At 53.4% G+C, this 57,671-nt stretch carries 46 protein-coding genes and 1 pseudogene (2 of these 47 cut by a window edge); 34 read left to right on the top strand and 13 right to left on the bottom strand.

Features of this window, described 5'->3' with window-relative positions; all coding sequences use genetic code 11:
- Both Q8902_07915 and Q8902_07910 read left to right on the top strand, forming a co-directional pair.
- A protein-coding gene (locus tag Q8902_07915) for a hypothetical protein (GenBank protein ID MDP4199481.1) crosses the window boundary here: on the top strand, positions 1-498 show its 3' portion. It extends 78 nt beyond the left edge of the window; the window shows 498 of its 576 coding nt (coding positions 79-576); its start codon lies off the left edge, out of view; its stop codon occupies positions 496-498.
- Positions 499-568: 70 nt separating this feature from the next.
- Positions 569-1,129, top strand: coding sequence for a hypothetical protein (locus Q8902_07910; GenBank protein MDP4199480.1), 561 nt, complete (start codon positions 569-571; stop codon positions 1,127-1,129).
- Between the two features lie 106 nt (positions 1,130-1,235).
- On the opposite strand, the gene Q8902_07905 is transcribed toward Q8902_07910, so the two are convergent.
- On the bottom strand, positions 1,236-1,544 hold the full coding sequence (locus Q8902_07905; GenBank protein MDP4199479.1) for a hypothetical protein: 309 nt from the start codon (positions 1,542-1,544) through the stop codon (positions 1,236-1,238).
- 45 nt (positions 1,545-1,589) lie between these two features.
- Between Q8902_07905 and Q8902_07900 the strand changes: the two genes are divergently transcribed.
- Both Q8902_07900 and Q8902_07895 read left to right on the top strand, forming a co-directional pair.
- Entirely contained in the window at positions 1,590-2,117 is a 528-nt protein-coding gene (locus Q8902_07900; GenBank protein MDP4199478.1) for a hypothetical protein, read from the top strand.
- 274 nt (positions 2,118-2,391) lie between these two features.
- Positions 2,392-2,883, top strand: coding sequence for a hypothetical protein (locus Q8902_07895; protein MDP4199477.1), 492 nt, complete (start codon positions 2,392-2,394; stop codon positions 2,881-2,883).
- A gap of 63 nt (positions 2,884-2,946) precedes the next feature.
- On the opposite strand, the gene Q8902_07890 is transcribed toward Q8902_07895, so the two are convergent.
- Both Q8902_07890 and Q8902_07885 read right to left on the bottom strand, forming a co-directional pair.
- Positions 2,947-3,144, bottom strand: coding sequence for a DUF433 domain-containing protein (locus Q8902_07890; protein MDP4199476.1), 198 nt, complete (start codon positions 3,142-3,144; stop codon positions 2,947-2,949).
- Positions 3,145-3,559: 415 nt separating this feature from the next.
- Positions 3,560-5,383: a homocysteine S-methyltransferase family protein gene (locus Q8902_07885; protein MDP4199475.1), complete on the bottom strand. Its 1,824-nt coding sequence runs from the start codon at positions 5,381-5,383 to the stop codon at positions 3,560-3,562.
- A gap of 240 nt (positions 5,384-5,623) precedes the next feature.
- Between Q8902_07885 and Q8902_07880 the strand changes: the two genes are divergently transcribed.
- From Q8902_07880 to Q8902_07865, 4 genes are all read left to right on the top strand, one after another.
- Positions 5,624-6,097 carry a methylated-DNA--[protein]-cysteine S-methyltransferase gene (locus tag Q8902_07880; GenBank protein MDP4199474.1) on the top strand — a complete coding sequence of 158 codons (474 nt, stop codon included), beginning with the start codon at positions 5,624-5,626 and terminating at the stop codon, positions 6,095-6,097.
- A gap of 386 nt (positions 6,098-6,483) precedes the next feature.
- Complete coding sequence (locus Q8902_07875) at positions 6,484-7,332, top strand: RNA polymerase sigma factor (GenBank protein MDP4199473.1); 849 nt, start codon at positions 6,484-6,486, stop codon at positions 7,330-7,332.
- 19 nt (positions 7,333-7,351) lie between these two features.
- Positions 7,352-8,149, top strand: a complete 798-nt coding sequence (locus tag Q8902_07870; GenBank protein ID MDP4199472.1) for a hypothetical protein — start codon at positions 7,352-7,354, stop codon at positions 8,147-8,149.
- A gap of 35 nt (positions 8,150-8,184) precedes the next feature.
- Positions 8,185-9,945: a hypothetical protein gene (locus Q8902_07865; GenBank protein MDP4199471.1), complete on the top strand. Its 1,761-nt coding sequence runs from the start codon at positions 8,185-8,187 to the stop codon at positions 9,943-9,945.
- Here the strand turns inward: Q8902_07865 and Q8902_07860 are convergent.
- The 5 genes from Q8902_07860 to Q8902_07840 all read right to left on the bottom strand — a co-directional run bounded on the left by Q8902_07860 (position 9,942) and on the right by Q8902_07840 (position 13,159).
- Positions 9,942-10,277 carry a DUF86 domain-containing protein gene (locus tag Q8902_07860; GenBank protein ID MDP4199470.1) on the bottom strand — a complete coding sequence of 112 codons (336 nt, stop codon included), beginning with the start codon at positions 10,275-10,277 and terminating at the stop codon, positions 9,942-9,944. The genes Q8902_07865 and Q8902_07860 overlap by 4 nt on opposite strands.
- Positions 10,274-10,564 (bottom strand): nucleotidyltransferase family protein, encoded by a 291-nt coding sequence (locus tag Q8902_07855; protein ID MDP4199469.1) that lies wholly within the window; start codon positions 10,562-10,564, stop codon positions 10,274-10,276. The genes Q8902_07860 and Q8902_07855 overlap by 4 nt, the downstream gene beginning before the upstream one ends.
- A 61-nt stretch (positions 10,565-10,625) precedes the next feature.
- Complete coding sequence (locus Q8902_07850) at positions 10,626-10,910, bottom strand: hypothetical protein (protein ID MDP4199468.1); 285 nt, start codon at positions 10,908-10,910, stop codon at positions 10,626-10,628.
- Between the two features lie 116 nt (positions 10,911-11,026).
- Positions 11,027-12,724 (bottom strand): T9SS type A sorting domain-containing protein, encoded by a 1,698-nt coding sequence (locus tag Q8902_07845; protein MDP4199467.1) that lies wholly within the window; start codon positions 12,722-12,724, stop codon positions 11,027-11,029.
- A 177-nt stretch (positions 12,725-12,901) separates the two neighbouring features.
- Complete coding sequence (locus tag Q8902_07840; protein ID MDP4199466.1) at positions 12,902-13,159, bottom strand: hypothetical protein; 258 nt, start codon at positions 13,157-13,159, stop codon at positions 12,902-12,904.
- A gap of 431 nt (positions 13,160-13,590) precedes the next feature.
- Between Q8902_07840 and clpP the strand changes: the two are divergent.
- Together clpP and Q8902_07830 are read left to right on the top strand one after the other, a co-directional pair.
- Positions 13,591-14,205, top strand: a pseudogene (clpP, locus tag Q8902_07835) (ATP-dependent Clp endopeptidase proteolytic subunit ClpP).
- A 370-nt stretch (positions 14,206-14,575) separates the two neighbouring features.
- Positions 14,576-15,778 carry a T9SS type A sorting domain-containing protein gene (locus Q8902_07830; GenBank protein MDP4199465.1) on the top strand — a complete coding sequence of 401 codons (1,203 nt, stop codon included), beginning with the start codon at positions 14,576-14,578 and terminating at the stop codon, positions 15,776-15,778.
- 4 nt (positions 15,779-15,782) lie between these two features.
- On the opposite strand, the gene Q8902_07825 is transcribed toward Q8902_07830, so the two are convergent.
- A complete protein-coding gene (locus Q8902_07825; GenBank protein ID MDP4199464.1) occupies positions 15,783-16,478 on the bottom strand; it encodes a hypothetical protein in 696 nt (231 codons plus the stop codon).
- Positions 16,479-16,560: 82 nt separating this feature from the next.
- Here Q8902_07825 and Q8902_07820 point away from each other — a divergent pair, with 82 nt between their 5' ends.
- The 7 genes from Q8902_07820 to dnaX all read left to right on the top strand — a co-directional run bounded on the left by Q8902_07820 (position 16,561) and on the right by dnaX (position 25,427).
- Entirely contained in the window at positions 16,561-17,415 is an 855-nt protein-coding gene (locus Q8902_07820; GenBank protein MDP4199463.1) for a DUF547 domain-containing protein, read from the top strand.
- Positions 17,342-17,878, top strand: coding sequence for a DinB family protein (locus Q8902_07815; protein ID MDP4199462.1), 537 nt, complete (start codon positions 17,342-17,344; stop codon positions 17,876-17,878). The genes Q8902_07820 and Q8902_07815 overlap by 74 nt, the downstream gene beginning before the upstream one ends.
- Positions 17,879-17,998: 120 nt before the next feature.
- Positions 17,999-18,730, top strand: coding sequence for a LysE family transporter (locus tag Q8902_07810; protein ID MDP4199461.1), 732 nt, complete (start codon positions 17,999-18,001; stop codon positions 18,728-18,730).
- A gap of 596 nt (positions 18,731-19,326) precedes the next feature.
- On the top strand, positions 19,327-20,952 hold the full coding sequence (locus Q8902_07805) for a phosphoenolpyruvate carboxykinase (protein ID MDP4199460.1): 1,626 nt from the start codon (positions 19,327-19,329) through the stop codon (positions 20,950-20,952).
- A 78-nt stretch (positions 20,953-21,030) separates the two neighbouring features.
- Positions 21,031-23,082, top strand: a complete 2,052-nt coding sequence (locus tag Q8902_07800) for a M12 family metallo-peptidase (GenBank protein MDP4199459.1) — start codon at positions 21,031-21,033, stop codon at positions 23,080-23,082.
- 41 nt (positions 23,083-23,123) lie between these two features.
- Positions 23,124-23,654 (top strand): DUF4199 domain-containing protein, encoded by a 531-nt coding sequence (locus tag Q8902_07795; protein MDP4199458.1) that lies wholly within the window; start codon positions 23,124-23,126, stop codon positions 23,652-23,654.
- A gap of 57 nt (positions 23,655-23,711) precedes the next feature.
- Entirely contained in the window at positions 23,712-25,427 is a 1,716-nt protein-coding gene (gene dnaX, locus Q8902_07790; GenBank protein ID MDP4199457.1) for a DNA polymerase III subunit gamma/tau, read from the top strand.
- Between the two features lie 177 nt (positions 25,428-25,604).
- Here the strand turns inward: dnaX and rpsT are convergent, their stop codons facing one another.
- The gene (gene rpsT / locus Q8902_07785) at positions 25,605-25,859 is read right to left on the bottom strand and encodes a 30S ribosomal protein S20 (GenBank protein MDP4199456.1); all 255 of its coding nucleotides are present in this window, start codon (positions 25,857-25,859) and stop codon (positions 25,605-25,607) included.
- A gap of 115 nt (positions 25,860-25,974) precedes the next feature.
- Here rpsT and Q8902_07780 point away from each other — a divergent pair, with 115 nt between their 5' ends.
- Positions 25,975-26,160, top strand: coding sequence for a hypothetical protein (locus tag Q8902_07780; protein ID MDP4199455.1), 186 nt, complete (start codon positions 25,975-25,977; stop codon positions 26,158-26,160).
- A gap of 63 nt (positions 26,161-26,223) precedes the next feature.
- Here Q8902_07780 and Q8902_07775 read toward each other — a convergent pair whose 3' ends face one another.
- The gene (locus Q8902_07775) at positions 26,224-27,489 is read right to left on the bottom strand and encodes an asparagine synthetase B (protein MDP4199454.1); all 1,266 of its coding nucleotides are present in this window, start codon (positions 27,487-27,489) and stop codon (positions 26,224-26,226) included.
- A 291-nt stretch (positions 27,490-27,780) separates the two neighbouring features.
- Between Q8902_07775 and Q8902_07770 the strand changes: the two genes are divergently transcribed.
- From Q8902_07770 to Q8902_07740, 7 genes are all read left to right on the top strand, one after another.
- On the top strand, positions 27,781-32,082 hold the full coding sequence (locus tag Q8902_07770; protein MDP4199453.1) for a hypothetical protein: 4,302 nt from the start codon (positions 27,781-27,783) through the stop codon (positions 32,080-32,082).
- Between the two features lie 58 nt (positions 32,083-32,140).
- Positions 32,141-33,397: a T9SS type A sorting domain-containing protein gene (locus Q8902_07765; protein ID MDP4199452.1), complete on the top strand. Its 1,257-nt coding sequence runs from the start codon at positions 32,141-32,143 to the stop codon at positions 33,395-33,397.
- A gap of 344 nt (positions 33,398-33,741) precedes the next feature.
- On the top strand, positions 33,742-34,134 hold the full coding sequence (gene acpS / locus Q8902_07760; protein MDP4199451.1) for a holo-ACP synthase: 393 nt from the start codon (positions 33,742-33,744) through the stop codon (positions 34,132-34,134).
- A gap of 88 nt (positions 34,135-34,222) precedes the next feature.
- A complete protein-coding gene (locus Q8902_07755) occupies positions 34,223-34,798 on the top strand; it encodes a MerR family transcriptional regulator (GenBank protein ID MDP4199450.1) in 576 nt (191 codons plus the stop codon).
- Between the two features lie 197 nt (positions 34,799-34,995).
- On the top strand, positions 34,996-36,801 hold the full coding sequence (locus tag Q8902_07750; GenBank protein MDP4199449.1) for a serine hydrolase: 1,806 nt from the start codon (positions 34,996-34,998) through the stop codon (positions 36,799-36,801).
- Positions 36,798-38,534, top strand: a complete 1,737-nt coding sequence (locus Q8902_07745; protein MDP4199448.1) for a LuxR C-terminal-related transcriptional regulator — start codon at positions 36,798-36,800, stop codon at positions 38,532-38,534. The genes Q8902_07750 and Q8902_07745 overlap by 4 nt, the downstream gene beginning before the upstream one ends.
- Before the next feature lie 85 nt (positions 38,535-38,619).
- A complete protein-coding gene (locus Q8902_07740; GenBank protein ID MDP4199447.1) occupies positions 38,620-39,567 on the top strand; it encodes a hypothetical protein in 948 nt (315 codons plus the stop codon).
- Positions 39,568-39,913: 346 nt separating this feature from the next.
- Here the strand turns inward: Q8902_07740 and Q8902_07735 are convergent, their stop codons facing one another.
- On the bottom strand, positions 39,914-42,127 hold the full coding sequence (locus Q8902_07735; protein ID MDP4199446.1) for a hypothetical protein: 2,214 nt from the start codon (positions 42,125-42,127) through the stop codon (positions 39,914-39,916).
- A gap of 40 nt (positions 42,128-42,167) precedes the next feature.
- On the opposite strand from Q8902_07735, the gene Q8902_07730 reads away from it, so the two are divergent.
- From Q8902_07730 to Q8902_07715, 4 genes are all read left to right on the top strand, one after another.
- Positions 42,168-42,968 (top strand): DUF92 domain-containing protein, encoded by an 801-nt coding sequence (locus Q8902_07730; GenBank protein MDP4199445.1) that lies wholly within the window; start codon positions 42,168-42,170, stop codon positions 42,966-42,968.
- Positions 42,969-43,277: 309 nt separating this feature from the next.
- Positions 43,278-43,862, top strand: a complete 585-nt coding sequence (locus tag Q8902_07725; protein MDP4199444.1) for a DinB family protein — start codon at positions 43,278-43,280, stop codon at positions 43,860-43,862.
- Positions 43,863-43,976: 114 nt separating this feature from the next.
- A complete protein-coding gene (locus tag Q8902_07720) occupies positions 43,977-44,771 on the top strand; it encodes an alpha/beta fold hydrolase (protein ID MDP4199443.1) in 795 nt (264 codons plus the stop codon).
- 64 nt (positions 44,772-44,835) lie between these two features.
- Positions 44,836-45,666: a flavin reductase family protein gene (locus Q8902_07715; GenBank protein MDP4199442.1), complete on the top strand. Its 831-nt coding sequence runs from the start codon at positions 44,836-44,838 to the stop codon at positions 45,664-45,666.
- 148 nt (positions 45,667-45,814) lie between these two features.
- Here Q8902_07715 and Q8902_07710 read toward each other — a convergent pair whose 3' ends face one another.
- Positions 45,815-51,751: a hypothetical protein gene (locus tag Q8902_07710; GenBank protein MDP4199441.1), complete on the bottom strand. Its 5,937-nt coding sequence runs from the start codon at positions 51,749-51,751 to the stop codon at positions 45,815-45,817.
- A gap of 545 nt (positions 51,752-52,296) precedes the next feature.
- Here Q8902_07710 and Q8902_07705 point away from each other — a divergent pair.
- The 5 genes from Q8902_07705 to Q8902_07685 all read left to right on the top strand — a co-directional run.
- The gene (locus tag Q8902_07705) at positions 52,297-53,136 is read left to right on the top strand and encodes a TerC/Alx family metal homeostasis membrane protein (GenBank protein MDP4199440.1); all 840 of its coding nucleotides are present in this window, start codon (positions 52,297-52,299) and stop codon (positions 53,134-53,136) included.
- A gap of 100 nt (positions 53,137-53,236) precedes the next feature.
- Positions 53,237-54,757, top strand: a complete 1,521-nt coding sequence (locus Q8902_07700; protein ID MDP4199439.1) for a glycosyltransferase family 39 protein — start codon at positions 53,237-53,239, stop codon at positions 54,755-54,757.
- A 49-nt stretch (positions 54,758-54,806) separates the two neighbouring features.
- Entirely contained in the window at positions 54,807-55,799 is a 993-nt protein-coding gene (locus tag Q8902_07695) for a glycosyltransferase family 2 protein (GenBank protein ID MDP4199438.1), read from the top strand.
- A 4-nt stretch (positions 55,800-55,803) separates the two neighbouring features.
- Positions 55,804-56,556 (top strand): class I SAM-dependent methyltransferase, encoded by a 753-nt coding sequence (locus Q8902_07690; GenBank protein ID MDP4199437.1) that lies wholly within the window; start codon positions 55,804-55,806, stop codon positions 56,554-56,556.
- Positions 56,553-57,671: the 5' portion of a glycosyltransferase family 39 protein gene (locus Q8902_07685; protein MDP4199436.1), read on the top strand. It continues 354 nt past the right edge of the window; 1,119 of the gene's 1,473 nt are visible here — the first part of the coding sequence; the start codon lies at positions 56,553-56,555; its stop codon lies off the right edge, out of view. Before Q8902_07690 ends, Q8902_07685 begins: the two co-directional genes overlap by 4 nt.

The following is a 57,671-nucleotide window of genomic DNA, read 5'->3' as shown; positions in this document are numbered from 1 at the left end:
GTCGCGGCGATTGTAATCGCGGCCTTCTCTTTGGGATGGAACATTATGGTTTGGCGGAAGGCCATGAAGCCGGTCGTTCGCCTTGTAATACGGAATTATGACAATCGTCGGTTTCCAGAGATGGGCCCGCCAAGAATAAACATTCTTTGTCTGCGCTTAAGCTTCGGCTCTGAGTTCATTTCATTCAAGAGCACACCTGAATTCCGAGATGATAAAGGCAGATCTCTTCGGTGGTCGCCGGTTGATCCAGAGGATTGGAATGCCTCGTTCGATAAGGACGAATCGCCCGTGACAATTCACCTTGACTATCTGAATCTGGAACACGATAGCAGAACGATCCGGGCCATTTGCCGATTTGATGAAAAGCGGCTCGTCGTACGCACAAATACGATTCGATGTGAAGACCTGTTAAGGGCGCGAGCCGACGGTGTAAGTCGTAAGAAGCCCGGAGAAGGGTCGGTCGAAGAGGAGATGGCTGCCGCATTTGGAGTAGATTGACTTAGGTGGCAAACGATGTTATGTTAATCTTAGGGGCCGAAAGCCCCTCTTTTATTTGTGGAAACGGGCTGTGCGTAAATTTGCAGTCATGGTACTGACATTCCTGCTGTTTTCCCTCTCATTCCTTGCCGACGTTGACTGGGAAAAGCATGTAGCCTTCATTGCTGCTTTGGCCCTCTCAATTGTGAAGCTTATCGAGTGGAGGCAAAATTATGGCTTCTCGATCCGCTTAGATGTGGTGAATTACTATCATAAGGAGCGCGATCCCAGGGGCGAAAACGTACACGAGGATATGCTGCTTCTGTACATCATCGTTCGAGGGGATAAGCTAATTAGTGTAGACGGCGTTTCATTGAGAGATCAGCGCGGACGCGAAATATCGGCAACGTATGATTGGGAGCGCGATTGGACATTCAGCAAGGAGGAACGGTCCTATCCCATCCGCTTCGAGAACATACAGCTCTGGAAAGGTGAAACTAAGAAAGTACGAGCCGAAGTAACCTACAACGGGCATAAGCGACCGAGGCGGAGCGGTTACATTGGCTTCGCGAGACTTAGAAGCGTTGATGAGACCATACTCATGGACAGAAAGGTCGCACCCTCAGGCACCGACATCGATGCACCATTATAAGAAGCTGCCAAGTATGAAAACCACAACCCTTGCCCCCCGCGGGATTCAAATTAGGATACCGCTCGATCTTAGAATCTCACGACGCGGGAAGATCGGTGGGTTTTCTTTAGGTCTTAACGAACGTCTTAATCACGTATTGCCGCGACCACGTATTGTGAAAAAGCTGGTTCACATCTTCAAAAAAATGCACTAAGTCGCTCGTTGCTGAAACCTGGCGCATCTCCTTGATTTCGTTCTCTTGATACGGCAACGATATGACACTCCTCAGAAGATGCAAAAACTCGTCTTCGGTCCATGCGTTCGCCCGAAGAAGTGAATGCGTCGTTTCGGAATCATCAATACTGTAAAGATAGGCTCCGCCACCGTCATTGTAAAACTTTATTTGGAATTCTTTCCCCGATTTGTATGAGTCCATTGCGCAATAGCGAACGAGCCGCCAATCTCAGCCGTTCCGTGCAGCATGTGTACTCTCGATTGGACTGCATTTGGGACCTTCCTTCTCTTCGGCGCGACTCTGCTCCTCGTCTGGGTAACTAAGGGCCTATGGACTGAAGCTCAAAACCAATTGAAGGAGCAAAAGCGCGCTACCTCTCTTCTGAATAAGCCCTTTCTAAGAATAGAAGATTTGGATGCAAAATGGTTCGATACGGTGACAGGCAATAATTACGGAATTGTCTTCCGGCTTTACAACGCGGGTGGGGGTGCGGCATGGAATGTTCATGTTCTGAGTACAGCAACGGTCATCGGTGCGACACCAATGATGCAAGCAGACGGAGACTACTACGAGGCCTTCATTGGGAGGGGTGAGAGATTTATCGTGCAGGTGCCAGGTAGATCATTGGCGGGCGTGTTAGACCATTACTACCTCTCCTTGCGGCTAACAATAACTTTCGATGATGTCGATAAGCCGGGAAACAAGATCGAGTACAAGGCGGATCGAGTACCTGACGGACAATGGTCAATCCTTCCAATGTTTTACAAAATATAAAAGCCACAACCCCTGCGAGTGCGGGGATTCAATTTAGGACACCACCCAATCCCAGAACCTCACGATGCGGGAACGTCAGTCGGGTTCTTGTTATAGAGCAATCCTCATTGAATACACAGAAGCACGTCTCTCAGTGCTGATGCGGCGACTGCCGTAAGGTGACTCGGTACGACCTGCCCAGCACTCGCTCCGAGAGAGTAAACAAGCCATACGACTTCTATCTTTTCCATAGCGATGATCGAACCCACCACGAATCTGAGCCGTTCCGTGGGGCATGGCACCATTACCGCAATTACCGACTGACAATCTCTATAAGTTTCTCGCCCTTGCGGGCGTAGCCTTAGTTCTTGTCTCTGGCTATCTCCAAATTCAAGCAGGGATAGTGGAGGATCGGTGGGAACGGGACATCACATCAAAAACACAGATCCTTGCGAATGAAGTCAAGGCGATGAGCGACACTTACAATAGAGATACAGCGAAAGCGGACAGTGCAATGCTCGCCCAAAAGCCAGCATGGGATTTGGCTGTGCATAGATCGGACTCAATTCTTAACGAGCACTTGAATGAGTGGTGGCCGTGGAAGTTGGCGCTCGAAACAAGGGTCATCGACCTTTGGATGTGGTGGATTGGATGGATTCTCACGTTAGGGGGCTTCTGGCTCTGGTATTGGAAAGTTCAACGCTTCAAGGATCGCAAACTAAAAGCGCGGACCGAAGCTCGTGAGCGAAAGAACGTGAAAGCCGCATTCAAAAACCCTAAAGCATAAAGACCACAACGCTGCACCCGCGGTGATTCATCTTAGGGATACAACCACAATCTTTGTGATGACTTAAGGTAAGCGGGCCAATTGAGCCGCTCGAATGTCCGCATCTTCGAGTGAAGGAAATTGCTTCAGTATCTCTTCCGTGCTTTCACCAGCAGCGAGAAACTCGAGGATGGTCTCGACCGCAATCCGCTTGTGGCGAAACGTCGGCTTGCCACCAAGAACCGCTGGGTCAATTGTGATGCGACCAAAGATTTGCTCCATACCTGAAGAAGAGCCTGTGAGCACAGATAATTCCTATGATGCTTCCATATACTCGAAGCGGCGTGAATCGACGACGATCTCGTTGGGATCGCTTTCGCGGGTATGACAACGGCCCCCATCCCGCCACCACAATCTTTCAAAATTCATCCGGAAGCTGCGATGCCGGGGGTCGCGAACCCTGTTATAATAGGGGGAGGGGTTCCTCTTCTTCCGATACGAAGTATGGAATTTGAATCAGGTCCCATTTTTCTCATTTCAGAAAATTATGGCTATTTATCCAAAGGGCAGGATGCGGCCATTCATGAATATTTTCCGAAAATCAAATACAAAATAATTCGGCATTACCAGAAGGCACCGGCGAATACTGGCCAGAATCGAGAGTTACGCCCTGTGCAGAGCTGACAGAGAGTGACGGTTACGCCGCTTCCAGGAGTTCGAAGCGGCGTGCATCGAAGACGATCTCGTTGGCCAGTTCGCGTCCGCGCTCGTCTATCTTGTGCAGCGGCATGATCTTCGCCGCGTGGACGATCGCCATGTCGAGTCCTGCTTCGATCGCATGGTGCAGGAAGACGGAGTTCAGGACGTGGCGCGAGTGCGGGTTGAGTCCGAACGAGATATTCGAGACACCGAGGATCGTCCGGCACTGCGGATGCGCGGCTTTGATCATGCGGATGGCTTCGACGGTTTCAATTCCGGCTTTGCGGAATTCGTTATCGCCCGAGCCAAGCGTAAAGGTGAGCGTGTCGAATATGAGATCTTCTTCGCGCATGCCGTATTTATTGACCGAGAGATCGATAATGCGCTCGGCGATTTCGAATTTCTTCTCGCGGGTCTTGGCCATCCCATCTTCATCGATGGTGAGTGCGATGACCGCCGCGCCGTACTTTTTGCAGAGCGGCAGGACGTGCGCCATCCGCTCTTCGCCATCCTCCATGTTGATGGAGTTGACGATGGCGCGGCCCGCATAATGCTTCAGCGCCACCTCGATGACAGGGTACTCGGTAGAATCGATGACGAGCGGCACGGTGACGGCAGTGTTCATGCGAGAGATGACTTCGCGCATGTCGCGGACTTCATCTCGGCCGACATACGCGACGCAAAGATCGAGCATGTGCGAGCCTTCTTTGATCTGTTCTTTGGCCATCGAGACAGCAGCATCCCAATCTTCGTTGAGCAACAGATCGCGAAATTTCTTCGAGCCGTTGGTATTGCACCGCTCGCCAACGATGACCGGCGCTGGATCGACATGCATCGGCACCGAAGAATAAATCGAGGAAGCCGAAGGCGTCCAATCGATCGTGCGCGCGTGCGGCGTGATGCGCTCAGCGAGCATCGAAAGATGCTTGATGTGCTCCTTTGTTGTGCCGCAGCAGCCACCGATGATCGAGACGCCGAGATCGCCGACGAAGTGGGTCATGTACTTCTCGAGTTCTTCGGGCGTAAGATGATAGTGCGCATGCCCGCCGATGTTCTCAGGCAGTCCGGCATTCGGCATAATGAAGATCGGCTTGGGAGATGTCTGCGTAAGGAATCGCACGTTCTCCTCCATCTCTTTCGGTCCGGTCGCGCAGTTCATGCCGATGGCCGAGATGATGTCGTAGGGTTCGAGCGCCGTCAGCGCCGCGGCGATCTCGGTGCCCATGAGCATCGTGCCCATCGTTTCGATCGTGACCGATGCGATGATCGGCAGGCGTGCCTTTTTATCGCGAAAGAGATCTTGCGCGGCAGCAAGCGCGCACTTCATCTGGAGCAAGTCCTGACAGGTCTCGATGATGAAGAGATCGGCGCCACCATCGAGCAGGCCGGCCATCTGTTCGTAAAACGAATCGCGCATTACATCGAACTGGATATGTCCAAGCGATGGAAGCTTGGTGGTAGGACCAATCGAACCAGCGACGAAGCGCGGCTTCGCCTTCGTCGAAAACTGAAGTGCCATCCGCTTGGCAATCGCCGCGCCTTCTTTGGAGAGTTCGTAGGCGAGCGACTCCAGTCCGTACTCGGCGAGCACGATGGATGCCGAGCCGAACGTATCGGTCTCGATCACGTCGGCGCCAGCTTCGAGATAATCACGATGGACATTTTCGACCGCCGAAGGCTTCGAGCGCACAAGGTACTCGTTGCAGCCGGCCAGATGCTCGCCGCCGAAATCGTCCGGCGTGAGGTCTTGAGTCTGCAGGTTCGTGCCGGTGGCACCATCGAAAACGAGCGGGCGCTCGCGGGTGAGTGTGCTCAGGTCCATACAAATAAAACACCCCGTTCGTCAAAGACCAACGGGGTGATGCAAGTAGTGTGAAGTTATCTACAATTACGCTTTAGCTATTATTTTATGTCGCAGCAAGCTGTTGGTCAAAGCACGACATAGGTAGTAACGCAAGTGATGAAAATTGGTTTCAGGGTGTCGCCAATCGTGGTCGCGGGCTTTAGCGCTCAATTGCAGGCACAGTGACCACAGCAGCTCTGTTTATGTATCTTTGCGTCAATGATCGGCACTTTCAATTCCCCCATCGGCCTCATCGCCATCCGTGCCGATGAGAATGGAATTCGCTCGATGGTTTTTGTCGAGGAAGATAAATCAATTGAAGCTTATGATCCCTCACCAATCGTAGAGCGGTGCATTGCGCAATTGACTGAATACTTCTCCGGTACGCGCACAAAGTTCGATCTTCCACTCGCGCCGGATGGAACTGAGTTCGAAAAGCAGGTTTGGGAAGAATTGGAACGTATTCCGTTCGGCGAAACCTGTTCGTATCTCGACATTGCGAAGCGGTTGGATAACGCGAAAGCCATCCGTGCCGTTGGCCGGGCTAACGGGGCGAATCCGATTGCGATCATTATCCCTTGCCACCGGGTCATTGGCAGTGATGGGAGACTGGCAGGCTATTCCGGCGGACTCTGGCGGAAGCGCTGGCTTCTCGACCACGAGGCAAGGATAGCGAGGACTGTGTTATTCTGATGATGGATTAATTTCTGCCAGAAACCTTCGCTCTCGAAAAATGGGAACGCCCACTGGCTAATCCGTCTTCTATATTGCGACCTTCTTGCTTCTCGCTTCGGAACTCCGTCAAAAACTTGCTTATTCTGGGCGAAATTCGCCAAGTGGATTAAAAATTGCCATGCAGGTGTAATTTTTCACTTCGAGCGAAGTTCTTTGCATGTATCGGGATGCCAGTGCGCGCTTTCGCAGCTTGCTTCCCGGTGCGCTTCAAAGCATTTGGATCCGAAGCTTCTGACTGACGAATATGCCGTTCTTTGGCATCCTCGTTGATCAGCCCGGACGCGAGACGTTGTAACTTTTTCCCTACGCATCGGCCTTATGGCATAGACGCGCACTACACAGCTATGCCAGTGCCTGCTTCGAACCAAATGCACGAAGAACGCTTCGCAGGAGACGATCCGCCAATGCCAGACGACCACTCGTTTGGCAAGGGTGAGCCATTAGACGATCCGATTGCGAACTCCGGCGAGGCGGTACTCTTGCAGGAGGCAATGCAGGAATCCGCCAGGCAGCGAAGCCGGAAACATGAGTTCATTGACACAGCGACCGATCGACATGCTGCCCCGGGACACGAGTCAGACGAGGCGCTCTTCAAACGCTATCAAGCTGGAGATGAAGCTGCGTTTCTTATGCTCTACGAGCGGTATAAGACGAGCATCTTCGCGTATTGCGCCCGTGTGCTCATGAGCGAAGGTATCTCACGAGACGTAGCCGAAGACACATTCCAGGATGTGTTTCTTCGATTGGCGCAGTACCGGCAGACCTTTACAGGCGGCGAGTTCAAGGCGTGGATCTTCACGGTCACGCGGCATTCGTGCCTGACGGCCAAGAAGTTGGCGTTTCGTCAGCGGGCCTCGACCGAATATGTCGGCAACTCGGAAAACTTCGATGATGATGCGTCAGTCGAAGTGCGTCTGGCATTTTCGCACAATGACGATCCCCTCGAACGGATGTCACGTGCGGAACAAGCGACATTGCTGCAACAGGCAATTGCGCGGCTGCCCGAGGAATTTCGTGAAGCACTCATCATGAGTGAGTACGATGGGCTGACCTACGACGAGATCGGCCGCATTACGGGAACATCGCTTTCGACGATCCGTATTCGAATTTATCGCGCGAAATCGCGCTTGCGGAAGATGTTGCTGCCGATCCTGGGCGATCAGGCAGCAGACCTGCTCGGTGAGAGTGACTGATTTTTTTCTGACAATCGATATGAATAAGCCCCGAACGGAACAACCGAACTTGAACGAGTACTCGGCAACGACCACCGAAGAACTCATCGTGCAGTATCTTGATGGCGAGCTGCACCGAAAGGAGCTCGAGTCCGTCCTCTTTGGCCGATTGGCCCAGAGCGAGGATGCACGTACGCTCATGCGCGAGCATTTGATCGTTCGCGGTGCCATTCGGGCATCGGCCGATCATGAGCTGTTCCAACTTTCCGAGAGTCTGGACCGAAAGACGCGGTCACGGATCGAACAGGTCCTCCAGGTCATGACACCCGAACAGCAGCTCAGCTATGCTGGGGATGCTCCTGCCGTCCGTACCAATCTTATATCGCGCAGGCTGAACCGCTGGGCACTTCGCCCGAGTCTTGCAGTGCTGGTCTTGCTTCTCGCGATCGGGACGACGTGGTTCGTTACCCGCACGACTGATACTCGCATCGCAACGAATCAGCCCGCACAAACTCCGACAGTAACGGCTCCGGTACCAACTGCTCCGGCACAGCAGATTGCACCACAATCTGCTGTGCAACAACCGATGGCCGCATTGCCGGTGCAGCATGCGGAAGCCTCGCACCGTGCCGCGATGCGTTCGACTTCAGCTACAAAGTCCTCTATGTCCGTTGCGAATCAGCAGCAGCTCGCATCAAATGGAAGCTTTGAGCCAAAGACCGAGACCAGACCTGGAGAGCCAACGATGGACGAGCTGAACCCTTCGAAGCGCTTTGCGAAAATTCTGAACGCCTCGGAGAAACGGGAAGTCGTAGTCACGAGTCACGATAGACTCTAAGGGTTCACGGCCAACTGGAAGGGCAAACGGATAGCGTGAAACGATTCAGAGTGATGGGTAGTCTTCGGCGGGTTGTATCCCACCTCATTCCGTTCGCCCTCACCGTGATTTTTATTCCTTCGGTCTCCTCCGCGCAGCAAGCCCACGTGGTGGCGACGCTTCCGGAGAAACTCGAAAGATTCGATCGGCAAAACGATGCCACCGATGGTGAAACGATCGATGAACTGATTCAGCAACGGATCGATCAGGAATGGAAATCGTACGGTCCACAGGCGCGCCCGGAGATATTGAAGACGACTGCGGATTACGCTCGGCTCGGCTCGGAATCGCATGACCTGCTCTATGAAGCGAGCTTCCATCTTCAGCCGCATTACTATAACCACCTTGCAACCGGACCGGACACATCACGCAACGTCGAGCGCGGACAATCGGTCATGTATTATGTCGGTTCGGCGCGCACGCCACTCGCATTGCCGGTCGTCAGTAATCTGACAACGGCTCTCTCCGGCAACGAAGCCTCGTATACGATCAACCTTGGAATTCTGCCGCTTCCGTATCCAGGGCATCCGGATTCCGTCCGATATTATGTGGTGATCGAGCGTGCCGTTGAATCCAACCACTCGGATGTTCCCCCAATTCGCTTCGAGCGATTCCATAAAGATTTCACGGCAAAGGCCGACGAGACTGTGCCGCTACGTCTGGCCGGCGGTACGCTGGCCAAGGGAGTTTACATCGTGCAACTCGAGAACGGTCAGATGCTCGATTTCTACGATGACTTTGCACGCTTTATCGAAGAGCATATTGTCATCAGCAGTGAGCGGCTACGCTTCGCGCTCGGCAAACAGACCATCTCCGATATCTCATCGCGACTTTCTATTCCATACTCCGTCGCACGGACCTGCAAGGTCACAGTTCAGCTCCTGAGCGTCGTCGATACCACGAATGCGATGACGATTGTGGATACCCTGCGACAACCGGCGGATTATCTTGCCGAACTGGATATGAGTCCATTCGCGGATGGCCCCTACCGCTACCGGTACACCGCACGCGACATCAATACGAGTGCGATCGTCTACGATACAATCGCACAATTCCATAAGCTGACGCCATTAATCATCGCACAGACAAATCATCTCGCACCGGGCGACACTCTCAAGGTCGGCGGCAAAAAGGTCGACTGGGCGGCGCGTACTTCCGAACTCATGCAGGAGTTATCCCGCGAACGCGTCGTGAATGATCGGATCAATGAGACGCTCAAACGTGACGAGGCTGAGAAGCACGATCTGAAAGTGATCGTCGATGCGAACAAGAAACGCACGATCGCCGATATTCACGGCCGCGTCGGACTCGGCATGGGCGCCAGTGCCGGTGACAACATCTTTATCGGAATCGAATCGAGCAAGCCTTCGCTGGCCTTCGATATTTCGTTTGGACTCCAGTATGCTTCTGCTCCGTATCTTCAAGGCTATCAGGCACCGAGCATCGTCTCACAAATTGGGTCATCGCCGCGATCGCTCGGATTGCAGTTGACCTGGATCCCGGTCAAATTTTTCGATGGTCTCATCGAACCGCTGATCTCCGCTGCATTTTATGGCGCATGGACCAAGGACGCTGTGGCGGTTGGCGGTGTCGGCACGGCATCCCTTATCTCACCTCAACTTGGAATCGCGTGCGAACCACTCGGCGAACTGAACGGTCTTGGCTTTAGCGTCGCCTACGGTCCCGCGTACGGATTGGGACAACAGGGGCAGTCGCCTGTAATGGATTTTAGCGCCAAAGCATACATAAGGTTCTAATCACTTTCTTGGACAATCGATCGAAAGGACGCTTTCAATGGAGGAAGATCGATTGCGACGATGTCCCAGATTTGGGCCAACTCCAGACCGAGATAATCGTGGACAACGACATTGCGAAAGGCCGCCATTTCAGTCCAAGGAACATCCGGAAAATGTTGTTTCAATTCTGTCGAGATTCGTGTCGATGATTCGGCAAGCGTATGCAGATTTCTCAGTACGGCATCTTGCTTCATACCATCGACAAAGAAATCCTCCTTGCCCCGAGAGGTATACTGCTCTATCTTTTCAATGCACTCGATAACATGTGCAATATAGAGCTTATCTTTCTTCATAACGGTCTCGACTCGGCGAGAATCTGATCGCGGATCAAATGGTGCAACGCATTCTCCGTGACAATGTCGATTTCACAGGCAAGGAGTTTTTCGAGATCGGCTTTAAGCCCTCCGGGGAAGAACGGCGATCGTTTCGCGCCGTATCGCACCAAAAGATCCAGATCGCTCGCGTCGGACTCATTCCCCCTTGCTACGGAGCCGAAAATGCGAACGTTCTCGGCTCCATGCTTTGCAGCAAGGGCGAGAATCTCATCACGGTGTTCCAGAATTCGGGCGGAGAGCGTCATCATGCTCCCACAACGGCATAGGAGAATATGAGGTTTCGCCGGTTTTGTGTTGGGCTGGAGTTCACCCTAAGACCTTGCTCTTATATTCGAACGGCACGCGCTCCCAATCCATCGCTTCCCCACGCTTCATTTGCATGACATACAAGAGGATTTCCGACAATAGGAAACGATAAATCTGCGCATCGTTGGTAAACAGGAAGACCGGATCGAGACCCGGCTCATAGCCCGACATAAAGAGCGAACCTCGGTCGAGATACTCGACAAAGAAATCGAGCGCCTTCTTCTCATCGTCAGTAACGTGGAAGTCCGGACGCTCAGCGAGAATGGCGAGAAGACGATCGTTCATAGTAATGAAGAACGGAATACTTAAAGATGGAAACGTTGAAAAACTGAAAGTGGAGAACGATGAGCGGGCAGCCACTCTCCGTTCTCCACTATCAACTATTCACTATCAACTAATCGCTAGCGCGTGACTTCCACTCGCTTTGACGCGGCGTGTTCGCCATCGGAGATTCGAATGACATACGTGCCGGGAAGCAGGCCACTCGTCTTGAGCGGATACTGTCCGGGCTCGACAACCGAGACGCGGTCGAGATATACTTGATGTCCCAGCAAGTCGATTATTTCAAATGTTAGATCGCACGGTTTCGGTACGCTGTACCGAACGAAGACTTCCTTGCCGGTCACTGGGTTCGGGTACACATCTTTAATTGCGAAACCAGAGGTTTCAGAAGAAGCGACTCCTCTTCCAAACGATCGTTTCACGACCAGGGTATCCAAGATTGCGCTCGCCTCGTTGCCGGAAGGTATTGCCTGCACCAGAACAACCGCAAAGGTATCGGGAGTCCACGTAAACGATGTATCGGTGGAGTTCTGCACGAGCCAAATCCATTTTGGATTCACGAGTGCCGCTACTTGATACTGCAAGGAAACCGTCGACACCTGGTACTTGGTCCAACTGATCGTATAGGGTACGCCCTGTGTCGCAGTATCTTTTGTTGTTGCCGGATGGGTAAAGCGAATGTAGGGTTTAAATCGGATGGAAAAAGTCCCGTCCTGAATTGATACCAGATTCGCGTTATCGACCGATACAACCTTAATTTTTCCTTGCGTGGTCACAGTGTCAGGGACCGTCCACAAGAAGTAATTATCTGTAATGCTATCGGCAATCATCTCCCAGTTGGTGCCGGCATCGGGCGAATAAAAGATGCGAACGCCGTGTACGAGAAAGGTCCCGCTGTAACTGATGCCCACTTGCTCTCCGGCGAAGAACGTGGAATCGTCAAGACCAGAACTGTCGAGAACGAGCGTCGGCGGCGGCGGAGCAAGCGTATCGAGATCGGTCCGTAAATTAGCGGCATTGACCACATGATAGTCAGAGCTGTTCGATGACTCCTCGACGAATGCAATGAGCCGCATCTTGGAGAAATCGTACAATGCATCACTGCTGGGCGAGTGAATATTGAACGATCCATTGACGATCACGCTTGCGCCCGCGGCCCCACCGCCCGTCAAAACTGGTATTGGACTCGATGACGTCACGTAGCGGACAACGTCATTTTGCGTCGTGGGCTCCGGTGAGCACGCATCTGATGATGGTAGCACCACGCCATCCTGGAGCACAGCAAAATACAACTTAAGATTATCCGGGATGCTCTGATTCAGTGTGACTTTGACAAATGCATGGGCGATGAAGTAGGTCCCGCTTGAAGTTTTGTCCAGTGTGACATGATCGAGAGCAATGCTGGCAACCGCTGGAAGGGCAGCTTCCTGATCGATTTGAGAACCCCAGTCCGTCCCGGTTCCGGAGACTCGCCCACCGCCGAAATCCTTGCGATCGACGGCGGAAGCGTCTATTATATTCCCATTAGGATTGCCTGTGAGCCTGGCATCTGTTGGGTTCGCGCCCACGGCGGATTGGGCACATGGATCGCAGATATTACCAATATGCTCGCTAAAATGGATGATCTTGTTTCGCTTGCTGGAAAGAACGGAGTTCACGGCATCATCAAACGGTGGCCTGAGCCCATCTGGACATGGATCGCACGTGTTTGTGAAAGACTCAAAGAGCACGAGATGTTGTTGAGCATGAGCGCCCAAAGCAAAAATCGAGATCGCGAGGACAGCGAAGGAAGCAGAAAGGAAGCGTTGAAATCGCATAGCTAAATCGAGATTAATTTTTCCGTCGAAAATAAACACGTTCCGGGAAGAATGGTGCGCCAGTGAAATCCGAATAGGCAAGAAAAAATGCGCTCCGGCTTTGAGCACCGAAGTGCCTTGCCAGAGCGCATTCAAATCCGATTCGAAGAATTCGAGGACGGACAAAATGGAGAAGAATTACTTCTTCTTCATCTCTTTCTTCTCTTCCTTCTTCGGCTCGTTGGCTTTCTTGATCGAGTCGGCCATATGAGCAGAATCAGCAGCTGACATCGCCGGAGCCGGCGGTGGCGGCGGTGGCGGTGCGGTCGTCGGCGCAGCGGCCGGTGGGGCCGCGGCGGTATCCGTCGTCGCATTATCGGTCTTCTTCGAGCAGGCCGTCATGCCGCCCACGAACGCTACTAAAGCACCAAGCACAATGAGTTTACGAAGCCCCATGGCAATTACCTCTCAGATTAGTGAATGAAAGACGTCTCACCCCTTGCCCTCAGAACAGGTATGCTATTCTACCAGACAAAGAACGAGGGTGATTCTATCGTTTGTCAAAAAGAACTTTGGAACAAATATACGAAGTCCCCGGCGGAAAACAACTAACTTCCCGTAAAACCTCGCATGTGCTAAGTCCTGCTCTCAGCAATCGCCGAAGCCATTCGCCGGATGCAGTGACTGAGCCTTCTGCTCGCCGCGCGCCGCCTCCCGGCGGATGCACAGTCCTATATCTAACTACAAATATACGACGCAAAAATAGGTTGTGCATAAAATCCGGTTTCCGGGACCGAGCAACAGCCACGAATCCGCCCGGCAGAATGTTGATGGACGCATGGGCCACATGGACCCATATGACTCATTAGACAATAGCGACTATCATAATGAATTTTTCTGATCTTCACCTGACCACTCCGATCCAGGCCGCATTAGTGCCGATGGTCGTCGAGCAGACGGCCCGCGGCGAACGTGCCTTCGATATCTACTCACGGCTTCTCAAAGAGCGCATCGTATTTATCGGCACGCCCATCGATGACACCGTTGCGTCCCTTCTGATCGCGCAGCTTCTTTTTCTCGAAAGCGAAGACCCGGACCGTGACATCAATATTTACATTAATTCTCCTGGAGGTTCCGTCTCCGCCGGACTCGCAGTGTACGATACAATGCAGTACATCAAGCCGGATTGCGCGACGATCTGCCTTGGCATGGCGGCCTCGATGGCTTCCCTGCTTCTGGCCGGCGGTGCTGCCGGCAAGCGTACCGCGCTGCCGCATTCCCGCATCATGATCCACCAGCCGCTCGGCGGCACACAAGGTCAGGCGACCGACATCGAGATCTACACGCGCGAAATGCTCCGCATTCGGCAGGACCTTTATGGGATTTACTCGCTGCATACGGGCAAAGACATCGAGCAAATCGCCAAGGATGCCGAGCGTGATAATTATATGTCGCCACAACAAGCGAAGGACTATCACCTGATCGATAACATCATGGATAAGTCTGCGATGAAGGCGCTCGGCGGTGGCGTGCAGATGCCACTCACTGGCGCAGTCCAGCGGATCAATGAAAAGGTCGATGAGGAAGCCTCGAAGGAAGCCAGCGGCGGACCATCACCGGCGCCCGCCCAGCAAGGCGCCGGAAACGGCGGACGGTAAGAGTCTTTTTTCTCTAATTCAGGCTGATTTGGACGGTTGCAAAAATAAATTTGTAACCGTGGCGATCTCGCGCGTTTTAAATATGGCAGGGTCTGATGATATAGACCTTCACTCAGGTGTAACAAATTCCGTTTCGTGAAGTTGTTAGCTCCTAGCGAAGTGACGTTCGTTTTGAACCCACCAACAAGCGCAACTCTAAAAATAGGATGGTCCGATGAAACGACTCCCGATCTCCATTCTCTTCCTGACGCTTCCTCTCACCGCGATTGCTCAGACGATAACGATCGGGCCGATTGCGAAAACAGTGTATTGTGTTGGTGATACGATGTTCGTCCCATACGCGTCTCAGGGGTCGTTTAACCCTGGCAATGTCTTCAAGGTGCAACTCTCCGACGCGAGCGGATCATTCGCAGGGTCTCCGAGCCTCGGCCAGAGTGGCAATGCGAGCGATTCTATCCCCTTGCCATTGATGAATCCGGGTTACGGTTATCGGGTGCGCGCTATCTCTACTAACCCCTATCGAATTTCAGATACTAGCAGTACAAACATTCATGTTGTCGCGTATCCGTCACCCTTACCAAGGCCATCTGTAGGTGGAGGCTGCGTCTATATCGATGCCGGCTTCATTGGGGATTCGATTGGTCTTGTCGATCGCTCGTCCGAGTCGGCAGGTTCCACATTCTTGTGGCTATTCGATCAAGATGCTAGCGTGAGTTCTTCTACACAGCCAGCACCTAAGGTAGTCTATGCGACTGACGGAATCAAGACGGGCAAGTTGACCGTGACGAACGCTGCCGGGTGCAGCACAACAAACACATTTACATTCCGCGTGCTGAATTGTTCACCAGTGATTCCCAAGAACGTCCACGTCGTAACGGGCACCGAGACCGGCTCCGATCCTGTGGTCTGGGTATTACCGGGAGGAAATTACACCACCAGCGGGGAATTCAGCAATCGCGTCGTTTTTGCCGAGCCTGGTGCTTTTGTGCGAGCAGAGTTTAGAACGGAAGGTCTATATTATCTGAGGTCAGGATCTTCCTTTATCTCAAGTAACGGACAGGGTTGCGCAACGGTAGTTCTCAGTGGAGGGGACCGGATTTCATGGGATTCGTATAATGATGTCGATACGCTCTCTTGTGCAGACCTTACCTTTGACTATTCGCTTCTGCCACGAATTGTTGAGCAGAATCCTCACTCATCAACGCACATTTCACAATCTGCCGAGCAGCTTTTGGTGGAATCAGACGGAGTCTCCGTCAGCGTGCGTTTCTTTGATCTGCTTGGCTCAGAGATTCTTGCAGTGCGGGGTGAAAATGCGCTCAACGTCGATCTCACCCCAATTCCCGCCGGCATTTACTTCGCCATCGTGCAAGCAGGCGAGGCGCGTGAAGTGCGCAGAATATTAGTGACGCATTAAGAGCCTACTTAACCGAATCAATCGACCTGCGGAACGTGGCGCCGCCATCCTGATAGGCGCCGACCCAGGAAGTGAGGATGCGTCCATCTCGTCCAATGAGTACGTTGAACGGCACACCGTACGCGCCAATTGGAGAATAATCATCAAAGCACGTTCTCCCCTTATCGACGACGAACCGGCCCTTCCATTGATGTGCGGCAATCGTGTCGGCGTAGTCTGTGAGTGGGCGAACAGCCGGATCCGCAGTGAATACGCGAAGCGTCACGATGCTGTCGCGTCCATAATGGTTCTGAAGGGATTCGACGATGTCGTATGCCTGATCGGAATACTGCGGTTCCCACAGACCGCCGAAGCATAAAAACGCGAGCTTACCGTGTGCATCGTTGAGGAGGGACTGTTGCTTGCCCGCCGCATCGAGCCAGTAGATATTGCTCGCCATCGGATGCGCTGAGCCGGATGCGACCTTTCCTCCATCAGCGGACATTGATGCAAGAATATCCACGAACCCACCCGAGCTACTGCCCGAAGTATCTTTTTTGATGGTGGTGTCTTTCTTTATGGTGGTATCGGTCTTGACCGTGGTGTCGGTCTTGCCGGTACTGCCACTACCTGGATTCGTTGAACTGGAACAGGACTGAATTGAGAGCACCATCGCAAGCGCCGACGATACTACAAATGCGATGAAACGGTTGGACATCATGATTTGGGAAATTCGGAACACAATGCTAACAAAGCGCTGAGTAAAGAAACCCGTCAAACGGTAAATTGTTACAGCAATCCAGATGCACCCCACTCACCTGCGCATCCTCCTTCTTTTCGCGATGGGCTACCTCATGGCTTGCGGCACCGTGCCGAATACCAGCGTGACGGCGGTTTCCTCCGGCGAGCAGCTAGCACGCGTCGATGATTCACTCTATGCCAACGTGCTTGCGCGTGCAGTGAATGCGAGCGGGGCCATCAGCCTCGCGGAATTGCGTGGGGATAGCAATTTGACCGAGTATCTGGATGAAATTTCCCGAATGCGAACGGACGTCTTCGTCTCGCGGCAGGCGGCATTGGCCTTCTGGATCAACGCGCACAACGCCTGGGTCCTCGATCTCCTTCGCTCGAATCCGGGTGCGAAAAGCACCGATGATATTAGCGGATTCCGATATGCACGAGTGTTCTACAGTGGTAACCAGCGCTATTCGCTCGATGATATCGAGCATTCGGTGCTGGTGAAACAATTTGCGGAGCCACGCGGATTTTTCGCCCTCTGCGATGGCACCCGGTCCTCTCCGACGCTGCGTACGGAGCCATACTCCGAGCAGCACTTAAGCGAACAACTCGATGATCAACTCAAGCACTTCCTCGCCGATTCAACTCGAAACGTCCTCGACCGCCACACCAATACGTTGTATCTCTCCGAGATTTTCCGCACGTATTTGGATGATTTCGAACGGATCTCCGGCAGCGTAACGGCGTTCGTTCGCGCGTTCGCGCCGCCAGCCATGGCGTCGTGGATCGACGGACATCCTGCCGTTCGGATTTCCTATCTCACCTACGATCATACCATCAACTCCAGTGACATCGAATATTCCCGCCCGGTCGAACGACCAAAACGACCGGCGCACCGCCCTACTGGCGGCATTCAGTAAAAGCATTCAGAATTTTCTCGCAATCGCAGAATCCTACCCACGGCCGCTCGTGCGGGAAAAACCTAACCGGAACGCCTTCAGCGCGTGCGAGGTCTTGTATCACATGCTCGATGTCGAGCAGCTCTGGCAGCAACGCATTCACGGAATGGTCGATGGAACAATCGATAAATTTCAGCAAATGAACCCCGACAAAGAGGCGGCCCTCAAACGCTATAACTCGAAACAGTACGAACGCGGCCTCCGAGAACTTGCGCAATCCCGCGCCCAAACTGCCGCGCAGATACTACAACTGTCACCGGCTGAACTGGCCCGCACGGCGCTACATCCTAAGTTCGGCCCGATGAATACCCTCAAAATCCTCGAGACCATGGAAGCCCACGATCGCCAGCATGCAGCCCAGTTGGAGAAAACGCTTGCGCTGGTTGCGAGTACCACGACAGCGACTGCGGGTACCGGGTGTTGATGGGCTCGCCGTCGTGAACAGACGAGTTTGGAGGATTCCTCCGGCAGAACAGACACTAATCTGCGCTCTGTTGCACTTTGTACACCGATTCGAGCGGATTCCACTTAGCACAGTAACCTTTTGATTCTCGCAGTTATCGTCGGTGCAATAACCGGCTGGTTGCTTTCAATGCCAATCGGCCCCGTCAATGCGGCCGCTATCTCGCGTACATTACGGTACAGCTATCGGTATGGACTTGCTGTCGGGATCGGCGCGGCCCTGATGGATGTGATCTATTGCGGTGGCGCGGCACAGATCAATCAATTTCTGGTCGAGTCCCCGATCATCAATCTTGTTTTCCAGCTCGTTGGATTTGCGGCGCTGTTATGGCTCGGACTTCGGCAATTATTGCAGAAGCACCAATCTGCTGCAAGTCCGCAAGATGACCCGAAGCTTGGCGAGGCTCTTGAAAACGTCGCCATGAAGAAGATGCACATCGGTTCACGAAGCATTGCCGGACCGTTTGTTCTGGGAGTCCTGCTGTATGCGACCAATGTCATGGCAATTCCCGAATGGATCATCATTGCCGGATTGTGGCGCGGCTGGGGAATCTTGGGCACCGGCGTAGATATTAATGCTGCGTTCGCAGTTGGCGCGGGGCTTGGAACCGCAGGTTGGTTCATTCTGCTCATCGGTTGGATTTCTCGGCGTCATCGTGGCTTCAAGATTTCGACCATGAAACGAATCAATCTCGGCATGGGCATCGCCATGCTTGTCTTCAGCGCATATTTCGCCTACGCGATCATTTTCGAGACCCACTGGAGCTCCGTCGAGTCGCACGCGAAGGAGGATACCAGAGGGGTTATGCCATAAGTGCTACTAGATGCTTGGATCCATTCCAGTGGGCTCATCGGACTTCCTTTATTCTCCGGCGACTACGGATCGTCCCAAAGAGAATCCCCGCATAGAAGAGCCCGCATGCCGTCCAGACGAGGACGCCACCAATTCCAGCCAGGTGAGCGGAAGAGATTCCAATCGCGATTCCAACAAAGCATAAAGTGCTCAAGGTAAGAGTCCAGAGATAGTTCATATTTGTTTGTTGTCTAAGATCGGGATGGTGTTTGAATTCGGTGAGGAAAATCTACACCCAAAACCGTCGTTCTGCATAGAGTACCAATTCTAAAACCTTCGTGCTTTCTTTTCAATTCGCATGAAGTCTCGAATCGGCGGCTACTCCGATTGAAGTTATTTCGTGGCCCACAGAAATCATTGTAGCAATAGAGAAGCTGAAATCGCCGATCTTCATGAAAAACATCCTCAATTATTCAAATTATGGCGAAATCTTGGCACTGAGCAAACCAGGCAAGGAATCTTATGCCGTAAAAATCCGATAAAAGTGCGCGCGTAGTGATCCGGGATCGATGAGATGAATTCCGGGCCTTCCTCCTTATTGACAATCCATTCTGATCATGAGCAACTCCGAAGTGAACGCAGCCCACCAAATTCTCGATCATGCGACGGCGAATGCCAAGGCGAGCCTCGCCGATCATGGTATCTCGCACAGCCAGATCTACTTCAACCTGAGTCCAGAAGAACTCTACGCCGAGGCACTATCGCGCGGTGAAGGGGTGCTGGCGGCGAACGAGGCGCTCGTGGTTTCGACCGGCAAGTTTACCGGTCGCTCGCCAAAGGATAAGTTTATCGTTTCGAATCCGGCGAGTCATGGTCATGTGTGGTGGGGCACTGTGAACCGCGAGATCAGTCCGGAGAATTTCGAGCGGCTGTATCAGAAGATGGTCGCCGCAATGAACGAGAAGGAGTTGTTCGTCGCCGATCTCTTTGCCGGTGCGGACAAAGAGTATCAGCTTCCGCTGCGCGTGATCAATGAGCTGGCATGGCATAACCTGTTTGCGCACAACCTGTTTATTCGTCCCACGCAGGCCGAGCTTGCCGAACACCGTCCGCAGTTTACGGTAATCGACATGCCATCCGTGAAAGCCGATCCGAAGACGGATGGGACGGCATCCGAGACCTTTATCGTGCTGAATCTCGAACGTGGCATCCTGCTGGTCGGCGGAACGGAATATGCCGGCGAGATCAAAAAGTCGATCTTCACGACGCTCAATTATGTGCTGCCGCTCAAGGGCGTGATGCCGATGCATTGCTCGGCCAATATCGGCGAGAAGGGCGACACGGCGGTCTTCTTCGGACTCTCGGGAACTGGCAAGACGACACTGTCGGCCGATCCGAAACGCGGACTGATCGGCGATGACGAACACGGCTGGTCGGATCGTGGCGTATTTAATTTCGAGGGCGGCTGCTACGCCAAGTGCATCAAGCTTTCGCAGGAACATGAGCCGCAAATCTGGAATGCAATTCGGCGCGGCGCGGTGCTTGAAAACGTCGTGCTCGACGATAATGGCGTACCGGATTATAACAATACCTCAAAGACGGAAAACACGCGAACAGCGTATCCGCTAAATTTTATTGAGAATGCTGTCGAGCCCTCGCTTGGCGGACATCCGAAGAATATCGTATTTCTGACTGCTGATGCCTTTGGTGTGCTCCCTCCGATTTCACGTCTGACGAAAGAGCAGGCGATGTATCACTTCATCTCGGGCTACACGGCGAAGGTCGCTGGCACCGAGCGTGGCGTGACCGAGCCCGAGCCGAATTTTTCGACCTGCTTCGGTGCGCCGTTCATGGTACATCATCCTCACGTTTATGCCGATCTGCTTGGCAAGAAGATCGAGGAGCATGGGGTTCGCTGCTGGCTCGTGAACACCGGCTGGACCGGCGGGCCGTATGGTGTGGGCAAGCGCATGCACCTGCCATACACCAGAGCGATGGTCGAGCAGGCGCTCGCGGGCGCGCTGGACAATGTCGAGACTGTGAACGATCCCACATTCGGCGTTGCGATTCCGCAGCATGTGCCCGGTGTACCGGATGAGGTCCTGAACCCACGTGCGACCTGGACCGATAAGGCGGCGTACGATGCGCAGGCGAAAGACTTGGCGAAGCGCTTCACGGAGAACTTCAAAAAATACGCGGATGGCACCAGTCAGGCCATCTTGAACGCCGGACCAAAAGTCTAAATGCTCCGAGTGAGCCCCTCTTCGAGAAGAGGGGCTCACAATTGGGCACCGCCTTTCAGAATCTCTGGTTTTGCCGCCATGAGATTTCCCCTCCTCGCGTTCCTTGTTGTCGGTGTTCTGCTTTTTCCAATCCTGAGCTACTCGAGCACGAGTGAGGGCATGCTCTTTCGCGTCGCGAGCCAAATCCCCGTACCTGCGAATGCTCGTGGCGAGGCGGCCTTTCTCGAGATGGACCGGACGACCTTTGCCACGCTCGCATCCTGGAGAGATTTTATTTGTGTCATCCCTGACTTCCCCTTGGCTCAGAACGGTGCGCATGATCTTCGAGTGGCACAATTCGAGGCGGTCGCACCAGATATAAAAGGTCGATTCCCCGTTCCGGCGCATGTGTTCTTACGGGGCTCGGTTGATGGCATTGCCGGGTCGCACGTGTGCCTCACGCTCTTCGAAGATCGCGCCTGGGGATACATCAATGCGAACGGCAAGACATATACGATTACGGCTGCGGGACGCGCCGAATCGGGCAACCTTATTCTCGGAGTTGTGGAGGACACAGTCCCTGCAGCGAGTTTCAATTGCGGGGTCGAGGATTGGAAAACCACAAAACTTCCACCGCAGGTTATCGCGTCACCGAATCGCAACAATTCACCGCTGGAATTTCCCCTGGGTTCAACAATCATGCAGCTAACGGTCGCATTGGAAATGGATTATCCGTGTGTCCAACAAGTAGGTGGCGGCTCTGATACTGCGGCATTCAAATATGGACTTTCCGTTCTTGCCGCGGCGGATGATCTCTACATGCGCGACGTCTCGATTTCGCTTGTCTGTTCCGCACATTATGAATGGACGACGCCCGACCCATATCCTGATACTGCAGCATGTTGGATACTCGACTATTTTGATGGCAGCAATCTTCCGCCGAGCAATCCCTCCATGCGGGTCCTGTTCAGTGGCCGTAATACGGATTGGTGTGGCGGTCTTGCGGCTGGAATCGGAGTGCTCTGCAGCGCAACGGATGCAAAGTGTATCTGCGGAATCAAGAACACGCTGAGCCGGAATGGCTGGAATTACCCATACTCGACCTGGACCTGGGATGCCATGGTCAGCGCTCATGAAATGGGTCATCTGGTCGCGTGCCCGCATACGCATAATTGCTGGTGGAATCCCCCGCTCGACTCCTGTGTCCCGGCGGAAGGCGATTGCTATGCAAATCCGGTCGCGAGTAAAGGCACCATCATGAGCTACTGCCATACAACTCCCGCCGGTGCAATCTTGAAATTTCATCCCCGTTGCAGCACATGGATGGACCAGCAAGTCGAACAAATTTCCTGCAAGACCCTGCAGCCAATCGTGACGACCACGATCACGCCGACCAGGCGCATTCAAACGTGTGCACCGACCGTGACATTTACCGTAACCGCTACGAATGGTGCTGCGCCATACACGTTTGGAATAAATTCCACTCCCTTGTCAAGCACCATCAATGGCAACGCCTGTACACTAACACTCAAACCGAAACAGGGAGCCGTGTATATTCGAATTACCGATGCGAATGGCATTCGGGCTTATGACTCTGTGGTATTCGTACCGAGTGGCTATGGCGTAAGTGTCACCGAGGATTCACTTCCGGCAGGCCGGGATTCTGTGATACTTACTGCGACTCCGACAGATACTACCGGAGCAACATGCGTCTGGTCCATCCTTCCGACCACCGCCGGGCGAACGATTGGCAGTGGCTGGAATATTACCCTGCCGCGATTGGATGTAGCCACCAAGTATCGGGCAAAAGCGACTTCCGGAGTATGCATTGCGTATGATACTGTGACAGTCAATGCCCGGCAGATTCCTGCTCGCGGCGTGGCCGATCGAACGATGATTCAATTCCGTATCTATCCGAATCCGGCGCACGACCACATCACGGCGCTCGTTCCAGCCGATGGAAGCAGGTTCTGGATTGAAGATGTGCTTGGCCGGCGCATGAATGCGGCGCAGGCCCGGAGCTCGCTTTCCAACTCAATCTCGGATGGCGAACAGATTGATTTTGATCTTTCCACCGTTCCTGCAGGGGCATATTGGATCGTCCGCGACGCTGCCGCGACGATCACGATTTCGTCATTCCAGAAATGGTAAGGACGTTGAACCATCGCAATCACTAACTTTCCCGCAATCCCATGGTAACATCGCTGCTCTACGGGCTTTATGCTGGTGCGGTCTCCATCGCGTTGACGTTGCTGGCATACTTCACCGGTATTTGGAAGGCCGACTCGAACACCTGGCTCAGCTACCTTGCATTGCCATTTATGATTCTCTTTATTTATCTTGCGGCTCAAGAGCGCAAGCGTGAGGACTATGGTGGCACCATGACCTACGGCCAAGGCGTCGGCACGGGCGTGCTTGTTGGACTTTTTTCGGGATTGCTCATGGCAATCTTCATGTGGGTCTATCTAACGAACATCAATCCCGAATTCATCGACTTCATGGCGAACAAACAGGAAGTTGCGATGCGGGCATCGAAGAATATGGACGAAGCAAGTGTGCAGAAGGGACTCGACTGGATGCGCAAGCTCTTCATTCCATTTGCCATCGGCGGGACGCTTCTCTGGAATGTCTTCTTTGCGACGCTGGTCTCGCTTATTGTCGCGATCTTCACGCGGACTAAAGAGAACGATGTGATCGTCACGCCGGCCGCACCTATCGAATAATCTGTTTCGCTCGAGAATTCGAAACTATCGCCATTTGCGATATGTAGATTGCTCCGCATGTCTGAAATTTTCCAGGTAACCGCGCGTAAATGGCGGCCGATGCGTTTTGAAGACGTCGTCGGTCAGGAACATGTTACCCGCACGCTGAAAAACGCAATTCGCGAAGGCCGGCTGGCCCATGCCTTTCTTTTTACCGGTCAGCGGGGATGTGGCAAAACAACCGTTGCACGATTATTGGCGAAGGCGATTAACTGCCCGAATGCCGCTGCCAATGGCTACGAGCCATGTAACACCTGCGACAATTGCCTTTCTATCACCGATGGCCGTTCGATGGACGTGGCCGAGATCGATGGCGCTTCGAACAATGGCGTCGATGATGTGCGCGGGCTTCGGGAAAATGTCAAGTATCCGCCATTGCAGGGCGCATACAAAGTCATTATCATCGATGAAGTCCACATGCTTTCTTCGGCGGCGTTCAACGCACTGCTGAAGACACTCGAAGAGCCGCCGAAATATCTCATCTTCATCTTCGCGACGACCGAAGTCCAGAAGGTGCTTCCGACGATCCTCTCCAGGACGCAACGGTATGATTTCCGCCGCATTCAGATCGAAGAGATCACGGGACTGCTTCGGAAGATCGCATTGGCCGATGGGATTACCATCGATGACGATGCACTGCTCATGATCGCGAAGAAGGCCGACGGCTCGGCACGCGACGCTGAGTCTATCTTCGATCAGGCGGTCGCATTTTGCGGGATGACCGTTCAGACCGAGCATCTTCGTGATGCACTGGCCCTGATCGATCTTGATTTTTATTTCGAAGTAACTACCGCAATTGCATCGCGTGAGGCGAAGCGGGCATTTGAACTCGCTGCGGATGTGATTTCTCGCGGGTATGACATCGAGGAATTTCTGGGGGGATTGCTCGAGCATTTCCGTAATATCTTGACGGTCTCCATAACGAAGGAGACGAAGTTGCTCGAAGTGTCACGGTCACATGCCGAGCGATACCTCACCCTTCCGAAAGATTTTTCCGAAGGCGACATCGTTCGCCTCGTGCGGCTCGCACAGCAGGCGCTCGAAAAGCTTCGCGTTGCCCAGCAGCCACGCATCGTGCTTGAAGTCGCGATGGTCGAGATGATGATGCTCGAGCGTGCAATCGAGATCGCGCAGTTGCTCGATGAAGTGCGGGCGCTGCGCTCGGCGGGTAACGTGCCATCTCCCACGATGGCCCAACCCGCCCCGATACCAGAAAAAAAAAGTAACGGCCATGTGACGCATGAGGCTCATGGGACACATGGAACCCATGTGACACATGCGACCAATGAGCCGCATCGGTCGCGTATGTCCCAGAAGTCCCAAGCCACCCCAACGGCATCAGATACCCAATTCCCGCTGCCAGATGAGATTGCCAACCGATGGAGCACGTTTGGCGATTTTCTCAAAACAAAGTCGCGAACGCTCCACTCGATCCTGCCTGACTTAGAACTCTGCGGAATCCGGCGATCGACGATCTACATTGGAACATCTGGGCGCATCGAGCGGGATATGCTTGCTACGATGAAGGACGAGATGACGTTGGCATTGCGTGAGTTCTTCGGTGCGCCGCTAATTTTCGAAGCAGGCCCGAAAAGCGAGATGCAGGCTAAAGCCGGGACACCAATACTCCAGCAATCGCCAGCTACTACCACGACGGAGGCAACAAAGCCAGATGGCGCTCGGACCGAGATGGAGATCGCCCTGATGGAACGACTGGGTGCCCAGGAAGTATAGACGGGCAACCATTGCCTCGCCACTAGAAAATTTCGCTCACTTACCGCTTGTTGCTTGCGGGCTTAAACGTAGTTGTCCTCTACCTTGGTGAGAGACCGAGCGAATGTGCGGACTTTATCCCAGGCCATCCAACAACACAATCAGAGGACGCGGGGCGCGCGTCCAAACGAATTTCGGTTATGCCGCGCTCGCCTTCTTCAGCGATTTTGCGAGCTTCGACTTCTTGTTTGCGGCGAAGTTCTTATGGACAAGCCCCTTCGAGGCAAGTTTATCGAGTCGGCTCTGAAGTGCCTTGACAGCCTCCGGCGACTTGGTAGCGCTGGCATCCAGCTCCTTGACCATCTTGCGCAAAGCGACCTTCTGGCCTTTATTCGCGACTTTGCGTTTCTGTGAGAGGCGCTCGCGGCGCTCGGCTCCTTTATGTTGTGCCATTAAAAAATCTAATAAATCTATGGAATTGGAGCCGCCAAACGCCCCCGAACGCGGCTTAGTTCGCAGAACCGTAGGCCGAGGCTGGCGCGGCATGGTTCTGGCAGCGAGGGAAAGCATGGCACAACAAACCGAGACAGCCGAATTTCAATGCGATATTTGCGGAGCCGAGTACGATTCCATCACCGATCTCGAGCGACATAAGCATGAGCATGCTCGAATCGCCAGAACCGAAGAGGAAGACCAGCAGACCATTCACCGAGACATTGGGGCGGCGGGTATGCCGACCTCACCCCTTTCGTAACGAGTAACGCGAAACGTAATGCATAATGAGTAACTCCACGCGTTACTCGTTATGCATCACGCGTTACGTTTTGAGCTTCTTCTTTTTCGCCGCCGGGAAAAGCACGTTATTGAGTATCAACCGATAACCCGGTGAATTCTTGTGTAGCTTCAAATCCGTCGCCGGATCGCCGACCTGGTGCTGGTAGTCCTCAGGATCGTGACCGGCATAAAACGTGAAGAAGCCACGACCATAAGTTGAAAAAAGATACTTCACCTGATCGGTCCCCTCGCGCTCACCCAAGATCGTTACGCTCTTCTTGATGAAGCGCTTGTGGAATGCCGTCGTCTGACCCATAAAGCCCTTGATCACATTCGTATGGTCCTGCGTGAGCATCGTCGGCACGGGATCGTACTTCGCCGAAAAATCGAACAGCGTAAAGTAGTCGCTCTCTTTGCTGCCGACATCCTGCGGCTGCACGTCGATATCACTGAAGGAATAGACAAACGGATTGGGATCGACCTTGAAATTTTCGAATGCGAATGTCTTAGAATAATCCAGCTTCTGCTGACAATTCGGGTCCACCGGATCGCCATCGAACGTGGCGTCGCAAATGTCGTCGTTCTCTGCCGCTAATGCAATGTCGTATGTGTCGGTGGCCGAGCACATCGCGAACATGTATCCACCATTGCCGACAAATTCCTTGATCTTCTGGGCCACGGCTTTCTTTTCATCACTCACTTTGGAATACCCAAGCTTTTTCGCTTCGGTCTCCAGCATGCGCACTTGCGCCTGATACCATGGAGCGCCGCTATAACTGCCGTAGAATTTACCATATTGACCCGTGAAGTCCTCATGGTGCAAGTGCAACCAGTCATATTGCTTTAGCTTCCCGGCGAGCACTTCGTCATCCCAAATCCGCTCGTAGGGCACCTCGGCGTATTCCAGCGCAAGCGTCACAGCATCGTCCCAGGGATTGAACGTCGGTGGCAGATACACCGCGATCTTCGGCGCCTTTTCCAGCTTCACCACATCCATGTTCTTATCCGCCGATTGCACTAAGTTATAGATCGATGCCGCCGCGTTGGCATCGAGCGTCTCGAATGTCACGCCACGAATTCGGCACTCGGCCGAGAGCAAGTCCGAGGCATCGGCCATGAAGCTGCCGCCGCGATAGTTCAACAGCCAATCGACCGACATGCCGTGCGTCAGCGCCCAGAATGTAATGCCGTAGGCTTTCAGGTGGTCGTTCTGGTCCAGATCCATCGGAATGAAGATCTTGGACTGCGCCAAAACACTCGTTACAGTGGCGGCGACAAGAAGAAGCGAAAGGATGACCGTTTTTAACATCGTCTATTCAGAACCCAGGACGGGCCATAACCATTGCCACGACCGGGCATGGATGAGCGAGGAAGCCGGTGAAAAAAACATAACGGAGCCTGTTCCCGATTTGGACCCCTCCTCGAACTATTGTCGTATCTTTGTGCAGGAAAGAATCCCAATTTCTCGGAAGCACACCGTCCGAACCGCCACGCCGGTCCCCATACCGAGGCGACGATCCTCTCAAGGCGCTCCCATAAACACCGGGCAAACATTCGGTCACCCGGCACAATCTCCACGTTGTTAACAATTCAACGAAGTATGAAAACACTTCACTTGACACGAGTACACACTGTACTCTGTTCAAAGCAATTCCGATTTCTAAGCACTGCGATCCTCGTTCTTGTACTTCTTCCTCCCGCAGCAAATGCACAACTGAAAAATCAGGTCAGTACTAATGGCACTGGCGTTAAACGGGAGCCGGCCGTCGCAGTCCGTGTATGGAAGGATTTAACAACCCATGATGACGGCGAGACCATCGCCGCCGCCTATATTTTGGAAGGTACCGGAGGAGCTAGCACGGGAACGGTCACCTCAAGCGTTAGCACGAACGGAGGAATGACATGGAGCGGCGACCAAGCTGCTCTGCCAAATTCATATCCAGCTGCTGATGAAATTGAAGATCAAAAGATCGCGTATCGACTGGACGGGAGTAACAAACCGGAGCTGGTGGCCGCATACCGGACTTACACTGGTACTACGGTTGACAATGTTCTCGTAGCTTTTTCTTCCAACAATGGCAACAGTTGGGAATCGACAACACTTTCACTGCAATCGGACGGATCCCAAAAAACATCACGACCAATAATCGCCACGGATAACAACAACAATGGTAGCACTTTAAGGAACACTGCGTATGTGGTGTGGAGGGACTCCGACAGAACGACGAATCAGACCTTCGTCTATGTTAAGACGGTGAGCACTTCGCACGCCGCCGGAACCGAGGTGCAGATTGCCGAGAGTCCATATCCATGCACATCCGCCTGCTACAATGTCGAAGCATGCGATATCGGGATCGATGCGGAGTCCAACGTCTATGTGCTGTGGCGGAAGGTCTATATCGGTAGCACCTTGCGTGATCTCATAATCTCCAAATCGACAGACGGAGGATCGACGTGGGGTGCCCATGCGGTGGGCACGGGCACATCGATCGAACCGAGTATCACTCTTAACTATCATGACTACCCCGCTCTTACTATCTCTCAACATGGGTGTAGCGGGACCGAGTCCGCATTCGTTGCCTATACCGAGCAAGGGAGCGGGACGACACCACCGCCGTCGGTCCTCAAGCTGACTTCCGCGTCGCTAGCGCTCACAAGCTGGAGCACTCCTCTCAATGTAGAGACCGATCCTTCTAAACCAGCCACAGCTTATCCCTCTGACGGCAACACATACGCTTGGGATTTTCAATACGAGCCGGAGCTTGCACCCGACGGAATCGGGGGAGTCTTCCTGCTATATTACTCCGCCCAACATTCGGGCGCAACGCATCTTCCATGCGCGGTGATCTACGAAAGTGGTCCGACTGGCCCTCGGAACGCGTTGACAGCATACCCCGGAATAAGCATCGCCTATAAGACCACTGTTTTCGATTACGTCGGGATCGTTTGGAATCCAATCCTGCTGGTCGCGCATGCTGTCTGGACGGAATACAATACCAGCGCAACGGATATGGAAATCTACGCAACCAGGGTTAGCAATACCGGACCTAGCACGAACGCCTTGATTGGCGATCTCGGATTTAGTAACCAGCGAAAGATTGTCATGACCGGTAATACCCCTCACATGGTTGGTACTGGCGAGTTGACACACAGCCCTACCGTTAACAAGGATCACGCGATTTGGTACAGTGAGCAAAACGAAATTACCAAAGACTGGACCGGGCCTATCCAACTGGATTATCACGATTTCGACACCTTTACAAATACTACTTTCCCATTCTCTCGCAAAGCGTCAAATGGCACCGCGCCTTGCATTGCGGTTTATCAACGGAGCAGCGATCCGAACGACCAACGGGCAGTAGCAGTGGTTTGGGCCGCACAACCTCCGACGGCCACTGGATATCTCAACAACCAAGCGATTCTCTATATTAGGGTGAAGGAATCTCCTTGTGCATCCGGTGATATTGGCGATTGGTCTCCGGTAGATTCGATTGCAGTTACGACCTTAGCGGAGTATGGATCATTCGCACCCGTGGTAGCTCCGCTTACCGCGGCCGTGACGGGTACAAGCAACCGGTATCTCATCGGGTGGGTCGTGACCTTCGCCCATGCCGAACTTCTCCAATCGGTGACCTATCTTCGCGGGCCGCAGAGCGCCAGCGGCTGGGTAGCGAATGAAAACTGGGGTCCGCATGTCGGGACATGGACCGCTGAAGTCAGCAAGCTTGTGGATGACGCGTGTCCGGGAGTCCTGCCCCGGTACCCACCTCGTCTCGAAGCCGCAGGAGGTTCATTAAATGGAAGCTTCATCAGTGTTACATCGAACGAGAGCAATGGCTACGGACTCCGGGATGGTGCGAAAAGCGATCTCCATCCTACCTCGGCACCGACTATGGCATCGCAGGACGTTGTCTTCACTGGCGACGGCTTAATGCCAAACGTGGGTGTATGGAACCTGACGGCATGGTATAACACAGTGGCAAGCAGTACGCTTGGCGAGTTAGCGGGCCTCGGGCAGGCAAGCAACATACAGGTCCCTGCGAATCCATGCAACCCACCCCTCATTTCGGTCGGTGCGCCGGTACCGCCCAAAATCGTGACAATCAGCGGTATCCACTTAGGAACTGCATACCCGGTACAGAATGCGTTCGATCGCGACCCATCCATTACAATCACAAGCACGGGGCAAAGAATTGCTGCCTGGGAGCATTTGGAGGGTCCCTTCGGTCTTGTCCCCGTAGTCTCGCTTCAGGCCGCAGTCGGTGGCGGGCGGCTCGTAGAATGTCCCTCGGCATTGCTCAATACCTATACATCCATTCGTATTCGGCAGACCCAAAATAATGGAACATGGCCGACTATGCAAGATGTGATTTCAGGTTCCGCTCAGAACGTATTTACCGGTCCCGGTAATGCTCCTCTTTGGACATGGCTCCGTAATCCAAGCGTCACAGCGTTTCCGAAGACGCCGGATGCGCCACATAATAGCTCCGTGTATGATCCTGGCGCTGCGGAGCTACTCTTCTGGCAACAGAACATGATTAAGACCAACGGATGCCTCGTGACGCAGACGACGCCAAATGCTTTACACGAGCGGCGGTTCTGGCAACAGACACAAGGCGCATGGTGGCTCGGCCAGTGGTATGCGAATGATAATCCCGATCCGGCAGGATGGGGCAGTCCATATCCGAGCGGATATTCGGGTGCGAATTCTCAGAGGTCATTCGGGATCTATAATAATGGGCCGCAATGGCCGACTGCACCCCCGCCTTATGGCTCGCAGCTTCTAGGCAATACCCTGAAGGATCGAGACGGTAACCCCTATGCCCGTGGACTGAGCTATGGCATCGGTAACGCGGTCACGAGTGGCTTGCCCCAACCGACACTATGCAATCCTATCCCCGATGTCGGAGCCTTTAAGTTGGGCACGTTCGATACCGCGCTTGGCGTTGAGTTCTATAGATCTGAGACCCGCGTGAAAGATTCATCAATGGTTACGTTCAAGTGGGGGAAGGTCTGGGTCGAGGACACCGTGTTCGGTATTCCGATCCGAGAGGTGATGCTGCACAACGGCATTCCCGATTCCACATTTGCATCGCACGATGCGATCCGCGATTCGATATTCGCGACCGAGTGGTTCAACTGGCCGGTGAGTGCCGAGATCAAATACGATCGGCTCATGCTATTTCCGCAAGCCGGCACGCTTTATTTCAATATTGACACGTCCGTGGCTTATGACACACTCGGTGACTCGGTGCTGGTGTTTGATACCGTACCGAGTACATTCACGACCGATACAATACAACGGACCGATTCATGCTTCATCTCGCCGGTAGTATCAATGAAGTACACCGTCGAACTCGTTCATCAGAACGGGCACATCGATACTGTCGAACAACTCAGATACGATCCGTATGACAGCGTTTACATCTGGCCTCGCACTGTGCATATCGCGCACAGTAGCGATGCCGCCGACACAGTCATGCTCCGTGTTCGCGGTCAATTGACCGGCATTCCAGACTACGATTCGCTGGTCGGTTTCGAGCGGGAGACCATGCTCGATACGTATCCCAGTTGGGGCGACACAACGATAGCGATTGCGACTGGAGGCGGTATTTTGCCGCCGCCGGACACGTGCTTCGCTGTCGATGGTCCGTATGCGAACCCATCGTACCCGAGTGAGAACGACGTCTCAATCCTCGTGCATTACTGCGCGAGTGGTTCGACGATCTCGGCTCAGGTCTACGATTATCTTGGCTATTCCGTCGGCTCTGCCTCGACGTTTACGTCGGACGCTCAGGTATGGGACCGTCTTCCAATCAATTCCCCATTAGTCTCCGGCACGTATTATATAGTGGTGACTGTCGGAAGCTACTCTGGAACATTAGGATACGTCGTCTATTAACTAACTCACGCGCTGTAGAGACGCGTCAAGGCGCGTCTCTACAGGTTAGGAATGCGATATGATTAAGCTTGGTATAGCATTGCTTATGACGCTCTTCGTGAATATAGCCTGCGCGCAGTGGCGCAAGATCAACGACTTTGTCAACAGTATCGATGGTCAAAAGGAAGCGGTCAGTTGTATCTACTTTTTGAATCAACTCGGCTCATCGGGAACCGGATACTTAGGGACCACACCCGAGTTATGGAAAACAACGGATGGCGGAGCCACCTGGAAAATATCGTGGTCTCATGCTTTTGGGTATGGGTCGGGCGGCATCACAGATATTGTCTTCAAAGATAGTTTGATCGGTTGGTTTACTTATTTGAGCATTAACAGCGAGGTCTATAGAACTGAAGACGGCGGGGCTTCCTGGAAGTTGCTTTCCGGATCAGTAAGATCCGAAGGTTCTCTGTGGGGAATGTATTATTGTGCAGCGACCAAAAGATTGTTACTTAGTCAGGGTGATAGTTTGCGCGTCTCCACCGATCTGGGCGATACCTGGAAGAGTGTTGACACTCTTCAAACCGGCTATTTTTCTTTTTCTTCGGATTCGATGGGGATTTTATCCGCTTATAACATCGACACCTCACAAGATTCGCCGAATGGAATACTTCGCACCACCGATGCGGGAATCACTTGGTCCATAACTGACGCTCGGTTTGGATGTTGGCGGCCGCTTGCTATTGCCAGAACACCGATTTGCTTCGCGAATGCTGGTCAACAGATTTACCGAAGCGATGATTACGGCCAGACGTGGAGGCTTCTAAAAGATTTTGGCCCATTTCAGGATTCTCAGTTCAATCGCATCGGTCCAATGTTCGCAAGCTATATTGCAGGCGATTTATCCAGACTTTACATTCAGTCCGATACTGGTTTATACGTCTCCACAGACGAGGGCATTACATGGAACTTCGATGGTGGCCCATCGGGTGACCTACTCTTCAGTGGAAGAGGGAGAACACTTGCCGCTTTGAACGCTGGAGGTGATAACTACGGCAGCCTTTGGGAAGAGGATTGGCCGGAGGCGGGTGTTGCGGTGTGCGCGTCTGCAAATTCGGTCAGCGGCCTTCACGTGTTCCCGAATCCGGCTGCGGGTGAGCTGCATGTTATGGGTGGCGCATCGGGGATGGTGCATCTCTACGATCTCCTTGGCCGCGAACGCACACACGCCACAATGGATACTTCGGGCGCGACGCTGGATGTTTCCCAACTGGAGGCCGGAATGTATTTCGTCCGCTTGGGCGCGGAGTCTTCGAAAGTCGAAATCGCACGCTAAATTAGGGCTTCCATGAATTCTTCTGCCGCGCAAAGATTTTTCTTGCATTCGCGGTTTCGGCGTCGTATATTGATTCTGCTCTATAGGAGCACCTATTTGCTCATTGAAAAAGGAGAGATACGATCTTCGAGTGCGGGCTGGTCATTCATTAAATGACAACTCAAAAGAGAGAATTCATTCATGAACGGAATCGGAGCAATTGGCGAAATTAGTTCAATTTCGGCAGCGATTATGAATATGAAATTCAAAAAACAAAATCCGACTGGGATTTATGGGATGAAAGGACTGGGATTCATGCCTCGATGTATAAACAAAGCAGGACTTAAGCCTGTTGTGGCCCGCGCATGATCTTCGGCATTGGCATTGACGCGATCGAGGTCGCGCGCATTCAGCGGGCCATTGAGACGTATGGCGATCAGTTTCTGAATAGGATTTATTCTAAGGAGGAAATCCGATATTGCTCGCGAAAGCCGCGGCTTTACGAGCATTATGCTGCCCGTTTTGCGGCGAAAGAAGCCTACGCGAAAGCCATCGGCACCGGAGTCCGGCGCAAGTTCACGTGGCGGAACGTCGTGGTCCAAAACGAGATGTCCGGCCAGCCTTACATCACGCTTCGCGACGAAATGGCAGAACGCGCCCGAAGAATCATCGGGAGCGACTTCCGCGTCCGGCTTTCGCTCACGCATACTCGGGACATGGCGGAGGCGATCGTCACGATAGAAAAAGATGAAAGTTGAGAGATGAAAGAGGAAGACCCGTGGTTCCTATTGCTGAGATGGAACCCCGTTTCATCTTTCATCTTTCATATTTCATATTTTGCGAAGGATGGGTATTCAAGGAGAGTTTTTCGAGCGGCGGACGCCGGCAGAGAGTCCCACTATGAACATGGAGGAGAGTGACGCAGCGGCCGCTGGCAGTGTTGCTACCGGACCCAGTTCCGACCACCATTCCGGATCATCCGGCGCGCGGCGCATGATGAAGGACCTCTCCATTCCCAAGCTGTACTATTCCATCTCGGAAGTCAGTCGGCTGACCGGCCTTGAAGCGTATGTGCTGCGCTATTGGGAATCGGAGTTCGAGTTGCGGCCGCAAAAGAATCGCGCGGGCAATCGGATCTACTCCAACCGCGACATCAAGTTTATCCTCCGCATCAAGGAGTTGCTCCGCGAGAAGCGTTACACGATTGAAGGCGCAAAGCATATTCTGCGCTCGGAGCGCATTGGCGATGCAAAAGCCGATGCCGGCGCCCACGATGCCGCCAGCGAACTTCCGCCCGATCCCGCGCAGATGACACTCCCCTCCGACGCTCCAAAACCCGCGCAGACTCCGCTCACGCTCGACGAAATCCGTTCGATGAAATCCGCTCTCGAAGAACTGCGCGGGATGCTGAGAGCCAGTTAGCGTTCCGTTTTTAAGACCTCCACTTCTAATATTGTAAAGTTCGAGTTGTACTTTAACTCAAACCTGGACCCAATGGGAGGATGCAACTCAAGTTTGTTCAGCATCCTTTCTTCTTCTACGTAGTAATTTACGTAGGGTGAAGGGGAGAAATTTCGTAGTCGAAGGAGGTTACTTGAATCATGTAATTTGTCGCCAGCATGAGAAACCACATCCTTTTCCTTATCGCATCGACCTTTGCCATTTTACCTTCTGAGCAAGCGCTAAGTCAGTTCACGGGTATTGATACGCCAGGCATGCGTGTCTATGATTCCCTCATCCCTCATCTCATGCGGCAGTGGAATGTCCCTGGAGGTGTAGTGGCTGTAGTGAAGGATGGCAGTTTGATATTCGTTCATGGATACGGCACCGCCGATTCGTCACTTGGCCTGATGCCACAGCCTTATTCTCGCATGCGCGTCGCAAGTCTCTCAAAGGCGATCACGTCGATGACGATTCTTAAGTTATATGAAGAGGGCAAGCTACACCTCGACGATAAGGTCTTTTCCATTCTTAATCAATTCGCGCCGTTCGACACGACGAATGTCGACAAGCGTATCTATGACATTACCATACGCGAGTTGCTGCAGCACACTGGCGGCTGGGACCGGGATCTGAGTGGCGACCCGATGTTCGAATCGCTCGCAATCGCCGAGGCGACAAACACTACACCACCAGCCGACAAGACAACCACGATCCGGTACATGATGGGACAGCCGCTCGATCACGATCCAGGGACCGTCTATGCGTATTCCAATTTTGGATACATGCTCCTGGGGCGCGTTATCGAGAAACTAACGGGCCAGGATTACGATGTGTACGTCAAACAATTACTGGCACAGGCCGGCATTACCCGTATAGTGCAAGGCCGTACGTTACCTGGCGACGCTCAACCGGACGAAGTCCATTACTATGACTATCCCGGCCATGGGCTTGCAACAGACGTGTTCACGGGGGTTCCGAATGCTGTTCCGTGGCCATATGGTGGATTCTATCTCGAAGACCACGACGCCAATGGCGGTTGGATTTCGAGCGCAATCGACTATCTGCGTTTTATGACGGCGGATGATGGCAGAGCATCGCGACCCGATATTCTGAAACTTGCGACAATCGATACGATGGTCTCTCGACCGTTTCAACCGGTTGCGAAGCCAACTGACCAGTACTACTATGGCATGGGGTGGGGTGTCACTCGTCTTGCCAATGGCGATGCGAACTGGTCCCATACTGGCAGCCTTCCGGGTACGAACACATTTGACGAACGCGATGCACAGGACGGGAAGTATTGCTGGGTTGCCTTCTTCAATTCGCGACCGCAAAACGATAATGCTTTCGACAGTGCTGTCCAGGCAACACTCTGGAATGCACATCGTGGGGTAACCTCAATTCCCGCCTATGATCTGTTTCGTCCACTGCCTCAAAGTCCCGCGAACAATGCCATTACGAATGGATCTGTGACTCTGCAATGGTATTATCCCGATCGCACGAATGGATATCATTTACAAGTCGCAAACGACAGCGCGTTTTCGTCGCTCATACTCGACGATAGTACGATCAATGGGGGTGTGCCCAGCTACCAATTGAACTTACTTTCGGGAGCTAAGTATTGGCGTGTAAAAGCCCAAGATTCGGCCGGCATCGGGGATAGCTGGTCACCCGTTTCTAAATTTGTAGTTCCTACTTCGGATGTGGCGAAATCGAATGTATCACAATTGAGTGTCAGACAATACCCTAATCCGACGAACAGTTTCGCACATATTTCATACGAGTTACCCGCGGTATCATCCGTCCGAATCGAAGTTGTAGACCAGCTTGGCACAGTCGTATATGCAACCCTTGTCGATGTCGAGGCTGCCGGGACGTATTCCGCGCCTATTAACGTCCAGTCGTGGCCGCGCGGTATGTACTTCTATCGCGTCGAGGCGTGCGGCGGGCGTGTGTGCGGCACCTTACTGATTGGACCATGAACGCCCTTGGAGCCCGTGATCGAGCGTTCTCGTTACTTGAAGAGGCAGAGGCTCTTCAAGAATCCGATTGTGCTCGTAGTGTCAAACTCTGCCTTGAGGCAGTTAGTGTATCCCAGCGCAGAAAAGATAAACAAGCGCTCGCAGTTTGTTATGAACTGGCAGGAGCGGTCCTTCATTTGCATGGAGAGTACGAACGTTCAATACGCTATTCTAAGAAGGCAATCGCGTTGTATGAGTCATCCGGTCATCTTGAATGGTTGTTACATGCTCGCTATGAACTCGGAGTCGCGCTCAGTGCGGATGGGCAAGTGAAGGAAGCTTCTATCATATTTCATCAACTGTTGGAAATGTGGACCGGAAGCATCTATGGATTGCACCCTCCTAAAAATCCTCCATATCCAGTAACGCTTTGGCGCGACCGTTATATGGATCGCACGCCGACCAATTCGGAAAGCCTCCAGAATTACCGGAAAGGTCTTGCTCTACTCTATAACGAGATCGGGCTTTGCTACCGCGCGTTTGGAGAGCGAAATAAGGCAATCAAGTACCTGCAACTTAGTCTTAAATTAGAGCAGCAACGAAAGAATGTCCGAGGCATTGTGGTAACACTTGGTAATTTGGGTGGGCTGTATCTTGAACGGGGCGACCGCGCCTTATCAGCGCGATCGAATGCCCGAGCACTCCAATTATCGAGGCAGATCGGCAATCAACGCGGCGTTGCGTTCTGCTTGCTGAATATGGCCTATCTCGAATTTGCGACCCGTAGGATGGAAAGTGGAAGACGGCATGCGGCTCGGGCGATTCAAACCTTCCTCACAGCCGGTCTCAAAAGCGGTGCCGCACAGACAGCACTGGTGCACTCTGAATTTGAGCGACAATATGGTTCGATCCAGCGAGCAAGCCAACTCAATCGCCAAGCACTGGAGTGGCTGAAAGGAAATGAAGAGGGCGAGATGTTTCTCACAGTATGTTTTCAGCAATTGGTGACTGAACATGCCATGGCGCCTTCTGCCGGTGTGCTCTCAAAACTCGTGCAGCTACATGAACGAGCATCGAAAAAGGGAAGTGATCAGCGCCATGAAATTGCTCGTGAGATTGCGAGGATCGCAGAGGAATTAGGGCTTCATGCTGATGCCCTACAATGGAATAAGGCCATACATGGCCATGACATCGAACAAGCGAAAGTGGAAGAAACGAATGCGCTCTTGGGCATAGAGGCAAAACAGGAGATCGAGCGTCTTGCGAAAGAAAAAGAACTGAGCGATCTCAAACTCGCCGAGGCAGAAAATCAAATCCGATCCAAAAACATCGAATCCGAACTCCTCTTGGTGCAGCTTTCGAAGAAGAGCTCATTCTTGTCGTCTTTTGCCGACGAGTTGAAAGCTATGAAGCACGGTCGTCCGCCCGCGGAGCGTAGGGTGCTGGATGATGTGATCCGACTGATCGAGAGTATGCGCTTCAAAGATCAAGAATACGAACGGCTCGAAGATCGTGCGAAGTCATTACAGCCAGATTTTGTAATCGCGCTTTCAAAACAGTGTCCAGAACTCACGACAGCCGAGCGGCGCGTCTGTATTCTTATGCGATTGGGCTTGAATTCAAAAGAAATTGCGGGTGCTCTTTTTTCATCCGTTCGTACGGTCGAGACACACCGCCTGAGAATCAGACGGAAGCTTAAAATCCCGGAAGCAATAACTCTTCCGAGGTTTCTTGGTAACATCGTTAGTACGTAGCTTTATCAGTAGTAGAGCGCCGAATTCTCTGCCGTCTGGACTGTTAACTATTTTCAAAAATGTGGATTAACGGACATATTCGTTTATGAAATACTGCCTTTCTATCGTCGTGCTTCTTTTAGGCACCAGTGCGATCGCGCAAACGGAGGACACGCTCTCCTATTACGTTAAGACCGGCCATCATCTGTTTCGGCCATTCCCATCAACTCATACCTATCATTCCAGCGCGACTGGCAATGACACAACTGAGCGCATTCGAGGCTTGGCGGAAAAGTTTACGTCGCCATTCGCGCCAACGTATCTGGATAGCCTCGACTTCGATTGGGATTTGCCCAATTATCTCGATCTGCCAAATAACAATTACGAAGTTGCTGTCACTGGCTCCCACGCGTCCGGTTCAGGCTATTATCCAGACTGGAGCAACCGCTTTTTTGAGAAGACCTATCATCCAAACGGACTCAATAATGGCACGCACATTATTATCCATTTGCCACATATTCAAATGGATACCGCGTTCTTCGTTGCGCTGCTCGTCACCGACACCAGTAGCGCCGATATTCGAATGGGAATTCGAGTGGACAGTCTCACATATCCAGAACTGCAAGCTCGGGATGAGAATCGCGACCGTGGCCGCGAAATCGGCGTCAACAAATCGTTTTACATGGCAGGACTTACCTATGGCTCAGACACAGTGACGCGGTGGTACTCAAATCCGATGTACGTTGCTTACGTGAGTAATGCGTCCGCCGGCGTAGCCTCCATGACATCATCCGGTTTCCGGCTCACTTCATCGTTTCCAAATCCTGCGCGCGACGAGGTGACGCTGGACTACTCGTTGCCAGCGTCGATCGCTGTTGTCCTTCGCGTCTTTGATGATGCTGGCCATCTTGTACTCAATGACGATAAGGGCTTTCAATCTGCAGGCGACCATAAGTTCGTCGTTTCGACTTCCTCTCTTCAGACGGGCGCCTTTCACTATCAGTTGTCCGCTGGTCAGGAATCTTTGACGGGACACTTCGAGATTCTACGATAGTGGGTCTGCTCACTAAGCAGTGCAAGGTGCGGATCTTGCTTAGACTGAAAATCAGAATGCTTCCATGAATTCTTCTGCCACGGAAAGATTTTTCTTGTACTCGCGGTTTCGGTGACGTATATTGCTTCTGCCTTCAGGGGCACCAATTGCAAGAAGAAAGGATGAAGGCTGAGGGGATGAAGGCTGAGGGGATGAGGGATGAAAGCTTACGGAATCAAGGATGATGGGGAGAAGGCGTTCATTAAATGACAACTCAAAAGAGAGAGCTAAAGTATTACTTTAACTTCGAGCACCCATTTCAGGAAGCAAATCGCGAACGTGGCTCGGAAACGGCACTCCGCCGCAGTCAGAATGTCCAGGCAGCCATGAGGTGGCTTTCAAGTTGTGTCGAGCGGGTGTAAGACGGGACATCGAAGTGCTGGCTGGTGAGGATTGCATACCAGAGCGAGCCGGTGAGCGAGGGTCCGCGCAGCCAGGCTGGTTGCCCGAGCGTCAGGATGATCTCGGGTCCGATGCGCGACTGGCGTTCGAGTTCGGAAAATGGCGCGAGCGAGGCGGAGAGCGCTCCCGTGCCGCGTCCGGATCGGCTGAGGAAGAATCCTCGTGCGCCCATGCGGATGCTCCAGCGGGGCTCCGTGAGCTTGGAGGCGAGTCCGAGCAAGAGCGATGCGCTGAGTTCGGTTACGCTGGCATCGCGCCGCTCCGTGAATGCCTGATCGCTGAATCCGCCCCGCTCGCTGATGCGTAGCGAGACGGCTTGCTCGAGCGTGAGCGAGGACGAGGGCATCCTCCATGCGATGGGAATCGCGAGGGTATCGGTGACCGTCATGCCGCGCAGCAAGTAGTTGCCGATGTTGGAAAGCAGCGGCAGCGAATTGATGTAATCGAAGATGGTGTAGTTGGCGAAGACTTCACCGCCGGCGCTGGCGAAGATCTGCGGCGTAGCAAGGGTTGCCAGCGAGTTGAAAATAATCGAGCGCGTGATCGCATTTTGCGCGCTTCGATCGCTTTGGAGATAGACGAGGTGATCGCGAGACACGCGGAGCGAGGCCTGCCAATTCAGGTTGTCGGAGATAATCCGGCGGTAGCCCGCACGAAGTCCTGTGAGCAGATCGTCGTGATCGTCATCGTTAAAAGTGCTGGGGGTGTCGTAAGAGAGGATACGCGCGGTGGCGTCGATCTCAGCTTCATCGCGTGCGCTGGGCTGGTACCGGAGTACTGCGTTGGTAGTCGTTGTGCGAGCGGAATAGCTGGCTTGATCGAGCGTCTCGGAGAGCTTCTTGATCGAAGCTTCGTCGAGACCCGTGATCTCGGTAGCGAGCAATCGGATTGTTTCGCTCCGCTCTTCGTATCGCAGCCGCATTTCGCTGCTCCATGGGGAGATCGTGGAATCGGGGATAGCAGGACGGTACAGCATGGCTTCATTGCCAAAGGTCAACCGGCCTTCCGTCGCGAGGCGCATCGAGGAGATTTCACTTGGCGCCATTAGGGTCGAGAATGCCGAGAAGGTATTCGATCCGAACTCGCCACTCGAGACATCGCTGCGGCGTGTGACATCACGTGGCTCGAGTTCCAACGCCAAATGTGCGCGGACGCGATCGTCAAGAATGGGATAGGAAAGTGAATCGGTGAGTGCAAATGCATATTCGGTGCGCTCCTGCTTGATGGCCTCCGTCGCGGTATCAGGGTTGAAAAAGAAATCTCGCCTGAGCAACCCGAGCTGTAGGTAGGCAGCATTCTGCGCAGCCAGAGGATCATTCAGCCCTGAGATGAGCTGGATGCGAATCGAATCATTAGAGAATCGCTCAGCTCGTTCGCGAAAAAAGCGTTCGTCCAGATGCGCGGCTGCCGAGCCCGCCGCACCATCGGTAATGAGCCACGCTGCGGCGGAATCTTCGCTAGAAAGCATGAGCCCGGTGGCACTGAGTCCGGCCGTTGGAGCAGCGGATGAGAGAACCGTGGATTCACCAAAAGCGGATTGTGTTTTATGCGCAAGACCTACGCCGAAAGAGATGAGGCTATGATCCGGCATTTGAAGCTTCAAACCGCCGATCCCAATGCCGCTGATCTGTTTTGTGATGAGCAGTGCAGCCAGAGTGCCGAGCCGCGGACTTGTTGCGTACGAACTTGCGGCGAGAAGAATGAATGGCGCGAGCGTCGTCGTGCCGGGCTGATACTGCATGAGCGGTTGAACCACTGTGAGACTCCCAGTCGCTTCGGTTGTGGCAAGGGAATCCTGGGGCAGAAATCGCGAATTGGCATTCAAATGTACTTCCGAAGCGGTGCTCATGATCGCAGCACTTCTAATGGATTGCGTGCCGTCGGAATAATCGAACGCGCCATTCCATTCGTAAATCGAAAGAACATGATTGAAGCCAAACGCAATGCCCTGCGGTTGATGGATACCGAAGAGTGTGTCACTTGTAAGCGGCACACGAACTGTATCGGGCATTTGGGCGTGAACCGAAGGAGCGAGCAGGGACAAATCGCAGACAACCCATGCCATCAGAACGATGATGTTCTTCCGCACGAGGTCTCTTCGGGACTTGTCATTCGCCATTCGTCAACCGTAATTCGTAATTGATGACTCATAATTCCCGGTGACTGAAGCCAATCTGCTCTTGGGGTTTTGTTTAGCCGGCTCGATTTCATTCGGAGCATGGCGATTTCGCGCCTTGGATCGTTCGGGAGCGATTGCTGCTTTGCTGATGGGAACAATCGTTTTTGGATTTGGTGGGCTGGCGCCGAGCGTCGCACTGATCACATTCTTTTTGACCGGATCTATATTTTCAGCGCTTCCGGGCGGTATTCGAATGCCAACCGGGGATGAGACCTCTGGACGGTCGTGGAAGCAGGTCACAGCCAATGGACTCATTCCTGTTCTGGCCATCCTGACGAGTTGGACTATTCCAGCAATCGCACATCCAGCGACGATCATCGCGCTGGGTGGCATTGCGGCTGGAACCGCAGATTCGTGGGCAACCGAACTTGGTACACGATATGGTGGCCCGGCCCGCGACATCCTCACTCACCGACCGTCACCACCAGGAGCTTCCGGGGGGATCAGTGTGCGCGGCATAGGAGCCTCGCTAATTGGGGCATTCGTTATAGCGTTTGTCGGATTATTCTCGGTCGGCCATGCCCAGGCTTGGGATATTCTAGCGGTTACGGTAGGCGGATTTCTCGGAGCGGTCGGCGATAGCATTATCGGAAGTTTGATTCAGGCACGGTATCTCTGCCCGGTCTGCAATTCTTCGGTAGAAACACCGATCCACTGTACAAGCCACACTTTACTTGTCGCTGGGAATACATTCGTAACAAATAATGTCGTAAATTTCGCTGCAACGACAATCGGAGCAATATTTTCGATCGTCATACTTGACTTTGGGCAGTTGATTTGATTATCTTTGCATGGTAGAAGAATGGGGATTCCCCACGCCCCATGCGAATGACTCATACGGATGACCATCATTTGCTGTTCTTGTTGATGTGAATTCCGGTCGCATAATGGGCCGCGTTCACCATTGCCATCCATACATCGCGCGACTGGCGCCTTCGGATCGATGATCATTTTTGGATTGTCATTCGATGAAAAGAAGGTTTTTCCAGAGGGAAGCACCTTGAATAGGCGAGATGGAAGGCATTCGGTTATTACTGGAGGCTATTGTTTTATGCGGCCTATTGCTGAAATTGAAAATTCGGATCTTAGTGTGAACCGTACAACCACGGACCAGATCAAATCCACGGCGGTGTTCTCCGACATCGCTCGAGAAGCCCTCTCGGAGCAAACTCCATCAGCTTTCCTCGATGAACTGAGACATCAGTATGCGAATCTAATTATTCAGCTCGATCGAATTCGGCCCAGTCTGATACGCACCGATTTACACCGTCGGCCCGAGGGCGAAGATTGGTCCATTACGGAAATCTTCGGCCACATGATCGATACTGATAATGAGATTTGGTGGCCGCGAATAGAAGCCATTCTCGTGGAGCATTACCCGTACTTTACCGACATCGATCCAATGGCGTTGGTCCGCAAACATAATTGGCAGGCGCTACCACTCGATGATGTTCTCTCGCAACTAATGCGGATTCGTTGGAACCACGCGATGCGGCTGAACACGCTCCCAGCAGAAGTTTTCGATCGCCCCGGATACCATCCAGCTTATGGAGAGTTGACGTTACTTCGAGTGGTGCAACTTATGGTCGCTCACGATACACATTACCTCATGAAGGTGCGCGCGTTGCTTGAATTAGCCGATGACGGCAGCAACGAGTGGCCCGATAACGAATAACGGGCACTGCTTTTAGATCGCTTGCCGTTCAGCGCCAACGCGAGAGGAATATCGAGTTTCCAGATTTATTGAGGCCCTTTCGTTACTCATTGCCGTTCGCCAATCGCCGTCGAAATGCTTGAATTCCGAACTGTCCATGGTGTACGTGTTGCATTTGAATGGGTAGACTCCGGCAAGGAGTTAATCGTGTTCTTACATGGTGTTGGCGCCGACCGACGGGCATGGGCACCGCAAATGAGTTTTTTCAGCCAGCTTGGTTATGGAGTTGCCGCAATTGACATACGCGGATCCGGCGATTCACAAGCCCGCACGCCCAATGGCCGTGCTGTCCCAATCTCCATGCCGGATTTCGCTGCCGACGTGGACGCGCTTATTCGAGAACTCGGATTCGAGCGCGCGCATTGGGTTGGCAATTCAATGGGCGGCGTAATAATCATGGAAGCATTCCATGCGGGATATTCGACGGTAGAAAAGGCCGTGCTTGCCAATACGTTCGCTATGCATCCCGAGAGCTCATCGATCTTGCCGCGGCCTGCACGCGCCCTTCGTGAGAAATCTCTCGTCGCATTTGCTCACGAACGGATTCCATTCGCGCACAAACCCGATATCGACCCGAAGATCTTAAATGAGTCCATACTGGCAATGGCGACAAAGGATGTCGAAACCTATCTTGCTTCATGGCGCGAAACATGGGGATATGATTATCGCGAAACGTTGTCGCGCGTGAAGATTCCCACGCTCGTTCTTACCGGATCGATGGACAAAATCACACCACCGGTGCTGGGCGAGGAGATTGCAGGCCTCATATCCGGCTCGGTGTATCATATGATTGAGGGCGCCAATCACCTTTCGAACCTCGATCAACCTGAAGAATTCAATCGGTTGGTCTATGAGTTCTTGAAGGCCTAATTGTATCTTTGACGATTCGTGCTTAACCATTGAACGCGAGTTCACGAATCGCGTTAATAACTGCGTGAAGCTCACTTTCGACCCTGATATTGCATCGCACAGCGAAATTCACCGTCTACTTGTTGGCGGTGTCGCTCCTCGCCCAATTGCCCTTGTTGCGTCCATGGATAAGGAGGGGCGAGTCAACCTTTCACCATTTAGCTTCTTCAATGTCTTTGGGGTGAATCCAGCCGTCGTTTGCTTTAGTCCGGCATACTCAGGCAGGACTGGCAAGCCCAAGGATACGATGCTAAACGTGCTGGAGACACGAGAATGCACGGTCTCCATAGTATCATACGATATTGTCCACCAGATCAGCCTTGCCTCGGCACCCTATGAACGTGGGGTGGACGAGTTCGTGAAAGCCGGTCTGGCCAAACTCGACAGCGTGAAGGTCATACCACCGGGTGTCGCGGAAAGTCCGTTTGTCATCGAGGCGCGTCTTCTGCATCATGTCGATTTTGGCCAAAAACCCGGGAGCGCGAATATGATGATCTGCGAAATCGTCATGCTACACGTTAGCGAATCCGTCTTGACGGAACAGGGTAGCATCGATCCCCACCTCATCGATCAGGTCGCACGGCTCGGCGGCCCTTACTACACCAGAGCGCGTGATGGAATATTTGTTCTGCCCCAACCAGGCAAGATCCTGCCTGGGATCGATCGGCTGCCAGAAGAAATCCGTAATAGTCCAATTCTCACTGGCAAGCATCTCGCTCAATTGGCAAGTGTGGAGACGATTCCGATTAGTTCTTCGAGCAATGCAACGACACTTGCTACGCGGCATGAGACCGCGCGAACTCTGCTGGAAGCAGGAGATGTCGAAGAGGCGTGGAAGGTTTTGGTTCAGCAGTAAGTTGGTCATCGGAGACATCGGTAATATTCCTATCCTAGAAACACGAATCCCCGCCGCAAGTGATGCAGCGGGGATCCCTGTGAACTCTCCCTGACGGAGTGAAAAAATTGTGGGGTCTATCCAGCGTGTGGCAGACCCCTTTGCGGAATTAATGGTTGATTACGCAGTAGTGGACCTTTGTCACGCTGCCGAACGTCGCAGCAGTGGTGTTGACAGTAAACTGTCCACCGGCGAGACCGTTGATTGTCACAAGTCCCTGTGTCGTGGCGGTACTGCCTTCCACGGTAATCAAAACAGTGCTGGTCGAGGAGACCAGGCTATTGTAGATCGTGAAGGAAGAAGCCGCTTGATTAGGGCCCGTCAGCGTGTAAGTATCAGCCCAGAAACGCTGTGACGTTGCAGCGGCCTGGCCGTTACCATCAGCCTGGGTTGAGGCCGCTTCCATACCACCAAGGACGCTAAGCGCATACTTGCCATTGTCTGCGGTATACGGCGATACAGTTGACTGTGCGTTTTGCACCGTCAATGCAGCCGTTGTCGCCGTCGTGACGGCCGTTGTCGCACCATTCAAGGTGTTCGTTGAACTGGAGCTTCCAATGGTGTTAGTCGTTGCGCCACCACCGGTGCCAAGGCTCGAATTGCCATCGGCTGTGAAGGCAGCATGAGCATGCAAGGTGCTGGTAACGTCAGCAGTCGTCGATGCTGTGAACGTACCACCAACCCCCACATTGTTTGTAAAGCTCGTGTTGCCATTAACGGTCACACTGTTTCCAGACAAGGTGGTCGAACCGCCATTGTTACCTGCACTGAAGTTGCCGGATGTCGTTGCAAACTGGACGTTGCCAGAATTATGCGTAACCGTTCCAGCCATCAGCGTGGTGCCGCCGCCGGTATTCCCAATCTGGGTGGTATTGGCTCCCGTCGTGTTGATGGTCGTCGGTCCTGTGATCCCCGTCGAGCCAGCAATCGTGTTCGTCGAACCCGAATTGCCGATCGATGTGGTTCCAGTGTAGGTACCAGTACCGATGTTCGTAGCCGCATTACCCGACGTATTGATGTTCGCCGCACCAAGAATCGTCGTGTTTAGCAAGCTTGCTGTGCCAGCCGTTACTGTCAACGCACTACCACCGACCGCACTATTCGAGAGCGAAAGCGTCGGTGTTCCAACCGAATTGCCCGCGAAGCTCGAACCTGCAGCAGTTGTGGTAAACGTGCCAGCTGTGCCATTGCCGCTGATATTGAAGTTTGCCGGAGATTGCAGCGAAGTGCCATTGACGATGAAGTTCGCCGCGCCACTTGTCCAGGAAGGTGCCGTGCCATTAGAAGTCAGGAATGTACCATTTGCTCCGATTGGCAGCGTGTTGATCGGGTTGACACCCGAGCCATAAAGCAATGCACCATTTGCCGGTGCAACACTCAAGCCCGTACCACCGTTGGTGACTCCAAGTGCACCCGTCACGGCAGCACTCTGATTCAAGGCAACCTGCGTGAAGGTCGGAACACCCGAGGCATTTACCGAAAGCACGTTATACTGCACGCCAGCCGCCGTCGCTGTGACAGGGCTCGTGCCATTGCCAAGCAATACGCCGTTCGTCGTGAGAGTCGTCGCACCCGTACCGCCGTTGCCGACAGCAAGCGTACCCGCAACTTCACCAGTGCCGAGATCGACTGCGTTGGTCGTGGAGCCGGTGCCGACAAATTGGTTCGCCGTGATCGTACCCGCACCTGTCGGCGCCAATGACCCACTCACTAGGAGTGCGTTTGCATTCGTGCCGGAGGTCACGTTATTCCAGGGGATTGTCGCTACAGTGAGCGTGCTGGTCCAACTCGGAGCCGCACCGCCACCGTTGCTGATCAGAACCTGACCCGCACTGCCAGCGCTGCCAGATGTATTGAGTGCGCCGGTACCCGTCAGTGTCAGGCCACCGGTAATATTCGCACCACCCGTAGTCGCAGTGAGCGAACCGCCGCTCACGTTGCCGGTTGTCGTTATCGAACCAGAACCCGCGTTCAGGCTCGCAGCAGTGATTGCGCCAGCACCGGTCACATTAAAGCTGTTGCCGGCATTCTGGAACGAACCGCCATTGACAAGGCCCGTTGTTACAATCGTGCCGGAACCCGCATTAAGGCTCGTGGCAGTCACCGCACCAGCACCGCTTGCCGTAAAGCTCGCGCCCGTATTCTGGAACGAGCCGCCATTGATGAGGCCGGTTGCCGTGATCGACGACGCGTTTGTGATCGCGCTGCCGTTCATGCTGAGGCCGCCAGAGATGGTCGCACCTGAATTGGCGATGAGTGCACCATTGATCGTGGCGCCTCCTGTGGTGACGCTCAAGCCGTTACTCGCCGTCAGCAGACCAGCCGATGTGATCGTGCCCGTACCGGTCGTCGTGATGTTACCACTCGTCGTGATCAGACCATTTGCCGTGATCGTGGTCGCACCAGCAATCGAACCGGTATTGGTGATACCGTTATTGTTTAGATTAAGCCCACCCGTCGTCGTGGTCAAGTTGGTGAACGTACCAGCAGCGGCTGTACCAGTACCAATCGCTTGTGGACTTGCCCAGGTATTGCCGAGCAATGTCGAAGCGTTGATCGTGCCAGTGCCGGTGAAGTTCAAGGTTGAACCAGTACCAACCTGCAATGTCTGGCCAGTATTGATGCCACTTGTGATGTTGCTAAACGGTATAGTCGCCACCGTCAGGGCTGTTGTCCAACTCGGGGCCACACCGGCCGCGTTGCTGACAAACACCTGACCGGCCGTTCCCGGACCGCCATTTGCGACTGGCAATACAACCGGACTTGTGCTGCTGAGTGTCAGCGGTCCCGTAATGTTTGCTCCGCCCGCAGAGACGGTCAGACCATTGGCGGCCGTGATCGTCCCCGTGCCGGTGGTCGTAATGTTACCGCTCGTCGTGATGAGGCCCGCACCCGCGTTGAGGCTCGTCGCAGTGATCGCGCCTGTGCCGCTCGCGGTGAATGTCCCTCCTGTGTTCTGGAACGACCCGCCGTTGATCAGGCCCGATGCCGTGATCGTCGTCGCACCGGAAATCGCGCCAGCGTTGGTCATGCCGCCGCCGTTATTGTTGATGCCCGTGAAAACAGACGCGCCGTTATTAGCAGTCAGCAATCCGTTTACCGTAGCACCACCACTGAGCGTCGATCCGCCGTTGGCAGCGAATCCACCATTGACGGTCAGGCCGTTGCCGATTGTCTGACCAGCCGGCGATGTGCTAAGGATAAAGTTGGCATTGGCACCCGGGTCGATCAATGTATATGACCGATTAGCAGCCAATGGGTTGATCGTAACGTTTCCAAGGTTTGCCGAGGCACCATCACCGAATATGACGCGACCAGCCGCAGTGCTGTTGCCGGTAGCAAGTGCGCCAGTGGCTGTCGAGATATTACCCGAGAGCGTGCTGACACTGCCCGTGCCATTGACTGCGACAGAGCCCGAACCGGTAAAGTTAAGGTTACCCGTCGAAGTCAGGTTCGTGCCATCATTCGTGAAGTTCGTGGCCGGTCCCCAGGTGGGCGGCGACATTGTCGTGGCGCGAAGCGTCTGATTGACCGAGGTTGGCGGAAGAATGTTCGTCGCCAAGCTCTGCCACACTGGCGGCAGACCAGGACCCTGACTGAAGAGGGCTTGGTTGGCCAATCCAGCATTTCCGGCAACTTGCAGCGAGCTTGCCGCACCTGCCAGATTGAGAGTGCCGTTATCGATGATACTGCCAGCGGTCAATGCACCGCCAATGATGCCTGCACCGGAAACATTGAAGTTACCGACTTGCTGCGTGCCAGGTGTTGTCGATTGGTTTTGGATAAACAGGCCGCTCGCTGTGGTCCATGATGGCGCGGTGCCGTTGGACATCAGGATCGTGTTGTTCCCACCGATTGCCAGGCGGGTTAGCGACGTGGCACCGTTCGCGTAAAGTACATCACCAACGTTGTACGCGTTATTTCCGGTACCGCCATTCGCCGCTGGGAGTGTTCCGGTTACTTCCGTCGTCAGATTAACCTGACTGGAAGTAAGAGCGTTTGTACCACCAGTGGAGTGGATGACTCCCGCCGCGAAGGTATTTACGCCCGTGCCGCCATTGCCGACGGTCAGCGGAGCTGTAAGCGTCAAGCCTGCGAATGTCGGCGTATTAGCTGAGCCAAGTCCGATGTCGGTACGGGCCTGCGCAGTGTTCGCCAAAGTCAGAACGCCATTCGATGCAATCGTTGCATCGCCGGAGAGAACGACAGAATTCCAGGATGTGCCGTTGGCAACGATGATGTTGCCGCTCGCTGGGGTCAGCGAGCCGAAGCTGACGCCGCTCACCTGATTGGCATTGATGATGCCCGTCCCAATTGGTGTCAGCACGGAGCCATTGCCCACCTGAAGCAACTGACCGGTATTCACACCACTGAGAATATTGTTGAAGGTCAAACCCGTCCAGGTCGGAGCAACGCCCGCACCCGCACTGACCAGTACCTGACCGGCAGCGCCCTGAGCGAGCCACGTCGGTGTGTTCGCACCATTGCCAACCATAAGTTGACCAACAGCACTGGAAGCCCCGTTCAGCATGAGGGGGCTCGTCGTACCAGCCAGGTTCACGGCGCCGTTATGCGTCGTTGTGCCGGTAACCGTCAGAGCCGGATTCGTCTGGCTGTTGCCATTCGAGTTGATCGTCAGACTCGATGCAGCGCCAGTCGTTCCGATCGACTGACCGCCGGTGGACATGTTCAGGATAACGCTCGAATTCGCACCGGCATCCGGGAATGTATAGAGCCGGTTCGCGGAAGGAGCAGCCGTGAAGCTAATGAATGGACCGGTGTTGACAGAGCCGAGCGCAAAGCCTTGCGCGAAGGTCTGCGAAGCCGTCCATGTATTGGCGTTCGCAAGGTTAATGTTGAATGGCGTGGTCGTACCATTGCCAAGTAACGTCACACCCGTTGTGAGTAACGCATAGCTTGGAGTTGTGCCATTCGAAGTCAGAACCGTCCCGTTCGCGCCAGCCGCCAGTGTGCTGACAGCGCTGGTGCCATTGCCGAGGACGAGTGCGTTCGCCGCAAGCGCGCCAACGCCCGTACCGCCATTCGGAACCGGCAGGATGCCGTTGACTTTGCTGTTCGGGTTGTTCAAGTTGACCGCGCCGTTCGCGATCTGAGCCGTGCCAACGCCACCAGGAGCAATCATAACCTGATTGTTCGAAATGGTCAGCGTCGAGTTATCGACGTTTACGTCCAGCAGCCCGGCATTGTCTTGGATGAGTCCGAGACCAGCGATCTGCGAAATTTTGTTACCGGTGATTGCGCCCGGTCCAAACATCTGGTTCGTGATCTGGCCAGGGCCAATCTCGACAGTAACGTTCGTTCCAATACCGTTGCCAGGAATCGTGGTGATGCCTGGTCCTGCGGTGATGGTATCAATACCACCCGAGTTCGGGCCGGAGATCATGATTGAATGAGTGCTTGCGTCCGGCGTAAGCGAAATTCCCTGACCCGCGGTCAACAGAACATTTCCACCGGCATCCGGTCCGACACTATTCAGCGTCTGAATTGCGGCAGTCGGTACCGGCAGGATCGACGTATCGATACGGCCAGAGGCATCCAACGGCACGGGCCACAAGGCACCAGCAACTGGATGATCGAAGACATCAAGACCGTTCGCGCGCTCTGCATTCAAAGCGTATGGAGCGGAAAGCATCTCCTGTCTATCAAACACCTTCTCGTCGGTCGCACCTGGATCATAGGTTATCTGAATCCAGTATGGGGCATTGAATCTCATGGACGCAGGAAACTGCGGTGGCACGAATCCCGAGCCTAGTGTTAGATCGAAAACTCCCGCAGTAAACGTCACAGACTTAAAAGTCTCTGAACCGAGCAAATTGCCTGCAGATGAAGCATCGTAGTAATCTACTTTTACCACGTGCTGTCCTGTTACAGCCTGTCCATCGGCGGTATTCACCATCAGGCCCTGATACGAGATGAGTCGAGGGCCACTTCCCAAAACTGAAGTCTGTGCATAGAGCGAGGGCGCCCCAAAGCTGAGAGCTACTCCAAGAGCTAAGCCCATTAACCACGAACGGCGTGATTTCATACTAACGTCTCCTTGAAATTAAAAAAATTGCAATCGCAAGCGGTTGATAAACTTCAACCAATCCTGCAGCGCGAAGTCCGAATACGAACCGTCTCGGCCCCCAAACTGCAGGGTGGTTTACTATTGCGCTCGCAAGCCGCGCAATAGCAGTAAAAGAAAAACTTGTGGGCGGATTGATCCACCCGATCGGCATCAAGAATAGACCTGATGCCGTATAGAAAAGTGCAGAAATCGGCGAATTTCAACCGAATTGACCAGATTCTTCTCTTTCGGGAAGATCCGGCCGTGCGGCCAATGGGATTCCTGCTCGAATCCATGCCTACGAATATAGGACATTTAAATCCAATACGCAAGAAATTGGGGATTTTTCGGCCAAAAAAATTGCGTGCCGGATAGCCAATTCGAGTTGTAACACATGGTGCGAGTAATCTTCACACGATCGGATCATTGCTGCTACAATCAAGAATGGTGGCGCAGAGTGGAATCTGGACGCGCACCGAAAAATGGTTGCTACCAATCCTCATGTGCTTCTGTTGAAGCGCACCATGAGCTTCCAAAAAGCACTCGCATGGAGTCTGTTCTGGATCGGCCTTTCTCTGCTTGTCGCCATCGGCATCTATTATTATGCCGGTCCGAACCAAGCTGAAGCATTCGTCACCGGTTATTTACTCGAAAAGTCGCTTTCGTTCGATAACCTCTTCATCTTCTTGATGCTCTTCACGCATTTCGGCGTGAGCGCATCGGCCCAGCGGCGCGCGCTGAATTATGGAATAATCGGAGTGCTCGTCCTGCGAGGCGTGCTCATCTTCGTCGGCGTGGCTCTTGTCGATGAATTCGACTGGCTGATGTACGCCTTTGGCGCTATCGTTTTGTACAGCGGGTTTGTGATGCTCCGCGGTTCCTCGCACGAGTTCGATCCAGCGACGAGCCGGACGATCCGGCTCGTCTCAAAGATGATCAAGATCGCTCCGGATTTTCACGGGACCCGCTTCTTTGTTCGCGCGGAGATTCGCCATCGTACGCGTCTGATCGCCACGCCCTTGTTCCTGGTCTTAGCCGTGATCGAAGTGATGGACATCATCTTTGCTGTCGATAGCATCCCGGCGATTTTTTCGGTGACCCGCGATCCGTTCATTATCTATGCTTCGAATATGCTCGCGGTGCTTGGGCTCCGTTCGATGTATTTCTTACTCGTCCGTGTCCATGAAGCGTTTCGTTTTGTTAAGCAGGGCGTTGGAGTGATACTCTGGTTCATCGGGATCAAGATGCTCTTGCCGGCGGTATGGCCTAATCTACTCATCACGAATACCCTGGCGCTTGCGGTGGTCACTGCGGTCCTGCTGACTTCGATCCTGCTATCGGTAACTATACGCGAAAAACAATAAGGCAGTATTCAGACTGCACCGGGTGACCTCAAGTGGACGGACTCCAAGAAACACTTTTGGCAATTTCGGACTTAGCACTGGGGCCACCAATCAAAAGACCTTGCCCGCCACCCGTTCCCGCCAATTCGCGCTGTCGCTGATTCTCTGCGGGATAATCTTTTCCGTCACGCTCACCTATCCCTTCAATAACGATAACGCGCTATATGCCTATATGGGGGACCTGCTCTTGCATGGCCATCTCCCCTATATCGGATCGTGGGACCAAAATTATCCGGGCATCGTGCTCATCCATGCATTCCAAATTGTAACGAGCGGTCACTCTCAACTCGCCTTTCATGCCTTCGACATTCTGATTCAATTGATAGGCAGTGCCCTACTCTATAAGATAGGCACGTTCTTGCTCGATTCGCGCGCCGGAGCGCTGGCCGCCATCCTTGGGGCGCTCTATTATGTGCAACAGGGATTATGGATGGCTGGCGAGCGCGATACCTATGTCACCATCTTACTGCTAGCAGCATTCTCTCTTTGGCTCTGCGAGCCGAAGGGACATCGTTTCTGGATTGGACTCCTGGCTGGCTCGACCCTTCTCCTTCGCCCGACATACGGTTTGTATGCACCGGTCTTTCTCATGGCTTTTCTGCGCGAGCCTTCGGGCACGCGGCTCCGAAGTGCGCTACTTGTAATTATCGGGGCGGCGCTTCCTTTTGTTTTGTTTCTTCTTGTCTATTTGCCACTCGGCGGGCTCCGCGATTTTTGGGAAGCCACTTTCCTTTTCAATATGAGGGTCTACGGCGGCACCGGAACATCATTTGACTTCTGGCAGCCCGTCCGCTTTTACGCGATTTCATCATTCGCAGTGGCATCCGGCTCTCATTATCTCTGGAAAACGAACCGACCGGCTTTGTATGTATGGACCGGCCTATTCGCGGCTAGCCTTATTTCGCTGATCCTGCTATACCGTCACAGCGTCTACCATTACCATCCGGCGATGACGCTATTCATCCTATTGTCCGCCATTGGCTGGACGAGAGTGATAGAGTGGACAAAATGGAACGCATGGGCAAAGCAGACTCTGACGGCAGGAGTCGTACTTTTCTTTGTTTTCCAAACCCTTCGTGGTAATACTGTCCAGCACGTTCTTATCGGGATCGCGCAAGGCGAAATCAGATCATTCGATGATTCGTATGCACAATATGAACCCTCGAAGGAATTCGGCTATCCGGCCCAACTGGCGTGTAGCCAATACCTGATATCCCGCACAAAGCCCGGCGACACGGTGCAAATGTTTGGCCCATACAGCTATCCGCAATACCATGCTCGGCTAACGAGCGCAAGCCGTTTCCAGACGATTCATGCGCTGGCGATGCGGGGCAATGATACGCTCATGCCGTTTCAACAGCGATGGCGGCGTGAGTATCTGGCCGATATGCGTCAGAAGCACCCAAAGTACTTCATCGTTTGCGATGCGCCGGAAGCATTCCGTCAGTACTATGGTGGCCGACTGGGCCATGAGATTCTTCGAGAGGACTTCCGCGAACTTGGCGCGTGGCTCGATTCAAATTATTATGCTGAAACGAAGATCGGCGCTTTTACTTTATATAGAGTTGTAATTCATAATTAAGGAGTATTGAGTGAGCCCTACTCCACTCCGCACCAAATCCTGAAGGCCGATGCCAAGCCGCACTGTTTCGATTGTGATGCCGATCTACAACGAAGAATCGCTCCTGAGCGAACTCTTCGACCGAATGACGCGGGTTCTGAACGGACTCGAAACATCCACTGGCCTTGCTGGTGAGTGGGTCATTGTAAATGATGGTTCGCATGATCGGACATTGGAAATCCTTCGCGGATATGCCACGAAGGATCCCCGGCTCGCAGTGATCGATCTCTCTCGAAATTTCGGACATCAGCCGGCAATCCAGGCCGGTCTCGAGTATGCGCATGGCGATGCCATTATTATTATGGATGGGGACTTGCAGGATCCCCCCGAACTGATTCCTGATCTGGTCCGAACCTGGCTCCGCGGACCCAAGGTTGTCGTGGCCAAGCGACGGTCGCGTGCCGAGCGGGGACTCAAGGGGATGCTCTTCAAGCTATTCCATTCGATGCTCGCACGCGTGAGTGATCTCAAAATGGAAACGGGCAGTGGCGTCTTCGGATTGATCGATCGACGGGTCGCAAATGAAATGATACGATTGCGTGAGCGCAACCGGTTCTTCCCGGGACTTCGCTCCTGGGTCGGGTATGAGCAAGCCGATGTGATTTACGACCGCGAAAAGCGTGCCTCGGGTGAGCCCAAACAGACCTTTGGCCGACTTGTGCGATATGCCTTCGATGCGATCTTCAGCTTTAGCCTGAAACCGTTGCGAGCGATCTGGACGCTTGGGTTCATTGTCAGTATTTTCTCGATCGCTTACGCCCTGTACTTACTGATCCTACGCGTATTTCATATCGATGTCGTTCCCGGTTTCACCACTCCAACGGTTGCCATTCTTTTGCTCGGTGGCATTCAGTTGATTTCCATTGGGATTCTCGGCGAGTATCTCGGCCGCATATACGACGAAGTGAAGCAGCGGCCGCACTACGTCATTAACGAGATTATCACGACCTCGAGCGAGCTGGTCCCGGGCGTTGTAGCTCAGCACACTTTACTTAGCACATAGCACATTGCAGATCGCCGAATACGACGCCCTCGAAAGAGTCGAGCGCGAACATTGGTTTTATAAAGGCAAGCGTCTGCTCGTGCGCTGGTGGATCGAACGCGCCGCACATCTTGATGCTGGCGACCGCATTCTGGATGCTGGTGCCGGCACCGGAGAGTTAGTGCGGGAACTAGGCGGCATGTACGAACACAAAGGAATTTCTGTTATTGGAATCGAGTACTCTGCTGAGGGTCGGAGGCTCGCGCGCGAGCGAAAAGGGACCGACTTGCTCGAAGGCTCTATTCTTGACTTACCTCTGCGCGATGAAAGTTGTGCGGTCACGATCGCTCTCGATGTCCTGGAACATGTCGAAGAAGATGCGCGAGCGTTCGCGGAAATGTTGCGGATAACAAAACCGGGCGGCCTTCTCATCATCAATGTGCCGGCGTTTATGAGCTTGTGGAGCGATTGGGACGTCTCGCTAGGACACTTCCGGCGCTACACGAAACGGAAATTCAGAGATCGCGTGCAAGCCCAGCTACGTCCGGCACCATACGAGGTCGTCTATCTCGATTATATTAATGTATTCGCATTTCCGGCCATCTGGCTGTATCGGAAAGTGGCGCGACTTGTCCGGCTCACATCGCGCGCTGAAGACAAGATTCCCTCGCCACGAGTGAATGCGTTGATGATGAAGCTCTTTGTCGAGCCGAGCAAAGCGCTGTGGTTTCATCCACCATTTGGAGTATCACTCTTCATAGTGCTTCGGAAGAAATGATGCGCGCGACAAAGTGGCTGGTAGCAGTTGCGGCGTGCGGATTTGTCGCGCTGATTGTGTTGCTCGCCTATCTTCGGCTTGCATATCCATATGAGGTGGAGTGGATGGAAGGCGCGATGATGGACCACTCGATGCGGATCCTTGACGGCTTGCCACTCTATTCTGCACCCACGATCGATTTCGTCCCATGGCTCTACCCGCCCCTGTACTACTACATCGTTGCCGGAGCAATGAAGATCGTTGGCGTTGGATTTTTCGCCGGACGAGTTGTATCCTTCGGTTCGACGCTGGTGACGGCAGGGCTTCTGGGATGGATCGTTAGCCGAATCACCCAAAGACCTGCCCTTGCACTTTTGACGTTCGCATTGTATCTTGCAACCTATCATGCGACAGGATTCTATTTCGACATTGCCCGCAACGACGCGTTCTTCACGCTGCTTCTCGTGGGTTCGGCGGCGGTGGCAATCAAATTGGACGGCCTTGCTGGCGCTAGCCTCAGTGGGCTGCTGCTCGCGCTCGCGTTTCTAACAAAGCAGCAAGCCATCTTCTTCTTCCCGGCACTGGCAGTATGGTTTTGGATCCAATCAAAAAAACAGAGTGCTGTATTTGCGGTGATTGCCGTCGGTCTTACCGTTCTTGTGCTTTGGATGTGGAATCATGCTTCGGATGGCTGGCTTTTTTACTATCTTTTCCATATCCCGTCGGCCAAAACTTCAGATCTGTCGTGGCTGCGAGCGATAGAGGTGTTGCCCACATACGTATTCGGGACATTTGCCGTATCATCGTTGGCGGCCATCGGGCTTATGATACGTCTTTATAAGACTCAAGAGTCTTATGAGTCTCGCTGGACTTCTTCGACCGGACTACTATGTCTTATGAGTATTGCCGGCCTTATTGCCGGCGCAATGAGCCTCGGCAATGACGGCGGCTATGCAAATGTCATGATGCCTTTCGCCGCGTTCGCCGTGCCAATGTTGCCAATTACAGTCGAGGAAGTCCAAAGCCACTGGCCAACAATGGAGCGGTATGCCTGGCTCGCAGTACTTTTTCAATTGGCCGCGTTCTATTTTAATCCGTCATCGGAAAAAATGCTGATTGCCAGTCCGCACCAGCGT

It is taken from the genome of Bacteroidota bacterium (genome assembly GCA_030706745.1).
Classification (GTDB): domain Bacteria; phylum Bacteroidota; class Ignavibacteria; order Palsa-1295; family Palsa-1295; genus PALSA-1295.
This window is presented reverse-complemented; position numbering and strand designations above follow the sequence as displayed.

Excerpts from the sequence above, each read along its gene's own strand:
- Q8902_07905 (MDP4199479.1), bottom strand. The coding sequence starts at position 1,544 with ATGGACTCATACAAATCGGGGAAAGAATTCCAAATAAAGTTTTACAAT.
- Q8902_07900 (MDP4199478.1), top strand. The coding sequence starts at position 1,590 with ATGTGTACTCTCGATTGGACTGCATTTGGGACCTTCCTTCTCTTCGGC.
- Q8902_07895 (MDP4199477.1), top strand. The coding sequence starts at position 2,392 with ATGGCACCATTACCGCAATTACCGACTGACAATCTCTATAAGTTTCTC.
- Q8902_07890 (MDP4199476.1), bottom strand. The coding sequence starts at position 3,144 with ATGGAGCAAATCTTTGGTCGCATCACAATTGACCCAGCGGTTCTTGGT.
- Q8902_07885 (MDP4199475.1), bottom strand. The coding sequence starts at position 5,383 with ATGGACCTGAGCACACTCACCCGCGAGCGCCCGCTCGTTTTCGATGGT.
- Q8902_07880 (MDP4199474.1), top strand. The coding sequence starts at position 5,624 with ATGATCGGCACTTTCAATTCCCCCATCGGCCTCATCGCCATCCGTGCC.
- Q8902_07875 (MDP4199473.1), top strand. The coding sequence starts at position 6,484 with ATGCCAGTGCCTGCTTCGAACCAAATGCACGAAGAACGCTTCGCAGGA.
- Q8902_07870 (MDP4199472.1), top strand. The coding sequence starts at position 7,352 with ATGAATAAGCCCCGAACGGAACAACCGAACTTGAACGAGTACTCGGCA.
- Q8902_07860 (MDP4199470.1), bottom strand. The coding sequence starts at position 10,277 with ATGAAGAAAGATAAGCTCTATATTGCACATGTTATCGAGTGCATTGAA.
- Q8902_07855 (MDP4199469.1), bottom strand. The coding sequence starts at position 10,564 with ATGACGCTCTCCGCCCGAATTCTGGAACACCGTGATGAGATTCTCGCC.
- Q8902_07850 (MDP4199468.1), bottom strand. The coding sequence starts at position 10,910 with ATGAACGATCGTCTTCTCGCCATTCTCGCTGAGCGTCCGGACTTCCAC.
- Q8902_07845 (MDP4199467.1), bottom strand. The coding sequence starts at position 12,724 with ATGCGATTTCAACGCTTCCTTTCTGCTTCCTTCGCTGTCCTCGCGATC.
- Q8902_07840 (MDP4199466.1), bottom strand. The coding sequence starts at position 13,159 with ATGGGGCTTCGTAAACTCATTGTGCTTGGTGCTTTAGTAGCGTTCGTG.
- Q8902_07830 (MDP4199465.1), top strand. The coding sequence starts at position 14,576 with ATGAAACGACTCCCGATCTCCATTCTCTTCCTGACGCTTCCTCTCACC.
- Q8902_07825 (MDP4199464.1), bottom strand. The coding sequence starts at position 16,478 with ATGATGTCCAACCGTTTCATCGCATTTGTAGTATCGTCGGCGCTTGCG.
- Q8902_07820 (MDP4199463.1), top strand. The coding sequence starts at position 16,561 with ATGCACCCCACTCACCTGCGCATCCTCCTTCTTTTCGCGATGGGCTAC.
- Q8902_07805 (MDP4199460.1), top strand. The coding sequence starts at position 19,327 with ATGAGCAACTCCGAAGTGAACGCAGCCCACCAAATTCTCGATCATGCG.
- Q8902_07800 (MDP4199459.1), top strand. The coding sequence starts at position 21,031 with ATGAGATTTCCCCTCCTCGCGTTCCTTGTTGTCGGTGTTCTGCTTTTT.
- Q8902_07795 (MDP4199458.1), top strand. The coding sequence starts at position 23,124 with ATGGTAACATCGCTGCTCTACGGGCTTTATGCTGGTGCGGTCTCCATC.
- dnaX (MDP4199457.1), top strand. The coding sequence starts at position 23,712 with ATGTCTGAAATTTTCCAGGTAACCGCGCGTAAATGGCGGCCGATGCGT.
- rpsT (MDP4199456.1), bottom strand. The coding sequence starts at position 25,859 with ATGGCACAACATAAAGGAGCCGAGCGCCGCGAGCGCCTCTCACAGAAA.
- Q8902_07780 (MDP4199455.1), top strand. The coding sequence starts at position 25,975 with ATGGCACAACAAACCGAGACAGCCGAATTTCAATGCGATATTTGCGGA.
- Q8902_07775 (MDP4199454.1), bottom strand. The coding sequence starts at position 27,489 with ATGTTAAAAACGGTCATCCTTTCGCTTCTTCTTGTCGCCGCCACTGTA.
- Q8902_07770 (MDP4199453.1), top strand. The coding sequence starts at position 27,781 with ATGAAAACACTTCACTTGACACGAGTACACACTGTACTCTGTTCAAAG.
- Q8902_07765 (MDP4199452.1), top strand. The coding sequence starts at position 32,141 with ATGATTAAGCTTGGTATAGCATTGCTTATGACGCTCTTCGTGAATATA.
- acpS (MDP4199451.1), top strand. The coding sequence starts at position 33,742 with ATGATCTTCGGCATTGGCATTGACGCGATCGAGGTCGCGCGCATTCAG.
- Q8902_07755 (MDP4199450.1), top strand. The coding sequence starts at position 34,223 with ATGGGTATTCAAGGAGAGTTTTTCGAGCGGCGGACGCCGGCAGAGAGT.
- Q8902_07750 (MDP4199449.1), top strand. The coding sequence starts at position 34,996 with ATGAGAAACCACATCCTTTTCCTTATCGCATCGACCTTTGCCATTTTA.
- Q8902_07745 (MDP4199448.1), top strand. The coding sequence starts at position 36,798 with ATGAACGCCCTTGGAGCCCGTGATCGAGCGTTCTCGTTACTTGAAGAG.
- Q8902_07740 (MDP4199447.1), top strand. The coding sequence starts at position 38,620 with ATGAAATACTGCCTTTCTATCGTCGTGCTTCTTTTAGGCACCAGTGCG.
- Q8902_07735 (MDP4199446.1), bottom strand. The coding sequence starts at position 42,127 with ATGGCGAATGACAAGTCCCGAAGAGACCTCGTGCGGAAGAACATCATC.
- Q8902_07720 (MDP4199443.1), top strand. The coding sequence starts at position 43,977 with ATGCTTGAATTCCGAACTGTCCATGGTGTACGTGTTGCATTTGAATGG.
- Q8902_07710 (MDP4199441.1), bottom strand. The coding sequence starts at position 51,751 with ATGAAATCACGCCGTTCGTGGTTAATGGGCTTAGCTCTTGGAGTAGCT.
- Q8902_07705 (MDP4199440.1), top strand. The coding sequence starts at position 52,297 with ATGAGCTTCCAAAAAGCACTCGCATGGAGTCTGTTCTGGATCGGCCTT.
- Q8902_07695 (MDP4199438.1), top strand. The coding sequence starts at position 54,807 with ATGCCAAGCCGCACTGTTTCGATTGTGATGCCGATCTACAACGAAGAA.